The sequence below is a fragment of the Massiliimalia massiliensis genome, assembly GCF_900155615.1.
In the GTDB taxonomy this organism is placed as follows: domain Bacteria; phylum Bacillota; class Clostridia; order Oscillospirales; family Ruminococcaceae; genus Massiliimalia; species Massiliimalia massiliensis.
Genome location: NZ_FUHT01000003.1, coordinates 113,931 through 171,601, shown reverse-complemented (window position 1 = coordinate 171,601; position 57,671 = coordinate 113,931). Strand labels below are relative to the sequence as shown.

Sequence of the window (57,671 nt, the reverse complement as noted above, 5' to 3'; positions counted from 1 at the left end):
ATTATCCGCCAGATGACAGAAGGAATGATCCTTCTGGATCAGGAAATGAGAGTAATACTGGTCAACCAGAGCGCGCTGCAATATCTGCAGGCGGAAAGTCTGACAGATGCAACGCATCTGCTTTTCCTTTCCAATAATCAAGATTTGAATGAGTGCATCCAAACAGCAGTGCGCGGTAGTAGCGAATCCAAAATCATCCCGATGCGCGGGAAGCAAATACAGATCCTTACAAATCCTGTTAAAAGCGGCGACACGCAGATTGGCGTTATCTGCCTGATGCTGGATGTCACGGAGCGGGAGCAGATCGAGCATCTGCGCCGGGAATTTACCGCCAATGTATCCCATGAGCTGAAAACCCCCTTGACCTCCATCTCCGGCTATGCCGAAATGATTGCAGCCGGGATTGCCAAGCAGGAGGACATTGCCCAGTTCGCCGGCGTTATTCAGAAGGAAGCCGCCCGGCTGCTGTCCCTAATCAGCGACATCATCAAGCTTTCCGAGCTGGACGAGTCCTCCCTGCACACTGAAACGGAACCGGTTGATCTTTATGCGGTTGCCGAGGAATGCTTTAAAACGCTTGGCTCTGCGGCTGAACAAAAACAGCTTTCCTTCTTTCTGGAAGGAAAGCCGTCCATTGTGACTGGAAGCTGGAAGCTGATTTGGGAGCTTGTATACAACCTCTGTGATAACGCGATCCGTTATACGCCCGCCGGCGGGACGGTCAAAGTTACTGCTGAGGACTGCCGGATTACCGTCAGCGATACCGGGATTGGGATTCCCAAAGAGCATCAAAGCAGGGTATTCGAACGGTTTTACCGGGTTGACAAAAGCCGTTCCAAGGAAACCGGCGGAACAGGACTGGGGCTTTCTATTGTAAAGCATGTTGCCGAACAGCATGGCGCTGTGATTTCCCTGAAGAGCGAGGTCCAGAAGGGTACGGAAATTCAGGTATCTTTTCCGGAGCGTTGAAAATAAATAGCAGGTATGTTATGATAAGCCACAAGAACAAAAAGGAGTTTGCCGCATATGAAAATCCAGGAATCAGCAGAAAACTATCTGGAAACTATTCTGATTTTGTCCCAGAGCGGGGAGCCTGTCCGCTCGATTGATATTGCAAACCGCCTGAGCGTCACAAAGCCGAGCGTCAGCGTTGCAATGAAAAATCTGCGCGAAAACGGTTATATATTAATGGACAGCAACGGATATCTTTCCTTGACAGATAAAGGAATGGAAATTGCGAAAACCATGTATGAGCGCCACACGCTTCTTTCCGATTGGCTGATGTCCCTGGGGGTTAACCGAGATACCGCCATCGAGGATGCCTGCCGGATCGAGCATGTGATCAGCGCGGAAAGCTTTAAAGCCTTGAAAAGGCATACCAAGCAGACAAAATAGGAAAAATAAAAGGGTTGTGAATCTTCACAACCCTTTTATTTTTATAGCTTGTAAAGTTCGTCCTGGCACACCGGCTTGATGCTGTTTTTCACAAGGACTTCCTTGGCCTTTTCATTATCATCAACACGGAAAATCATATATGCCGTATCTTTTTTCCGGGAGATAAAGGCATAGGTATAGTCAAGGTTAATATTGTTCTCCGCCAGAATATTGAGAATCTGATCCAGTCCGCCGGTTTCATCCTTGATGGCGACTGCCAGAACCGGCGTGATAGAAAAGATATAGCCGGCCTCCTTCAGCACACAGGCGGTTTTATAGGAATCGTCCACAATCACTCTCAGAATGCCGAAATCAGGCGTTTCAGCAATGGACAACGCACGCATGTCAATGCTGTTCTGCCGGAGCAGCTTTGTAAATTCAGCTAGCTGACCAGCCTTGTTTTCCACAAAAACAGAAATTTGCTTTACTGTCATCTCACTCACACCTTTCGATTTAATGATTTAATACAGGTTCCGTTTATCAATGATCCGTACAGCCTTTCCTTCGCTGCGGGCAATATGTTTCGGAGCAACCAATTGAACCTTCGCGTAGATGCCCAGCATCGCCTTGAGCGCGTCTACCAGTTCTTTTTCACGGGCAGATACCTCATCGAGCTTATCCGAGAACATTTCCGGGGTCATTTCTACCTGCACCTCCAGCTTATCGCTGTTATGCTCACGGCTGACAATAATCTGATAGTTTGCCGGATATCCCTTGTTCAACAGGACTGTTTCAATCTGGGACGGGAATACGTTGACACCCTTGACAATCAGCATATCGTCACTGCGTCCCATTGGCTTGGACATCTTGACATGGGTTCTTCCGCAGGAGCATGGCTTCCGGTTTAATACGCAGATATCACGCGTCCGGTAACGGATCAACGGGAAAGCTTCCTTTGTAATGCAGGTGAATACCAATTCTCCCTTTTCTCCGTCCGGCAGCACCTCCCCTGTAACAGGGTCAATAATCTCCGCGATAAAATGATCCTCATTGATATGCATTCCGGTTTGTTCGCTGCATTCAAACGAAACGCCGGGTCCCGAAATTTCGGTCAGGCCATAGATATCATAGGCTTTAATATGCAGTTTCTGCTCAATATCCCGGCGCATTTCCTGACTCCAGGCCTCTGCGCCAAAGATTCCGGCCTTTAATTTAATCTCGTCCTGCAAACCGCGCTCGCAAATGGTTTCTCCCAAATATGCCGCGTAAGAAGGAGTGCAGCAGAGGATTGTCGAGCCAAGATCGCACATAAACTGGAGCTGGCGCTCTGTGTTCCCTGAGGACATCGGCAAGGTGAGAGAACCCACTTTATGGGAACCGCCGTTTAATCCCGGCCCCCCGGTGAAAAGCCCATAGCCATAGCAGACATGGACAACATCTTCTTTTGTCCCGCCGGCAGCCATAATAGCGCGGGCGCAGCAATCCTCCCAAAGATCAAGGTCGTGCTGGGTATAGAATGCGACTACCCGCCTGCCGGTGGTTCCACTGGTTGACTGGATTCTGACAGCGTCCTCCAGCGGCACAGCCAAAAGTCCGTAGGGGTAAGCCTCCCTCAGATCGTCTTTTGTCAGAAACGGGAGCTTATGTAGGTCATCAGTTGACTTTATATCATCAGGGGAAACACCCTTCTGTTCCATCAGATTCCTGTAATAAGGAACATGCTCATAAACATGCTTCACTGTTTTTACAAGGCGTTCGTCCTGCCAGGCCTTGATCTGTTCCCGGGAGGCGCACTCGATTTCAGGTTGGTAATAGTTTTCCATAGCGATCTACGTCCTTTCTGTTGCATAGCGGCATCCGCCGCACTTTTCTACTTTATCATAGCACATTTTTATTTCAGTGTAAATGAAAATCTCTCCGGTTATCCCTGACCCGGTTTAGAGATAATCCCTTTGCTCTCCTGGCCGTCACGCTCCTGAATATGCATCACAATCACATCGCCTTCATAAAGGCGGGTATGCCCGTTGGGAATAATAATATGATGCCTGCGGCGCACCATTACAATCAGCACCTTCTGTGCAAACTGGATATCCTTGATCTTTTTTCGGCACCAATGATGCTTTTTGTTCAGGGTCATTTCGTGGAAGGCGTTGGAGAGATCCTCTCGGCATCCGGCAGTACCCAGAACGCAGATATCCCCTTTTTCAATCACAGTGCCTCCCTTGGGAGCAATCATCTCTTCCCCTCGCCGGATTGCCATTAAAATCATGTCCGGAGGGAGAACGAGCTCCTTGACCGCCTTGCCAACCCATTCATTATCCCGCTCTATTTTTAGGTATACAAACTGCAGCTCAGCATTTTCAGAATAATCGTTAAAGGTTTTCAAAATACTGTAGCGGTTATTGATCATTTTTAGTTTTTTTGCAACCAATGGCAGAAGCGAGCCCTGCAGGAGAATCGAGAAAAGCACCACCGTAAAGGTGATGTGAAACACATCGATCTTCATATAGGCGGGACTCACAGTCGCAAGAATCGCAAATACAATGGAGGCTGCTCCGCGCAGCCCAGCCCAGGAAATCAGGCATTGCTGCCGAAAACGCATCTTAAAGGGCGTCATCAAAAGGGCAACCGCAGCCGGACGGGCCACAAAGGTCAAAAACAGCGCGATTCCCAGCGACGGCAGGATCACGGAAGGAATCTGTGATGGGAAGGCAAGCAGACCCAGAAGGAAAAAGATCGTCATCTGCATCAGCCCGGTAAAGACGTCGAAGAAATTGACGAGCGCTTTTTTTCCGTGAAGCTCACAGTTGCCTAGAACAATCCCAACAATATATACGCTCAGATATCCGTTTCCGCCCACCAGCGAGGGAAGCGTATAGGATAAAATCGCCAAAGCAAAGATAAAAATCGTCTCCACTCCGGGAGCTGAAAACCAGATATGTTTTAACAGCCAGGAACCGAGAAAAGCGATCCCAAAGCCAAATAAAAGTCCAAAAGCAATCTGTGCAAAAATCAGATAAACAGTAGAACCGGCTGAATTATTGCCAGCCATCACAGACAGCACGATTACTGTCAGCATGTACGAAAACGGGTCATTGCTCCCGCTCTCCATCTCCAAAATCGGCGCAGTCCGGTATTTCAGATTCAGCCGTTTAGAGCGCAGGATAGAAAAGACAGAGGCTGCGTCGGTGGAGCTGAGAACAGACCCTACCAGAATCCCTTCCCAGAATTCCATCCTCAGAACAAAATAGCAGAACAGTCCAGTGAAGCACGCGGTTAACACAACGCCAACGGAGGAGAGGAGCGTGGCCTTGACAGCGATCTTTTTCGCCTCCTGCCATCTCATCCCAAACCCGCCGTAAAACATAATAAAAATAAGCGCTACAGAACAAATTTTTTCTGCAAAGCCATAGTCGTCAAAGGGGATTTTCAATAGGCCGTCCGAGCCCAGCAGCATGCCCAGAACAATAAATGCAAGCAGCGCCGGAATCCCCAGTCTGCTGGAGACCTTTTGAAATACAATGCAGATCATAATGACCCCTGCGGTAAGTAACAGTAATAACTCTATCAGAACTACCTCCTTCTTAATTGTTTTCTTATGTCGGTGCTATATTTTTATTATAACAGAAATCCTATTCTGCTGACAAGAAAAAACGTGGTAAAAATTCCCATTAAAATTCCTTTCTTTGACTGATCACCTTCCGTGTGACCATCTCAGAAAGGTATCCTGTGAGATATGAAGAATCTTTGCCGCCTGTCTGGAATTTATTTTCCCGCTCATCCAGGTTTCCTTAATCTCCTCAAAGTTTTCGGGAATCGGCTTTCTCGGACGTCCAAACCGGACTCCCTTCAGCTTGGCAGCGGCAATTCCCTCCATCTGGCGCTGACGGATATTTTCGCGTTCTGTCTGGGCTACATAGGACAGAATCTGCAGCACAAGGTCAGCAATAAATGTGCCGGTTAGATCCTTCTCGTTTTCCCGTGTATCCAGCAGAGGCATATCCAGCACGACAATATCGGCGCCCTTTTCCTTAGTGATTACCCTCCACTGATGCTGAATTTCTTCATAGTCTCTTCCTAACCTGTCAATGCTCTTGATAACAATCAAATCCTTAGACTTGATTCGGCGCAGCAGGCGCTTATATTGCGGACGATTAAAATCTTTTCCACTCAACTTGTCCATAAAGATATTCCCTTTCTGGACAGGGAAAGCGCGCAGTGCAATCATTTGTCGGTCTTCGTGTTGTTCTCGTGTGGATACACGGATGTACCCATAAACATTTCGGTTCATTTCTTAGTCCTCCTAGAAAGTTCTCTGCGATTTTTGTCGCCGTATTTCTATTGTAATAGAAAATAAGCGAAAAATCGCAATTCAAGTACGAAAAATTTGTCGATTTTTAACTATCATACCATTTTGAACCAAGAAAGGAAAACCTTGTTTTCTCTTTTTGTCTCTCTATTTTTTGCATAAACCGCAAATATTAGCGCTCTCATTATATGAGTGCTAATATTTTACATTTTATTCATCCTTTTTAAAAACAAAAAACATAATCGCAGATTAAAATATAATCGTAAAGAAAAAAAGGAGATGAGTCCCAAAGGCTAACAAAAAGATGCAAACGGTGAACAATAATCCATAACCGCAGGCATAAAAGGAATCGGATTACATAAAATAAATTTGTGATAATTGGAGGAATTTTTATGTTTGAACTTACACCCTTTGAACGCAAACATCATCGTTTGGCGAGCTATAACCCATTCCAGGAATTAGAAGAGATAGAACGGAATTTCTTCCAGGGCGGCTGGTCTGGCTTTCAGACCGATATTCAGGATACCGGAAACGCCTACGTACTGGAAACCGATCTTCCGGGATTCCAAAAAGAGGACATCCAAATCGACCTGGATGACAGCTACCTCACTATCCGCGCTGAACGGCATGCGGACATGGAGCAAAAGCACGACAAAGGCAATTATGTAAGACGGGAACGGAGCTATGGCGCTTATCAGCGCAGCTTTGATATTTCCGGTGTGAAGGCTGACGAAATTTCAGCAGAATATAAAAACGGCGTCTTAAAGCTTATCATGCCGAAAAAAGAACAGGAATCCCGTCCGTCTAAGCGTATTGACATTAAGTAGCATAAAAAAGCTCCCGGCTGACTGCCGGGAGCTTTTTTATGCTACCAATCTGGATGGCTTTTATAAAACTCGATGGTGCTGCGCAGCCCCTGTTCAAACGGAACAGAGGGCATCCAATTCAGCTCATGGGCTATTTTCTTGGCGCTGATCGCATAGCGCAGGTCATGTCCCGGACGGTCAGCAACAAATTCAATCAATCCTTCGGAGCAACCCAGCTCACGAAGGATCATTTTTACAACAGCAAGGTTTTCAAGCTCCTGCTGCGCACTGATATGATAGATCTCACCGTCTTTTCCTTCCCGTAATATCCGGTCGACTGCCGCACAGTGATCCAGAACATGAATCCAATCCCTCCGGTTTTCTCCTGTCCCGTATATGGGAATCGATTTTCCTTCCAGCGCACGAAGGATTACTAATGGGATCAGCTTCTCCGGAAACTGATACGGCCCATAATTATTGCTGCATCTGGATATTGTGAGCGGCAGGCGATAAGTTCTCCGGTATGCCAGTGCCAGCAGATCTGCTGACGCCTTAGAAGCAGAATACGGATTTGACGGGCGGAGGGGGGCGTCTTCATCAAACGGCTGAACCGTACCGTTTAGCGGCAGATCGCCGTACACTTCGTCGGTGGAAACCTGATGAAACCGCCCGGCATGGTGCTTCAGGCAGGCGTCCATCAGAACCCGGACGCCTTCAACATTGCTGCGCAGAAAAACGCCTGGTTCCCGGATAGAACGGTCAACATGAGTTTCTGCGGCAAAGTTTACCACATAATCAAACCCTCTTTCAGCAAACAGCCGGTCAACCGATTCAGCATCGGCAATATCCGCCTGTACGAAGGAAAAGTTCGGGCTTTGCATCACATCCTTCAGGGATTCTAGACGTCCCGCATAGGTCAGCAGGTCAAGCCCGGTAATCTGATCCTGCGGATGATTTTTCAGCAGGTAATGGACAAAGTTGCTGCCGATAAAGCCTGCAGCGCCTGTTACTAATAGCTTCACTCATCTCACCCCATTGGCCGGCTTTTCCTCTTGGCTTTATTCTGTCCGGCCCGTACGTTCTCATTCATGTACTTTGCATTGTAGCACAGAAAGAGGCAAAAATCCACACACAATAAAAACTGTGTGTGGATTTTCCATAATTATGAAACATCAAAACGATTATAGGCGTGGCAGCAGTCCAGACAAACGCTTTTCCCATTTTCGAGCCGGATCATATTTTCCGCTGTGATCTCGCCGCAGCATTCGCATTTAACCGACCGGAACATCCGGGCCGCTTCCGGCAAAGCAATTACCGTCTTCTTGACGTCGAACAGTTCTTCCGGTTGATGTGCCTGAAGATACGCAAACGATTCCTCCCGGCTCATTCCAGCCGGACGTTCCCTTAAAACCAGACGAACAGATTCTCCCGTTTTTCGGTTGTAAAAGGAAAATGCCTGTTTTCCGCGCAGATGGAACAAAAGATTCCCCTTCCCGACGCTGCATCCCAGCATCACCTGGATAGCATCTACGCCGCAGGCGTCATTTTCACAGATACAGACAACCTCTTCATCCTGAGAGAAGGTCAGTCCCAGCAGCTTTGCCGCATATAGCGCCGCTTGATATCCAATCGTCAGCCCGCCGCAGACATGCCCGTGAAATGCGGCGCAGCGTTCCCACAGCTCTTTTTTGTTGATCATTCTTTCCTCTCCTTTTCAGACCTGCCAATATATAGTGACAATGGTAGTCGTCACCGTCTCGTGAATCATCCCATCAATCGAAACCGAGTCCAGAAAGCTGCCTATTGCTTCCTCCTGTCCCCCTATCAGCTCCTGACGAAGCTGTGCCCGTTTGACGCACCACTGCTTCATATCCTCCAAAGTTCGTTCCTGTTCCCAAACCTCATTGCGGTACTGGACTTCCGGACAGAAACCAGCCAGCCACAGCGCTTGGAACAGCTTGGCAATTCCATCATCCTCACTCTGTCCCGTTTGGATTCCCGCCGCCTCGATTGCCTGGTCCTGAATCCTCTGCCGCCGTCTGGACGGCTTCTGCACAAAGCAGTCTCTCTTGGCACAGGCAACCAGTTTCCGGAGCGTCTCAAAGTCCGAGACTGCCGGCGTCATATGCGCGAAAACAAGGTCAAAGCGCTTTTCAAAACCCATTTTCTCAATATCTGCATACGCCCAGTCCAGACAGGAAAAGGCAGCGTTTGCACAGTGGTTTTTCTCCGCGCATTGTTTCGCATAATCGATCATCCGTGATGAGATATCTACACCGACCACCTCGCCAGCCCATTTTGCCAGTGCCACCGCATAGCCCCCGGCGCCACATCCGATATCCAAAACAGAGAGGCCTCGATGGAGTGGAACAGTCCGAGAAACCAGCTTTAAAAAAGGGTCTGTCTCAAATTCAGGCAGAGGACGGTCGGCAAAATTCTCGGCCGCACGATCCCAGATTTCCGCCTGCAGGGCGGATTTATTCCGGGCGGGCGAAACCCATTCCCTTTTTAGCATTTCAATATCCATCTTTTTCATCATGCCTTTCTTTCGATGACGCAAACCGCGAAATACAATACGCAAATTCACTCTTGAGGCCAGGTTTGCTTCATATCCGGCTTCGTCGGCAGGGAATCCACGAACACAATTTTATTGCCGTCTATTTCCCGTACCGTGGCGTTGACTCCATATACCGCCGAAATCGTCTCATCCCGAATGACCGAAGAATCACCATAGGCAAAAACTGTCCCGTCTTTGACAAATAAAAATCGGTCACAATAGCGCAGGGCAAGGTTAATGTCATGGATTACAACAATGACCAGAATATGATCCTCCCTTGCGATCTCCCCGGCAATCCTCATCACCTCATGCTGGTTATAGAGATCCAGGCTGCTGGTCGGTTCATCCAGCAAAAGCACCCTCGGCTGCTGTGCCAGCGCCCTGGCAATCACAACCTTTTGCAGCTCTCCGCCCGAAAGCTCGTCGACATAGCGCAGTGCAAAATCGGAAAGCTCCATCCTATCGATCACATTTTGGGTAATGTCCAAATCCTCCTGTGACGGGTTTATCGTAATATAGGGCTTCCTCCCCATCAAAACCGTATCAAAGACTGTCATCTGCCCCACGTCGTTCTGCTGTGCGACAAACGCCATAGTCTGCGCGATCTTCCTCCGTTTCAGGGATTTTACATCCTGCCCACAAACGGAAATAACGCCTTGATCCGGTTCCAGAATATGATTGAGGCATTTTAACAGGGTACTTTTCCCGGCGCCATTGTTACCAAGCAGGGCCAAAAAGCTTCCGCCGCCCAAAGTGAAAGAGATATCAGCCAGCACCTTCCGGGAGTTCCGGTAGGCAAACGCAATTTCTTTTGCTTCTATCATCTGCGCTTCACCCCTTTAAAAATCAGATAGAGAAAGAGAGGCGCGCCCAGGAAGGAGGTAATCGCCCCAATCGGCAGGATAATCGGCGCGGCTATCAGCCTGGAAACCGTATCACTGAGCAGGAGCAGGATTGCTCCCATCAAGGCGGAAGCAGGCAGCAGATACCGGTAATCGCTTCCTATCAGCCGGCGCACCAGATGCGGCGCGATCAAGCCGATAAAGTTGATGATACCGATATAAGAAACAATCGTTGAGGCCGTCACCGCGCAGACTACCATATTCACGATCTGTATCGACTCCACATTGACTCCTAGTCCTTTGGCAGTACTCTCCCCGCTTTGCAGCGCGTTATAATTCCAGCGATTCAAGCTGAAATAAATCAGCGCCAGCATGACTACCAGGGACATGATCAAAATTTCCCGCCAGGAAGTGGCGCCTAAGTTTCCATATGTCCAGAAAACAACTGCTGAAACCTTCACGTCATCCGCAAAATATTGCAGCAACGCGGTTCCGCCTGAAAACAGGGAGCTGAGCGCCACACCGGTTAACACCATCGATTCCGGCGTTACCCGCTTGATCCGAGACAGCCCCAGGATTACCATGGTTGACAGAATCGAGCCGGCAAATGCACAAACCGAAATCAAATAGGGATTTGAAATGGTAATTCCGTCCAGCGTCTGGCTTTGCGTCCCGGTTCCCAGCACAATAATGGAAAACGCCGCGCCAAATGCCGCGCCCTGGGATACGCCCAGGGTTGAAGCAGAGGCAAGCGGATTTTTCAGGATGCTCTGCAGCACACAGCCGACGGCGGCCAGCCCGATCCCGGCAACTACCGCTGTGACAACTCTCGGCAGGCGGATATTGAATACAATCATACGGGTTTGCTGACCGCCTTTTCCCATCAGTGCAGCTACAACCTCTCCGAGGCCCAGTTCGGACGACCCGCTCGCAATGGAAATCAGCGCGATAAAAAGCATTACAACTGCCAATATAATGATCAGCAGTACCTTTTTGCGGATATATCCGGCATAGGCGCCCGTACCCCGATGCAGCATCGCTGTTTTTTCTCCCATTATTATGACCATTCCTTTCTTGGGAACTGTGCGGTTTTAGCATATCCAAAATGGCGGCGATATCTCTGTTGCCATTTCCCGGCCCAGGCTATTTCCCGATCGTCAGTTCTCCGAAGCCAATACCGGCCTCTTCAAGCACCTTTAAATAATCCTGTCCCAGCATAACCCGGAAGATTTCCTCTGCTTTCTCCTCAAAGTCCACGTCTGAAAACGCCTCCGGATAGATAACAGTACCTGCATAATAAGCGTCGGCCATCGCGATTTCCATATTGCAGGAATTATAATTAAAGGCTACCTGCGTATAAACCCGGCCCTCTTTGACCGCAGTTAAATTGTCGTAAAAGGCAGCATTTTTCTCATAATCTTCATTCACGAGATTCATATTCAGCGGATTAAGGAAGATAATGTCGGGATCCCAAACTGTGACCTTCTCCAGGTCAATTAGCATAGAGCCGGTTTTTCCGGTACTGTCTACTACATTGTTCGCATTGACTGCCACAAACGGCGGGTATGCTCCATAGGTACCCTCGAAGCCATGTCCTCCCTTAAAGCTGACTGCTCCGGAATAGACGGATGGCTTCTCCTCCTCCGGGATATCCCTTGTTCTATCCTGCAAATCCTGCTGCCATTCCTTCATGCTGGAAACGATCTGTGCGCAGTGTTCTTCTGTCCCCATAATAGAACCGGCCAATTCCAGCGTCTGATAAAAGCTCTCGTCAAAAATCTCTTTTGCATAAAGCCCGACAACCGGTATCCCGGTCTGAGCCTGAACCTCATCCAACAGCTCCGTGTCAGTCGTAAAGGCGAAGATCAAATCAGGAGCAAGGGTTACCAGTTCCTCTGTATAAACCGTATCACTAGAGCCGCCGGAGCCCACAGAGGCCAACGAAGAAAACCGGTCCGCATTAACATAGGTATAGGGCATTCCCGCCTGGGCTTCTTTATCCATATCAGTACAGCCCACCAGCTTGTCTGCCGCCCCCGCATAGGTCAGCATCCGGGCCGCAGAATTAATTGCCGCAACGCGGTTAATCTGCTCCGGGATTGCCACCTCCCGTCCTAACAGATCAGTCACTGTCCGAACCGGGGTAGACGCCATCTCAGATCCGCCAGAAGCAGTCCCGTCAGAATTCTCCTGGCACGCGGCGACAGACACCGCCATCATAACCGCAAAAATGATTGCTAAAATCTTTTTCATTCAAATGATACCTCTTTCTATTCTATTTTACCCCTATCCATCTGAACAAAAAAATAGAGGCATATCATCCTGATTCTTCAGGATAATACGCCTTCTGGCATATCTCTATCATACTCTTTGCTGCTTTTCTTCCGGCAGCACAGAAAACGCAGCCTTCTTGGCATGCTGAGCACCCTTCTTGGGTTCCTCTATTGCAACACTGCTCCCGGATATAAATTATACGCCAACATTAACGGTTCCTCCGCAAATATTGGCGCATAAACATTGGTTGCGGGAGGAGGATTTGAACCTCCGACCTTCGGGTTATGAGCCCGACGAGCTACCGAACTGCTCCATCCCGCGATATTTGATTAAGCGTCCTTTTTGGAACGCTTAATCATTATACTATATTTTATTCAAAAAAGCAAGTCTTGTTTCCCATCACCGACAATTTCTACGATAATTAGAAAAAACAGGCAAACTATTCTCCGTTTTTGTCTATTTCTTCCGACTCGCCAACACCAACTGCTTCTTCAGAGGCATCATCAGCTTCCATTGCAGAAGCTTCTGTTTCCGAATGATCCTCTTCGTCATCATATGTCATCGAGGAATCATCTTCAAAATACATGGAGTTGTCAAAGTCTAACTCCTCGCTAATTTTCTGGCTTTTTCTTTTCAAGTAGCTTGCTACAGCAACAACAGCCCCAACAATTGCAGTGATGATTGCTATTGCCTTCCACGGAGATTTCTTTTTCATTGTCAACACTCCAATCCATATTCTCCATCAATTCAGTCGCATCCTTTTTGGATGAATCCTTATAGATTCATTATATACCACCTTTATGAATTTAACAAGTCCAGTTTCTTAAATATTTTGTGTTAAATTCATAATAATTGCCAATGCTGCCAACGGTGCTGTTTCACACCGCAGTATCAGCCTGCCAAGCGTGGCGCGCGGGATTCCCATTTGTACAGCCAGCTCGATCTCACTGTCTTCAAAGCCGCCCTCCGAACCAACCATCAGCCCGATGTCTTTATAACCCGGCTGCAGAATATCGTTTATTCGCTGTCCGCCGCCCTCATAGAAGAGCAACGCCGTCTCATGCCCGGAAAGCTGTTCCAACGCCTCCCTATAAGATACCATCGGGTCAACCCGAGGAATAATTCCTCTTCCTGACTGCTTTGCCGCTTCCTTTGCAATTCTCTGCCATCGGGTCAGTTTCTTGTCCATGGCCTTTTGATCCGGACGGGACACACAGCGCTTTGTCAGAACCGGCACGATTCTTGTGATACCCAGCTCCACTGCCTTCTGTACAATTAAGTCAAATTTTTCGCCTTTGGGCATCGCCTGATAGAGGGTTGCATTTACAGACGGCTCGCTTTCATTCGGATTTTGGCTTATGATTCTGATTGTCACACAGCCGTCCTCAAGGGAGGTTATCGTTCCCTCATAATCATACCCATCCATACAGGCAAAGAGGGGATCGCCCTCCTGCATTCGGAGTACCCGGCTAATATGTTTTGCATCTTCTCCTGTAATATACAGGTTTTTTTCATCTTTTTCCTCACAAAAAAATTTTGGCATACGTCTCCCAGACTTCCCTGCTTTTTATTTGCTTCTATTATACTATATTTCAATTGATTTCGCTATCTAAAAAATAAAAAAGGATGCAGCAGACACTGCATCCTTTTTATAAACTTATAACTCGATTTCGTGCTCATCCGCATGTTCTGGAGCAGCGTTTGACGGCTGTTTCGCATTGGAAGCCTTAACGATCAGAGTGTCAACCCTGCTAACGCAGTCATTGAGCGTCTCCTCAAAGCTTTCCGAGCTGTTTAAGCCGGCCGCCTCAATCCGTGCACTCATCGTATCCTGATAAATAAAGTTCGAAATGTCATAAACTACGATATTTTGATCCTCATATACCAAACTCGAGGCAAGCTCTTCCTTTGAATAGGTCTGGGTGCCAATCAGGATTTCACTGTTTCCCAAATCCTTCTGATAAAAAGCCTGCAAATACAGCGCAGACACCTGCTTGCCGTTCTGTCCCGCAAAGAGCTCTGTTGCTGTACCATTAATCGCTGCGTCCTGATAACCGATTTCCTGCTGTGCAACCACGTTGGAATCTATCTTTAAGGACATTTGCTTTAAGCTGTAGCCAACTGCTACGGCAGTCGGCTGGGACTCTATGTCAGCGGTGCTGCCATTTGAACCGCAGGAACAGAGAGCGACAATAAATGCTGCTGCAAACGCTGTTAAGCTCACTACCATTTTCTTCATATACAACACCCCTTTATTCTTTCTCTATACTTTTATTATATCGTCAAGAAGACAAAGTACAAGAGAGAAACGGAGATTGTATAGCAATTGTAATAGCCTTGTTACTTTCCAAAATAAATGGTTACATTTTTTCACTCTTTTATCCGAAAACGGTTACAAAAACAGTAGATTTTACCATTCCTTTTTCGCATAGATGCGCTGAGATACAAAATAGGAAACTACTGTTAAAATAATTCCCAGTGCCGCAAGCCCGATCAGCAAAAGTTGTCCATAGTCTGCAATGATCTGATCTGCTCCATCCAGATATCCCAAACTGCCCAGCAAAGCCAGACCGCCCATCGGAATCCCATAGATGCCAATCATAATATACTTTGCTTTTTCTCCGCCGAAGTGGAATAAAACCGGAAGCAGAATACTGTTTAGAATGAGCGCGACAGATAAAATGGCGGTAATCAGTGCTCCGTAAGAGGCAAGGTCAAACTGGTGATTGAGCATGTCGATTACCAGACCATACAGGCTAGCCAGCAGAATACCACAAACATTAAATAGAATCGACAGGAAATATTTTTCCTTCACCATAATCCTGCGCGTTACCGGCATGGTCAGCGCGTACATATTCCATTTCACCATATCCTCCGCGATAACTGCCGAGGATACCATCATCGTTACCATCACAATAATAAAACCCGTAATAAACTCTGTCCCGATCAGATCAGTAAAGATGACAGCATACACCGTCAGAAACACACAGATATAAATCAAGGTTTTCTTCAGGGCAAACAGATCGTTTAACATTAACGCTTTCATGATTGCTATTCATTCCTTTCTCTATGCCATTTTCCCGCGCACCATAAACAGCATGATATCTTCAATGGAGGCCGGGTCAACCACCCAGTCGGGATGATTCCGGAAAAGCGGATGCACGCGGTTTACCAGCACCTCATAACCAAATCCGTTCTGCCGGTAACGGATAATCTCCGTCTTGGGCAGCGAATTAAAAATATCTTTCCCGCATTTCAGGATTCCGCTCGTTTCCACCAATTCCTGCTTTTCCTTGTTAAATACAATCTTCCCATTGTGGATAAAAATAATATAGTCTGCAATTTTATCCAGGTCGCTTGTAATGTGGGAAGAAAAAAAGATGGAATGGTTCTCATCCTGGATAAAATCCAGAAAAATATCCAGGATTTCTTCCCGTACAATCGGATCAAGTCCGCTCGTCGCCTCATCAAGAACCAGCAGCTTCGGATGATGCGCAAGGGCAACGGCAATAGCCAGCTTCATTTTCATCCCGCGTGAAAATTCCTTAATAGTCTTGCCGCTGGGAAGCTGGAATGTTCTGAGGTATTGTGTGAACAGCGCGGTATCCCAATTGCGGTACATCTGCTTCATAATCGTATCAATCTGTTTCGCCTTAAAGCATTCATGGAAATGGTTCTCATCAAAGACAACGCCGATCTGTTCCTTCATTTCCTGTTCCTGCTCATGGGCATCCATCCCGAGGATTTCTACGTTCCCCTTGCTCTGAATGATCCCCAGAATCGATTTGATCGTCGTTGTTTTTCCGGCGCCGTTTTCCCCTACAAAGCCAACAATGCTTCCCGTTGGTACCGTGAAATTGATATCATCCAGCGTAAAATCCGGATAGTGTTTCGTCAAGTGCTCCACTCGAATTGCATCTTTGCTCATGATGATTCTCCTCTGTATAACATATTCAGTATTTCACCGAGTTCTTCGCAGGTGATTCCACCGCTCCTGGCCAGATCCACTGCCTTCTGAAGGTGTTCCTCCGCCTGTCTTAGCTGCTCTTCCCTGATAAACTCCACATTCTTTTTGGCGACAAAGCTCCCCTTTCCTGCAACAGTTTCAATAAATCCGTCCCGTTCAAGGTCAGCATAAGCGCGCTTTGTCGTAATGACGCTGATCCGCAGCTCCTTTGCAAGAAGCCGCATGCTTGGCAGCATACTCCCTTCCTGAAGTTCCCCGCTCATAATCATGTTTTTAATCTGCGCAGTGATCTGTTCATAGATCGGCTTGGAACTTCCATTGCTGATGATGATTTCCAATCTGGTTCCTCCAATCAATATATACTGTATATATCGTTTATATACAGTATATATTTACATAATCTGTTTGTCAAGTGCTTTCTATAAAAAAATTCCTGGGAATTTATTCCCAGGAATTTAAGGCTTTTATGCAAAGGTCCGCGAAAAATTGAACGCGCATAATTTAGGGAAGTTCAGCGCCGCGTCAAAGGGCGTTTTGGCGCCTCCCAATGAGAAAACGTCATCCTGCTTATCTGTTTTATCAAACATGTTGTTGTATTGCAGGATTTTGTAATCCTCCAGCATGCTGCTATACTGCGAATCATCCTTATAATCGTAATAGGTTCCGTTTTTATCAATATATCCCACCGCGTTAATCACCGGCAATTCTTCATACAGGCTTGTGAGATACTTATTATAAGGAGTCATTTCCAGACCGGCAGTTTCAAGCACCAGGGACGAGAGGTAATTTGCGCTGATCTTATCAATGTACTGTTCCTCTATGTCATAATTTGCCCAGATAACAAACGGGGTGATATACCGCTGCTGGTTTTCTTCAATTGAAAGATCGGAAATAGATTTGCCGCCAAACAGGACGTCCTCATAGAATTCCTGTTCAATCTTCGCCTGATGGTCGCCGAACATCACAATAATCGTCGGCTCATCCACATTGCTGAAATATTCTACCAGTTCCTCAAAGGCCTTGTCTGTTTCCTTCATCAGAGAGAGATACTGCTGTGTTTTCGGATATTTCCCCTCTGTGTCTCCAGGAAGGGTGACTGTTTCAGGGAAGTTATAGTACTGGGTATCGTAGCCTCCATGGTTTTGCATGGTAACGTTAAACAGGAAGAAGGGTTCCTCCTCGTTCCGGTTTTCAAAGAGCTCGATTACCTTTTTGTAGTTGTCGCTGTCACTGACATAGCGGCGCATCAGGTTATTCTGGCTGAAATAGTCGATATCATAAAAGTGCTCAAATCCGAGCAGTGGATAAACAGTATCCCGGTTCCAGCCGTTTCCAAAGTAGGGATGGACAGCCGTTCTGGAATAGCCCTGCTCCGCCAGGGTGGAAACCAAGGATGATGTCTCTTCCCTTATGTACTGTTCATAGGCATTGCAGCCGCTCGGCAGGAAAGCCAGCGTATTTCCGGTCAAAAATTCAAACTCCGAGTTGCTCGTCCCATTGCCATAAATCGAAACATAAAGGTTTCCTTTAATAGTGTTTTCGGTCAGGGAGTGATAAAACGGCAGCGGATCCTCGCTTGCTTCAAAGCCATTTCCAACCACACTCAGATCAGACCAGGTTTCATTCATAATCGCGATAATATTCGGCTTTTTGCCGCTCTGGCCTGCCGATTCTCCGGCTTCTGTCTTTTCTACGGTATCCGTCGTTTGATTTGCAATTTCCTCAACCTTTTCCGCCGAATACTCAGCAGGCTGGTTGACAAAGAGCGTTTTGGTATTCAGCCAAAAGCTGACTACGCTCCCCTGCTGCTGATATCCACTGAGCTGGTTCCAGAGGTTCGCGGTAATATTCAAGCTGCTGAGAAAAGGAGTGCCGTAGAATACAAAAATCACTGCTGCAAAGGTAGCTAGAGTATAGACGCTGCGCATTGCCGCTTTCCGTTTTACTTTATTCTTATATTTTACCCTTACGCCCAGCAGGATCATAACAGCGAGCATCAGCCCGGAAATGACCATCTGGCAGGTTGGTGTAAAGTCGTAGTTCTTTGCAACGTTAGCCGCAGTCCCAATTCCCAAAAAGTCCAACGGGACAAACGGCGTGCCGCGAAAATTCAGGACGAAATGGTTTACCAGGCCGAACACCGTCAAAATCACGCTGACGATGATTCCGGCAATTCCAATCCGGTTGGTAAACGCGTAGAAAACACCGTATAGGAGCAGATAAACCAGATAGTTTGAGATAAACGCAATCGGGGAAAAATCATAGACAAAGTTGTTTCCCAAGCATTCCACCAGCGTCAGCGTGACAAAGGGGCCTGCAAACAGGTAAATCATCGCATAGCGCTTTTCCCATTTCTCATTAAAGTTAAATTTTACCGCAAGCACTGCGCCAAACAGAAGGCACAGCAGCATAGCGCATACAAACAGCGCAACGCCATATGAGCCTTCGATATCAAAGAAGGCCTTGTAGTCCAGCGCAACCAATGCCATCAAGACAATACTGATGATCGATGCACAAATAATTCTCTTCTTGGTAGACGTAAACATGTATCCTCCATCTCCATCAAATAGTATGGTATTTTCCCAGTCCTTTTCTATCCTTTTTTCTTCACTAATAATTGTAATCATAGCATACCGAAATTTTACTGTAAAGCTTTCAAATTAACGGTTTGTATCATTGTGTAATATTCCGGTAAAACATGGGTTAAAACTTGTAGAGATTGATAAATCCAGAAGCTTTTTATACACAGTTTTTTCACAAACAATCCCAAAATTTTCCGATGTGTTCACCTGCCCTAAAAAGCAAAAACAGATTATACAGGTATTGCTACTACATGTATAATCTGTTTTGTTGTAAAACATGCGACCAAGCCTATAAGCCGGGTTCTGTCTATGCGGCAATCTATCTTGGCATCGCGTCGCCGCAGATGCTCGGTGCCACCTTTTGGGACCGCCGGACCAACGATAACATCCCGCTCGGTGTTGCATCGGATAGGGTTTACAGAGCCATACGGTCTCCCGTATGCTGGTGAGCTCTTACCTCGCCTTTCCATCCTTACCATTTTCATGGCGGTTTCTTTCTGTTGCACTAGCCCTAGAGTCGCCTCCGGCTGCCGTTAGCAGCTATCCTGTCCTATGATGCCCGGACTTTCCTCACAGGCGCAAACGCCTGCGCTGCCGCCCAGCCTGCTCGCAGTCTCAGTATACACCTATTGAGAGGACAAGTCAATGAGTAAAACCGTTGTTAAAATAGCAAAAGAATCAATTTAAAATTCGTGAAAATGACGTTTTGTTTTTTTAAGGAATCCTATTGCATTCACCATTTTTTATGGTTATAATAAAACCGTAATAGACGCAGAAGCAAAACGGCTCCTATCCTGTGGGCTTATTCCCTTTTCAAACCGATTTTTGCCTTCTGCACAGAAGACGCAGCGTCTTCACTAAGGAAGAAAGGATGGTTGATAAAATGGCCTTTACAGTAACAAAAGATTCCTTGATCGGTGATATCCTTGATTATGACGGCACAACCGCAGAATGCTTTCTGGAGGCAGGGATGCACTGCTTAGGCTGCCCGGCGGCCCGCGGCGAAAGCATCGAACAGGCTTGCGAGGTTCATGGGATTGATGTCAATGAGCTAATCGAAGCTTTGAACAAGCATCTCGCATAATCGAATTGTGAAAAAGAATCGTCCGAACTTTGTTTCGGACGATTCTTGTCAAGCCCTGTTTTTCTTTCCAATCAAAATTTAATTTCTCCGTCTGGAGGCATGCATCATGAAAATCACTGCCGCTAAAATCAAAAACAGCCTGATTGCCTTTTTTGGAATTGACCGGCTCAACAGCCAGTTTTTAAATTTCGCCGTATCTCACCTATGCTTTGTGATTGCCATCAACATCCATTCAGTTTTTGTGAACATCCTTCTGATGCGTGTTTCAGATGACGTCAATATTACCATTTACTATAATATGATCAGCTACTTCTGCTCAGGATTCGGAATGCTTCTGGGCGGAATGATCATTAAGCGGCTTGATCTCAAGTATATCACCTTTTTGGGGATCGGCTGCCATGTCGTCGCTTATGGTATTTTCCTTTTCTTCATGGACGAAATCGCGGTGTTCATGATCCCACTCGCCATTCTGATCGGTTTTGGCGGCGGCTTTTTCTGGTATACATATCTCAACGCCATTTCCTTTTATTCCGAGGACGATACCCGGGAAATCTCTATCTCCTTTATCGGCGTTTTTGCCAGCATTATCGCGCTTGCTGTTCCGGCGATCTCCGGTGCTGTAATCGACCTGTTTGAAGGGTTTACCGGTTATAATATTATGTTTGCCTGTGCATTTCTGGTTTCCGCGGCATCCATCGCACTGTTCACCCGTCTGCCGAGAGTTGAACCGGAGCGGAACAAAACGCATTATTTTTATTGCTTCAAACAGATTCTCACCAATTCCTGCTGGTTTTTTGACTACTCCCAAATCTTTTTGCGCAGTGTCCGAGACGGTGTGTTTGGCTTCTTTTTGAACGTGCTGCTCTATGAATATGTCAAAAGCGAGGCTTTAGTCGGGCTGAATGCACTGCTGGTTGGATTTATGGCGATCTTTTCCCAGTTTTTATGCGGAAAGCTTGTAAACGCTCAAAACCGGATCAAGACCATGTTTGTCACCACCTGTGTACTGACGGTCGCGCTCCTTCCTCTGGCGATCCACATGAGCGCGGGTACCATCTTTTTATTCAGTATCATCAATGCATTTTTCATTGTACTCCTGATGAATCCCGCGACGTCAATAGACTTCCTGGTCATTTCCACCATGCCGGACGGCTATATCCGACGCAGTGAATTTCTCGGCATGTCCGAACTGGTTCGCGCAGCCGGCCGGGCGGTAGGGCTGATTGCATTGCTGCTCATTCCAAAAACCTCTATCGGCTATGTGGCTGCGCTGGCGGGCATCACGGTATTGCAGTTTTTAACCACCTATTGTGCTCTTCGTACCCAAAAAGAGGTAAAAAAATATAAAGAACAAACACAAAAAGGATGATTTTATTTGCTCGATCTTCGGTTAACCGCCTGCGCTGAACTGGTTCGCCCAGGTACAAAGGTCTGCGATGTGGGAACGGACCACGCCTATCTGCCCTGCTATCTGGTCAAAAACGGGATCACATCCCAGGTCATCGCCGCGGACGTAAATGAGCGGCCGCTTGCCTCCGCCCGAAAGCATATTACAGAACAGGGACTCGGTTCTTCTATCCGTACGGTACTGTCCGACGGGCTTGCACAGATATCAGAACAGGAGGCGGACGACATTGTCATTGCCGGAATGGGCGGTGAACTGATCTGCCGAATCGTGCTGGGCTGTCCCTGGCTTCGCAGCGCTGAAAAGCACCTGATTCTTCAGCCCATGACGCAGATTCCCTACCTGCGGGAAACCCTCTGTGCGCAGGGATATGAAATCCTGCAGGAAAAACCGGTCTTTGAAAAGGGGCATTATTATACTGTGCTGCTGTGCAGGTGGTGCGGCAGGCCAAACCCGGCTGACGAGCTCTTTGCCCTGATCGGGAAAATCCCGGAGAGTAATTGTCCCGACCGGGACGGCTACCTGCTCTATCAAGCAAAACGGCTGGAAAAAATTGCAGCCGGTTACCGCCGTTCCGCCTCGGTCAAGGATATGGCTGAGCAGTATCAACGCTTGGCGGAGCAAATCAGGCGTTTTTTGCCAAACGGCTAGAAACGTGTTATAATGGAGCAAATAAAACATTTACTCCAGGGAGTTTCCCCCGGCGCCAAAAGCAGGCCCGCCGTTTTGCAAAGGCAAAATTGGAAAATCTCCCGTATGTCCGAGACGCTATCATCGGAATGCAATCCCTCCTGCTGAAGCATCGGCGTTTATATCACGGCAGCGCCGGCTCTCAGGAGATTTGTCCGGCGGAAAAAACAGAACATCATTTGGATTGATAGAAGAAAGAAGTGGTTACATGAAGGTAAAAGATATTTACCGGTTTATGGACGAATTCGCACCGTTCGAACGGGCGGAGGACTTTGACAACTGCGGCCTGATTGTAGGCGATATGGAGCAGGAGGTCACCAAAATCGGGATGGCACTGGACATCACTAACGAAATTATTGATAAGGCATTGGATAAAGGAATCAATCTGATTCTGACCCACCATCCGGTCATCTTCAACGCAATGAAACGGATCTGCGCCAACCATCCGGTATACCGCCTGATCCGCAATGGAATCTCGGTTATCAGCGCGCATACCAATCTCGATAAGGCGCAGTTTGGAATCAACACTGTTCTGGCAGAATATTACCATCTTCAGAACGTTGCTTCCCCCCTCTGCCTGGACGACCTGGGACGGATTGGGAATCTGGAAAGCCCTCTGCCGGTACCGGAATATGCAAAGCTCATCAAGGCTTCGCTTGGCGCGCAGAGTGTGCGTTATCTAGACTGCGGAAAACCGGCTCAAAAGGTCGCTTATATTTCCGGCTGCGGTGCCGGAATGTTCCGGGAAGTGATGGCATGCGACATCGATACCTTTATTACCGGAGATCTAAAACTGGATCTGTTTATCGAGGCCAAAAACCTCGGTGTCAACCTGATTGAGGCAAATCATTTTGATTCCGAAAACGTAATCTTTGAATCTCTCGGAAAACGGATTGAAACATTTTGCGGCTTCCAGCCAATTTTATTGAGTACAGAAAATATTGTCAAGGTAGTATAAGGAAAACGGGTGGGGATTCATCCCGCCCGTTTTGATTCTATCACGATCAAAGAGGAGAACAAACGTGGCATTAGATGGAATCTTTCTTGCTTCTATCCGGCATGAAATCGAGGAAAAAGCGTTAAACAGCCGGGTAGACCGAATTTATCAGCCCTCGAAAGAGGAAATTATAATCACTCTGCGGTTCAGGGGCGGAAGTGTCAAATTACTGATGAGCGCATCGGCAAACAGCCCGCGCCTTCACTTCACCACCATCCAACTGGAAAATCCCAAATCCCCGCCGATGTTCTGTATGCTTCTGCGCAAACATCTCAGCACCGCAAAGCTTGTCGCACTTCGTCAGCTCGGAAGTGACCGAATCCTGTTTTTGGATTTTGAAACAGTAAACGAACTGGGCGATCTGGTGGTTATGACCATTGCAGTGGAAATCATGGGACGGCACTCCAATATTATCCTGATCAACCAGGAGGGCAAAATCATCGACGCGGTCAAGCGGATCACCGACGAAATGTCCAGCGTCCGCCCGATTCTGCCCGGCATGAAATACACGCTTCCGCCAGCGCAGGACAAGCTGAACTTTTTTACCGCGACCCGGGAGGAAGCGTCAGCAGCGTTTCAGGCTGCCAAAAACCAGGATTTTGCAAAGGCGATTATGCAGGTTTATTCCGGCGTATCCCCTATCCTTTCAAGGGAGATCGCCTACTATGCAACCGGCGGAATCGATCTGATGAAAAACGAGGTTTCCAACTTCCGGATGAACCGGATGTTTGAACGGATTGAAGCGATCCGGGAGAGGGTGCAAAGCCATACAGAGCAATTCACCATGGTTTCCGAAAAAGGAAAGCCCAAGGACTTTACCCTAATCCCCATTGAACAGTACGGCTCCTACCTGCAAAAATCCAGCTATCCGACGGCAGGCGAACTGCTCGACCACTTTTTCTCCGAGCGTGACCGGGTAGAGCGGATGAAGCAGCGCTCCCATGATCTGCTAAAACTGCTGGTGAATACCACAGAACGGATTACCAGAAAGCTGGATATCCAGCATCGTGAACTGTCCGCCTCGGAAAACCGGGAAACCCATAAAATTTACGGAGACCTTCTAAACGCAAACCTGTGGGCTTTCCGCAGGGGCGACCGTTTCGTTACAGTGCAAAATTTCTATGACGAGAACTGCGCAGAGGTTACCATCCCGCTCGACGAAGCCCTGACCCCGGCGCAGAATGCCCAGAAATACTATACCGAATACCGCAAGGCAAAAACCGCCGAGGAAAAGCTGCTGGAGCTGATCGCCAAATCAGAGCAGGAGCTGATATACCTGGACAGCATCTTTGACGCGGTTACCAGAACAACCGGGGAAAGCGAGCTGCTGGAAATCCGGGAGGAGCTGACAGAGCAGGGGTATCTGAAAAACTATCGAAACAAAAACAAGATGCTCCGCCCCCTTCCTCCGCTTCAATACCGGTCGTCCGACGGCTTTACCATCCTGTGCGGGAGAAATAACCGTCAAAACGATAAGCTAACCCTAAAAACGGCGCATAATTACGATCTCTGGCTGCATACGCAGCGGATTGCGGGTTCGCATGTCATCGTGGTGGCGGACGGGAAGGAAATTCCAAACCGCACCATTGAGGAAGCGGCCGTCATCGCCGCCTACAATTCCAAGGCGCGGGATTCGGCTAAGGTTCCGGTGGATTACACCCTTGTCCGGTATGTGAAAAAGCCGAACGGCGCAAAACCGGGCATGGTGATCTTTACTGATTACCAAACAGTATACGTAACGCCTGACCCGGCTTTGGCGGAACAGCTTTTGGTGAAAAACTAAAAGCGTCATCTTTTCAACAATAAAACGGGGGAGTTCTGCTGATGCAACAAGAAGAAAACAACCAATCTGTACAGAAAGAAAAAAACGAGCCGAAAAAAGAGGAAGAAACAAACTACCTGTCCATGGGCACGAGTCTTGGTCTCTGTTTTGGCGTTGCTTTCGGAATTATTTTTGACCAGCTTGCCATTGGAATCTCCATTGGTATGGCTCTGGGCATTAGCATCGGTGCCGCGCTTGACCATCAGAAAAAGGGAAAAGGCAAATAATATACAATAACCCGGAGGGACAAACACCCCGTTTTCGCCGTTTTGCCCCCTTGCAAGCCCATCCGCTTCATGATATAATTAAGAAAATATCTGAAACAGAAAAGCTGTGATGAGGAGGAGTAGATTCTTACCGGAAGCCAAGAGAGGAAACGGGTGCTGGAAGTTTCCGTGACGGAAGAATCAAAGGTAGCCTCGGAGCTGTATCGCTGAACTCCTGAGTAAGCGACGCCGGAAAGCCCGCCGTTAACGGGAATCACATCGGAGGCGTTCCGGTGTGGATGAGCGCGGGGTAGAATCGCCCCGAATTCAGGTGGTACCACGGATTTTTCACATCCGCCCTGAGCACACTGTGCTTCGGGCGGATGTTTATTTTGCCTGAAGTCTGACGAAACTGCAAGCAGGAGGAAACCTCATGAAAAAAACATTGGAAAAAGTTTATGCACCAAAAGAATTTGAAGACCGTATCTATCAGTTCTGGCAGGACGGCGGCTATTTTAAGGCTGAGCCCGATCCAAAAAAAGAACCCTATACCATTGTAATCCCGCCGCCCAATATTACCGGACAGCTTCATATGGGGCACGCCCTGGATGAAACGCTGCAGGACATCCTGATCCGTTACAAACGGCTCCAGGGCTATTCCGCGCTCTGGGTGCCGGGCACTGACCACGCTTCTATCGCAACCGAAGCAAAAATTGTAGAGGCAATGCGCAAAGAGGGGATCAGCAAGGAGGATTTGGGACGCGACGGCTTTTTGGAGCGCGCCTGGGACTGGAAACGCCAGTATGGCGGAAGGATTGTAGAACAGCTCAAGAAGCTCGGTTCTTCCTGCGACTGGTCGAGAGAACGCTTTACCCTGGATGAAGGCTGCTCGGAGGCGGTAAAAGAAGTATTTGTCCGTTTGTATGAAAAAGGATTGATTTATCAGGGTGAGCGAATCATCAACTGGTGTCCGCACTGCCTGACCTCGATCTCTGACGCTGAAGTGGAATATTCCGAACAGCACGGCCATTTCTGGCATCTGCGCTATCCCTTAACAGACGGCTCCGGTTGGCTGGAGCTTGCGACCACCCGCCCGGAAACTATGCTCGGAGATACTGCCGTCGCGGTAAATCCGGAGGATGAACGATACCGGCATCTGGTGGGCAAAACGCTGACCCTGCCGCTGGTCGGCCGGGAAATCCCGGTTGTCGCCGATGATTATGTTGATATGGAATTCGGAACCGGCGTGGTAAAGATCACCCCGGCGCATGACCCGAATGACTTTGAGGTCGGCCTGCGCCATAATCTGCCTGTAATCAACGTGATGACCGATGACGCCCACATGACCGATGACTGCGGAAAGTATGCCGGCATGGAACGGTATGAAGCGCGAAAAGCGATTGTCGCCGATCTGGAAGAGGGCGGCTACCTGGTAAAGGTAGAGGATCACGACCACAACGTCGGCGAATGCTACCGCTGCTCTACCACAGTAGAGCCCCGTGTTTCCAAACAGTGGTTTGTGAAGATGGAGCCGCTTGCAAAGCCCGCCATTGAAGCGGTGAAACGCGGTGAAGCCAAATTTGTCCCTGAACGCTTTGACAAGATTTATTATCACTGGATGGAAAACATCAAGGACTGGTGTATTTCCCGTCAGCTCTGGTGGGGACATCGAATTCCCGCTTATTACTGTGCCCAATGCGGCGAAACTGTCGTCGCCAAGGAAGAACCCCACATCTGTCCGAAATGCGGCTGCACCTCCTTCCATCAGGATGAGGATACGCTCGACACCTGGTTTTCCTCTGCGCTCTGGCCTTTCTCCACACTTGGCTGGCCGGAACGAACAGAGGACCTCAAATATTTTTACCCGACCAATACCCTTGTCACTGGCTATGATATCATCTTCTTCTGGGTTGCCCGGATGATCTTCTCCGCAGTGGAGCACACCGGAACGGTTCCGTTCAATACTGTACTGATCCATGGGCTGGTTCGGGACGAGCAGGGCCGGAAGATGTCCAAATCCCTCGGCAACGGGATCGATCCTCTGGAGGTCATCGACGAATACGGCGCCGACGCGCTGCGCTATATGCTGGCGAGCGGCAACAGCCCCGGAAATGACCTGCGTTATTCCGAAGACAAGGTAAAAGCGGCGCGGAACTTCGCGAACAAGCTCTGGAACGCGACCCGGTTTATTTTAATGAACCTTTCCGACGAGATCACCAGGCCCGAGCTGCCCGCCGTTTTGACTCTGGAGGACAAATGGGTTCTGAGCAAATACAACAATCTCGTCAAAGAGGTAACGGAAAACCTTGATAAATTTGAACTCGGAATCGCGGCTTCCAAGGTATACGACTTTATCTGGGACTATCTCTGCGACTGGTATATTGAGCTGACCAAAACGAGAATTCAGGCCGGAGGAGAAACCGCGGTCAATGCCCAGAAGGTCCTGGTTTATATCATGGCAAACTGCCTGAAGCTGCTCCACCCGTTCATGCCGTTTATTACAGAAGAAATCTGGCAGGCGATCCCGAATGATGCGGAAAGCATCATGGTTTCCGCATGGCCGCAATATCTTGATTCCCTCAGCTTTGTCGATGAGGAAAGAGATTTTGAACGGATTATGGACGCCATCAAAGGCATCCGCAACGCCCGAGCGGAAAAGAACGTTCCGCCAAGCCGGAAAGCGGCTGTTTATGTTGCGACCGACTATCAGGATTTGTTTGCCGGCTGCAAGCCGTTCTTTGAAAAGCTCGCCTCCGCTTCCGACCTGCAGGTTGGATCAGAATGGATGATTGACGGCGCGGTTCAGGTTATCACTAACGATGCGAGAATCTTCCTGCCAATGGAGGATCTGATTGATAAAGAAAAAGAGCTGGAACGCTTAAACCGTGAAAAGGCAAGCTGTGAAAAAGATATCAAAATGCTTTCCGGGAAGCTTTCCAATGAAAAATTTGTTTCCAAGGCTCCTGCCAATATCGTAGAGCAGGAACGGGAAAAGCTCTCCCGCGCCGAGGAAAGAATGGCTAAGATTCTGGAAAGCCTCCAGGCACTCAGCTAAGTAAAAAACCAGCCCCCATCCCAAATCAGGATGGGGGTATCTTTCAGGATAACAGGAGGGATCTCTTATGACCTATTCCCAGGCGCTCGAATATATCCATTCCTTCCGCCCCTTTGTCCCCAACCCGGAGCTTGACCGGCTTCTCCCATTGCTGAACGCGCTGGGAAATCCGCAGGATCAGCTCAAATTCATCCATGTGGCCGGCACAAACGGAAAAGGTTCCACTGTGACGATGTGCGCAAAGATACTCACCCTGTCCGGCTACCGCTGCGGGGTCTTTACCTCTCCCTATGTCGTCGATTTCCGCGAACGGTTTCAGGTGGATGGAGAAATGATTTCACAGCAGGAGCTGGCCGCGCTGGTAGAGGCACTCCGGCCAATACTAGAGGAAATGAAGACCAGGAACCAATTCGTCAATGAATTTGACGTGGTGACCGCCATCGGCTTCCTGTATTTTCTCAGCAAGGGCTGCAATATCGTCTGCCTGGAGGTCGGCCTGGGGGGGATACACGATTCTACTAATGTGATCAAAACGCCGCTTGCGGAGATTATCACCTCCATTTCCCTGGATCATACCAGAGTTCTTGGAGATACAATTGAAGAAATCGCGGCCAAAAAGGCCGGCATCATCAAGCCAAATTCAGACTGCGTCTGTTACCCCAGGCAGCATCTGGACGCGATTGCCGTCCTGATGGAGCAGTGTGCAAAAACCGGCAGCCGGCTTCATCTCGCAAATCCCAATCAAGTGCAGATTATACGTTCCGACCTAACCGGCTCCGCTTTTTTCTATGCAGGGAAGACCTATGAAATCTCCCTGGTAGGAGCGCATCAGGTTTACAATGCAGTTACGGTTATCCAAACGATGGAGCTGCTTCGACAGAAAGGTTTTGTCCTTCCTGGCTCCGCCATAACAGAAGGCTTGAAGGAAACCCGCTTTTCCGCGCGGTTTCAGATTTTGCGGCAAAACCCGGTAGTCGTCGTGGACGGCGCGCATAACCCGGAGGGGCTGCAGGCGCTTTCCCAAACTCTCCAAATGATCCAGCAGAAAAAAAACCTGATTGTCGGGATGATGGCGGATAAGGATTACGGACATTCCCTGCAGGCTGTCTGCCGGCAAGCGGACGAGGTGATCTGTGTGCCGATACAAAACCCCAGGGCAGTCCGGCCGGAGCTGCTGGCGGAGCTGGCAGAAGGAGTCTGTCCCTCTGTTTCTGTGATCCGTAATTTATCGGAAGCTTTTCAGACAGCGTTAGACCGTTCAGGCGAGCAGGACTATATTATCGTCTGCGGTTCCTTTTTCCTCGCGGGAGAGATGATCCCCATCATAAAAAACAGGCTGTGACATAGCAGGAGCAGGCCGCGTCTTACCGCAGGCCTGCTCCTATTTTTTATTCCAACAGCTTTTCGCGCAATGCAGTCAAAATCTTTTTTTCCCGCCTTGACACCTGCACCTGTGTCATCGATAACTCCTTCGCTGTTTCTGTCTGTGTTTTTCCCCGGAGATAACGCAGGATAATCAGCCTGCGGTCACGGCTTTCCAGGCTGTTCACCACTTCCTTAAGCGACAGCAGTTCGGCAATCTGTTCCTCATGGTTTTCCACCCTGATATCAAGCTGCCGCCCTTCCCCTGATTCATCCTCATCGGTCAGAGAAACCGGCGGACTGCTGACGTTCAGTGCTTCTACGATCTCTTCCTCCGCTGCGCCCAGCCGCTCGCTAAGCTCTGAGAGCTGTGGATCACGGGAATTTTCCTTAATGAATTTCTCCTTTTCCCGCACTACCTTCAGCGACAGCTCCTTCAGGCTGCGGCTGACCTTAATTGCCCCGCCGTCACGGAATAGACGTTTAATCTCTCCCAAAATCACCGGAACCGCATAGGTTGAAAATTGAACGCCCCGTTCCTCATCAAAGGCGTCAATCGCTTTGATGAGTCCCACACAGCCGGCGGAATAAAGATCGTCGTATTCAATTCCCCGGCCCTTAAAGCGTTTGACACATAGATGAACCAATCCCAGATTTTTCTCAGCAAAGTCATCGCGCTCCGCTTTGCTTTTAATCATCGCCGCGCGCCTGCAACTTTTTCATCATCACAACTGTGGTTCCTTTTTCGGGTGCAGACCGAACCGTTACCTTATCCATAAACGCCTGCATGACTGCAAATCCCAGCCCCGCGCGTTCTTCCTGTTTTGCCGTTGTAAACATCGGCTCCATTGCCTGTTTGATATCGTCAATCCCGCATCCACGATCCCGTATTTTTATGTATGCCGTCCGATCCTCCAGGATCCGTACTGTTAGGTATACCTTTCCCAGCGTATTTCGGTAAGCGTGGACAATACAGTTTGTTACCGCTTCCGAAACGGCCGTTTTAATATCGCTGATCTCGTCTACCGTGGGGTCGAGCTGTGCAAAAAAACCGGCTGTTGCCATACGGGCATAGCTCTCATTGGAGGAGCGGCTTAAAAAATTAATATTCGCTTCATTCAGTATTTTCATCTTTTTCCCATCCTTTACTTCTTGATTACAACCAGCTTGTCCAACCCGGCAAGGATCATTACTTTACGGATATGGGCCGAGACATTGGTGACAGCCACCTTTCCTCCCAGCGACTGCATCAGTTTATATCTTCCCATGACTAAACCGATCCCGCTGCTGTCCATGAAGGTGACGTCCTTAAAATCCAGATTCAGAGTCTGCGGCCGCACCTGTTCAGCCTTACTGTCGATCAGTTCCCGGATTTCTCCTGCTGTATGATGGTCAATATCTCCGCTCAAATAAGCGGTCAACCCGTTTTCCTTTTCCTCGAGTTTTACCATATTGGTCTCCCTTTCTTTTATACTATATGTAATATTTTAATATTTTTTATCTATTTGTATCAACTTTACATCTTCCCTGTTATTATACAAAGAAAGAAATAAAAAAAATGTCAGAATACCGGGGTATTCTGACATTTTTTTCTAAACACTTATTCAATTGAAATAACATTAATGGAATGCGGCGGGAGCACCACCTTAAGCGCATCGGTAATGGTCTGCCATTCGGTAGACTGAATCATTACCTCGTCGTGCCCTACGTCATTATAAGATTCTGTGCTGCTACCAGAGATTGTATGAACCTGGTAACGTGCAGCTTCCCCAACCTCCACAGTGAGTTCACATCCCTGGCTGGCATCCTTATTTACCGCCGCCAGAGCAATACCCTCCCTGTCCGAGAATTTTGTAGCCAGCAGGTCAACTGCCTCTACGTCCAGCTTCTCGCCGTTTTTATGGCGGACGGACAGGAATCGCGGCGTTTCATTCCAGAGATCCAGCACAATATCGCCAAGATAATTGACATACAGGTCAAAAACGTGATAGGTTGAGCGCAGGACAATTCCATTTTGATCTGTATAAATACAGCCCCGTGTATTCACAACCGGCGCAAAGTTTGCCATTCCCACAATGTCGCAGTTTCGGTTGCAGGCATTCAGGAAACAGGCGGTAAAGACTGCGTCAGCCATGGTATATTTTGTATTGTCATCGTTTTTGTCCCGTGGATACAGATAGTCCTTTTTATCCACGGCCATCTGAACGGTATGCATATTCGGATGGTACCAGCCGCGCAGATTCCATTCGTCAAAGGCGATTTTGATCTTCTTTTCCAGTCCCATTGCTTCGAGCAAACCCCGGACTTCCCGAATCGAATGGTCAATGTCATAGGTATAGGCCATTACCTGCTCATAGTCTGCATAATCATTTGTTTGGTGTATACCATCCCAATATTCGTGAATAGAGATCCAATCCAGGCGGTCGGAGCAGTGCTTCAAAAGGTTAATATTCCAGTCGAGATCGGTAAGCGCAGCAGCCGTCAGTTCCGTAGTGGGGTCGACATGCTTAATCATCTTGGCCGACTCATTTACCAGCCTTCCCCATTCGCCTGCCGACTTTGCCCCGATCTCCCAGCTTCCATAGTTCTCGTTTCCAATGCTCCAGTATTTAACCGCATAGGGCTTTTCATGTCCGTTTGCGATCCTCTGTTTGGCATACTGGCCTTCGTTCTCCAGGTTACAGTACTCTACCCAATCGCTCATCTCCTCGGGAGTCCCGGTTCCCGCATTGGTGCAGATATAGGGCTCGCAGCCAAGCTTCCGGCACATATCAAGGTATTCGTCCGTTCCAAAGGTGTTCGGGTCCTCAACCCGCCAAGCTTTGTCAAACAATGGAATCCGTTCTTTGCCGACCGCATCTTTCCAATGATAGGAAGATACAAAGCAGCCGCCCGGCCAGCGCAGTACAGGAACCTTAATTTTCCGCATCGCCTCCAGCACATCTGTCCGCAAGCCTGCCTCGTCAGAGAGCGGATTGCCCGGATCATAAACCCCTCCATAAATCTGGCGGTGAAAATGTTCGATAAAATGCCCGTAAATCATTGGGTTTCGTTTCCCAATTTCACGATTAGGATTAATAAAAACTTTCATTGCGGTTCTTCCTTTCATCCATGATAGTGATGTTTCGTGCCCGTTCACGAATTCATTCTACCGCAACTTTTTTTCACTGTATATGGAAAATATTCGGTTGAAAAGGAAATTTATCGGATATTGCCGGCCTTTATAGTCCGGAAAATATTCTCCGCTACATAAGCGAGGTTTTCCCTGCTGTGTTTCCTGGCTATTTCAAACGGGACGGCGCCCCGGTTGATGCTGAACAGCGCAGTAATACCGCAGTCATAGGCTTCGGGCACATCCTCTGTCAAGTCCCCGGCCAGTACATACAAAGGGATACCGCTTCCCTGCATTCTTTTGGCAATCCCGCTGATCACCTTTCCGTGCAGGCTCTGAGAGTCAAATCGTCCCTCTCCGGTAAAGACTGCGTCTGCTCCCTGAAGCTTCTCTTCAAACTCTACAAAATCCAGCACTGTCTCTATACCGGATTTCAGTTCAGCATTCAAAAAGGCCACCGCGCCTGCTCCAAATGCCCCCGCGGCGCCGCTTCCCTCCAGTTCAGCCAGCCCTGTGCATCCAAGATCTGTTTCCAGCTTTGCCGCTAAGGACTTTACCTGTTCGTCCAGAAAAGAAACCATCGTCTCATCCGCTCCCTTTTGCGGGCCAAAGATACAGGCCGCTCCAGTTGGGCCATACATTGGATTTTCTACATCGCACATCGCAGTTACATGGATACCATCCAATCGTTTTGCTGCCTTTTCCAGGCGAATCGCTTTGATTTTCGATAGCGTCGCCCCAATCGGTGTAAAGGCATTTCCCTGTTCATCTAAAAATTCGACGCCCAATGCCGCGGCACAGCCGCAGCCTCCGTCATTGGTGCAGCTTCCGCCCATTCCCAGCACGATTTCCCTGGCGCCCTGTTCAATAGCATGGCGGATCAGCTCTCCAACACCATAGGTGGTGGTGCGGGACGGGTCTTTTCGCTCCCCTACCATCGGCAATCCCGCCGCAGCCGCCATCTCAATTACTGCAGTCTCACCAAACCGGCCGTAAAAGCTTTCCACTGGTTCAAACCAGGGTCCAGTTACAGTCAGGGAAACCTTTTCCCCCTCCATGGCCTGCAAAAAGCAGTCTACCGTTCCCTCGCCGCCATCCGCCACAGGAAGGGCAGCAACCTGACAGCCCGGAAAAATTTTTTCCGCCTTCTCTCCTATCACACCGCAAATCTCTGAAGAACTCAGCGTTCCTTTGAAGGAATCCGGAATCACAATCAATTTTTTCATCATACCACCATACCTTTCAAAAATCCGGCGCGAAGAATCATTTCACGCTGCTTCTAAAATAAAACACACCGCAATCACAGCGGTGTGTTTTTCTCCATTATACAAATAACTTCCGCACATGATATCCCTGTATCAACAGAACAACCGCCAGTACCATCAGGACAGATCCAAGAATTGGGCAGGCCACTGTTATTACTGTAGAAAAGGTTTCTCCCATGCCCGAACCTTCCATTGTCTGCGCCACTGCCTGAGAAAAATTCCCAAGCACATAAACTCCATTGCGCACCCACATAACGGCCGTCATAATGGAAATTGGCACCAGCAGCATCGCGAGCCAAAAGCCGCTGCGGACGCGCTGCTTGATCCCCTTCATTGCCAATGCAATCGGAACAATAAATACAATCGAAAAGATCGGTGTAAGGAACTGTGGGGAAAGAATCATAAACAGGATTGCACACAACAGAAAGACCCGGTAAAACGGCTGGATATTCTTCACCTGACCGGTAAAGTCTCCATAAGCCGCGCCAAGATAGCCCAGATAATACCTGGTTTTTCCCTGCAGCTCCTTCGGATCAGCATCAATCCGGTAATAAGCAGCAAGCTTTTTCCCTTTACTGATTAGCGACCGGTAAACCTCGTCGAATCTTTCCGGCACATCAAGCATCGAAAACTGAACCGTCAGCTCCTGTACCGTTTTTAAAAGCCGCTGCTTACTGCTGCCAAGTAAATCTGTCTCCTGCATTTTCTGAGATAATGTTTCCAATACCTCGAGCAAATCCTCATTCTTCATCATTATTTCAAATCACTCTTATTTCTTTTTCTTTTGATCCTGTGAAATCAGCATTTTCATGGATATTCCGGCTGCCCCAAGGACAACAGCCCATACAATAATCATAAAGATGAGCGCGCCAACTGTTAAGTCTCCCATGTTCAGCCCTCCTATTCTTTCACCGGAGCATTCGCTGCCAGTTCATCACCATAACGGTGTTTCACATAATTGCGTGTGATAATAGTCGCCGCAACAAAAATGGCGATCATAACGACGCGGGCCAGATTCACCCACAGCACGCGCATCGGATCGGCCAGAGAACCGTCCTCCGCAAAGCCGCCCGGAATCAAAGCCATAGCGCCGCTGTTGATTCGCTCTATTGTCGCCGCAATCAGCACAACGATCAGCATCAGCGGGGTAACATACCGCAGAAGGACATTAAAAAACGGCTTCGGCAGCTTCTTTAAAGCTCCTTCATTGATTCGGTACTGCTGTTCTCTAGGCATGCAGCGTGTAAATACAATTACCTCGATCAATCCCAGGATCAGCAGGAAATACTGCCCAATCCACAAATCCAGTTCATCTAGATAGAAGGTATTTCCCACTTTGTTCAGAATAGTTTCAAACGCAACCGGGAAGCCGACAATCAGGAAACAGCCCATAATAATCCAGGAGGCTTTTTTCTTGCTGATGCGCGCGATCTCGGATAAGAAGGTGGTTACATAGCTGTACAGCGCCATAGAAGAGGTAAATCCGGCAAAGAACAGCAACACAAACCACAGCCCGCCGAACAACTGCCCCAATGGCATGTCGCGGAACGCGTTTGGCAATGTGATAAAGGTCAGGGACGGACCGGCATTTTCTAAAACTTCCTGTCCTAAATAGGCATAGCCGATTGGGATAACAATGGAAGCTGCCAAGACAATTTCTGCAAATTCATTCAACGCAACGGTTGATACCGAGGAAATTACTACATCATCCTCTTTTTTCAGATAAGAAGCATAATGGCAGATCAGCCCCATCCCGATAGACAGCGAGAAGAAGATTTGCCCACAGGCCGCCATTGTCCCGCCCCAGGTCAGTTTACTGAAATCCGGGTTCCAGACATAGTTCAGGCCCTTCAGCGCAGACCAGTCCGGGTTAACCGGGCTGCCGGTGGTAAACGCGGCAACAACCAAAATAATCGCAAACAGGTAAAGCGCAGGCATCATAACCTTCGCCCACTTTTCAATTCCGCCGCTGATCCCGCGTGAAACCGCATAGGCCAGCATAATAAGAACAATGATCCAGAACAGGAATACCCTGGTAGGGCTTGAAATCATCCCGACGAATAATTCTCCTGTATTGATGGAGTGATCCATATAATCTCCGGCAAAGGACATCACAGAATAGTTCAGCGTCCAGCCGACAATATGGGTATAATACGAGTTAATCAATAATGTAATCGCAAAGCAAAGCCCGCCGCTGATAGAGCCAATCGCGAGTGCGGTTTTTGGCTTCAGCCCCTGCCTTGCCTGGAGATAAACCATGGCTCCCAGAGTGTTCTCATCGTGTTCTCCTCCAAAACGCCCGGTCTGCCATTCCATTACCATAATTGGAAACCCTAATAATAGCAGCGCAATAAAATACGGGATCATAAACGCCCCGCCGCCGTTGCCTGCCGCCATATATGGGAATTTCCAGAAGTTACCCAGCCCGACGGCATTCCCGGCCATCGCAAGGATCAGACCTAGCTTTGAGCCCCAGCCATCTTTTCCGCTTGCATGTTCTGACATGAAAAAACCTCCTAAACGTCAATACTAAACAGATGGTATCATTTTAACAGATATTTGGTGAAATAGCAATATATAATTCATAATTCTATCCAATAAAAACAAAATATTTCCGGATTATCTGACGCTTACCTCTCCGCTATAGATTACTGTATCTCCCCGCGTCTCTGTCCGAACCAGCAAACCGCCCTTCGCATCAATCCCGAGCGCCCTTCCATGCACCTTTTCCCTCGGATAAATCAGGTCGATTTCCTTCCCGATCAGCGCAACATCCTCGCGGTACTCGGCAAGCATTTCCTCCCGATGCCGCAAAAACCAATCGTCTGCCAAAAGCCGTTCCAGCCGCCCGAGCACCGTCACGATGACCTGCTGCCGAGAAAATGTCCTCCCGCCAATCTGCCACAGGGAGCATGCTGTTTGCTGCAGCTCGTCCGGGAAGCTGCGGTTATTGACATTAATTCCTATTCCGCTCACCGTATACTGAACTCTCCCGGTTTCACTCTCCACTGAGCTTTCTGTCAGGATTCCGCACAGCTTTTTTCCATTCCAGACTACATCATTCGGCCATTTGATCTTGGGCCGGGTTCCGGTCAGCGCTTCCGCCGCTTCTACAACGCTGAGCGCCGCAGTCAGCGTCAGGAGGTTGAGCTCATCCAGATGAATGTCCGGACGCAGAACCACACTGAAATACACACCCTCCCGCAAAGGAGAATAGAAATGGCGGTACATCCGCCCCTTTCCCTGTGTCTGGGTCTCGGCTACTACTACCGTACCATCCGAATCAGGCTGTTCCGCGAGCTTTTTGGCATAGGAATTGGTTGAATCAACCTGCTTGAGCAGGATCAGCCTCCTACATAGCCTTCCATTCGGCATTGCCGCCTTCAGTGACTCCTCCTCCAGAAATCCGCCCTCCGGCTCGGCCAGGCAATATCCCCGATTCGTTACCGCCTCTATCTGATAGCCCTCTTCCCGCAGGGAACGCACCGCCTTCCAGACTGCGGCGCGGGTGATTTGAAGCGACTGGCTTAGAGCATTCCCGGAAAGGAATACGCCCGCATGCTGTTTCAGCATCTGCAGCACCTGTTCTTTTGTATTCATTCTGCACCTCTTTCTTCCCGCGGCAAAAGCCGACAGAATCTATCTGCCGGCTTTCAGTTTTGCAAAGGTTTTTACATTCCTGGTTTTTACATAAGAAATTATTTTCCCCTCCAGATGGCATAACGTCACGTTTCTCCACCGGATTGGGAGCAGCATCAGTTTCATATAGTTAGACCGGGGCCTTGCATAACCAAAGGCTTCCGCTACACGCGGGTTTCTCACGATTTCCCGGATCGCTGCCCGGCGCTGTCCTGCATTCAGCGTGCAGTTTACGTTTGTAACATTTTCGATACAGCCAACCACCCGTTCGATATACCGACGGTAGAGCATCTCCAGGCTTTCTCCGTCCGAAACATCCCAGTGCTGATATAAATCCAGCATCCAGGTGTGCTCCTCTTCCCGTTTAGGATAGAGATCGTCGCGGTAACGGGCTGTTTCCGATTCCGCGCGCGCGCGCATGAAATGATAATACTTCTTAGAGGTCACCACAACCCGTTCCACATCCCGGATAACCATCAGGTTAAAGGGAAAATCATCCATCCAGGTCTGGGGGAAGCGCAGGTTGTTTTCCAATAGATATTGAGAAAGAAACAGCTTGTTCCAGGGAGTATACAATAAATTCTTGTCAAAGAGCCTGTAAGCGTTTTCCCGAAATTCTCGCTGTGTGGAAAAAGCCCGGTCACGGTCGCTTAGCTCTGTTGTAACATATTCCGTATCGCTGTAATAGGTTTCGATGAAAAAGCCGGCTACAACAAGCTGTGCCTGATGCTCCTCTGCTAGGCGGTACATATCCTCCAGCATCGTCGGCTCTGCCCAGTCGTCCGAATCCATGAAGTACATATATTTTCCCTTTGCTGCTTCAATCGCCAAATTCCGGGCGCTCGGCGCGCCGCCATTCTCCTTGTGGAACACCCGGATACGGGAATCATTTTGGGCGTATGCATCGCAGATTTCCCCGCTTCGATCCGGCGTGCCGTCATCCACAATCAGAAATTCTATCTCCTTTAACGTCTGGTTCTGGATGCTCTCAATCGCCTTGCCGACAAACTTTTCTACATTATATACAGGCATAATCACACTGATTTTAATTTCTTCCGGCATTTTTCCTTTTCCTTTCTGAACAGTCCTCGGCCCGTTTTCGGGCGCGCGATCCCATGTGCCAATATGCCGTCCCTAAAGGATGGCGCCAAACTCCCTCTCTGCTGCCCTGAGAGCGGAAGCAGTTACCTGATCCATGTCATAATAGCGGTATTCTGCCAGCCGGCCGCCGAACAAAACACCTCGCTCCTTCTCCGCCAAAGCGGCGTACTTTTGATAGAGTTCCTGGTTATGGCTGTCGTTGACAGGATAATAGGGTTCCATCCCCAGTTTCCACTCGCTGGGATATTCCCGGCTGATCACTGTTTTCGGCTGATTCCCAAACTCAAAATGCTTGTGTTCAATAATCCGTGTAAACGGCGTTTCCCGGTCTGTATAGTTGACAACCGCTACCCCCTGATAATTATCTGTATCCAGAGTCTCGTTTTCCAGCCGGATACTGCGGTATTCCAGCTCACCAAACCGGTAATCAAAGTAAGAATCGATGGTGCCGGTGTAAACGACCTTCTCTGCCTTCTGCACCCATTTTTCGCGATCCTCAAGGAAATCAGTATCCAGCACAACGTCGCAGCCCTCAAACAGTCTGTCAACCAGCCGGTTATAGCCGCCGATCGGGATGCCCTGATGCGGGTCGTTGAAATAGTTGTTATCGTAGGTGTACCGCACCGGCAGCCTTTTAATAATGAAGGCCGGCAGCTCCCGGCAGCTCCTGCCCCACTGCTTTTCAGTATATCCCCTTACCAGCTTCTCATAGATATCCTTTCCGACCAGGCTAATCGCCTGTTCCTCCAGATTTTTCGGCTCGCCGGTAATTTCAGCACGCTGTTCCTCAATCTTTTTCTTTGCCTGCTCCGGCGTTATTACTCCCCACATCGCGTGGAAGGTGTTCATATTAAACGGCATGTTGTAAAGCTCGCCCTTATAGTTGGCAATAGGGGAATTGGTATAGCGGTTAAAGGTAACAAAACGGTTGACATACCGCCACACATGCTCCAATTTTGTATGGAAGATATGCGCGCCGTATTTGTGGACATTAATTCCCTCTACATTTTCACAATAAATGTTTCCGCCCAGATTCGGCCGTTTTTCAACAACCAGGCACTTTTTTCCGTGCGCTGTGGCCTGCTGCGCAAACACGCCGCCAAACAGCCCGCCGCCCACAATTAAGTAATCATATGGTTTCATGGCTTACTCCTAGTTTTTTCTCTATGATTTACAGATGCATTCTCCGGCCAATACTCTTAAAAAGCTTCCAAGCATCCAGGTGACTGTCCGCGCTAACCGCGTAGCAAAAAAACGCCCTGCAGGCAAATCGTTGGTTTTCCTTATTATACCATAAAATCGCCGGGATAAAACTGGCGGCGCTGCAAAGCGTGAAGGAACTCATTTTTAAGAACTGTTTTTTGAAACGCGAAACACCCCGTTTCACGTTATTATACCATACCGCCTATTTCATTGCAAGAAAGAGGAGCCTAAATATAAAAAGCTGAGAAGCCTTGTTGGGGCTTCTCAGCTTTTTATTTATAGCGCTGCTTTAGAAGGTAATGACACCCTTCATATAACCGTCTTCTTTGGTAATAGACTTGATAAATACCGGTTCTGCGTCATGGTAATCAGCAACGTGGGTAACAAGCTTCCCGGGGTTGTAAACACCTCTCTTAATCAGAGCGGCAGTACGCGGAATCATATCCCGGAAATGTGCGTTGCTGTTCGGGGAAAGATTATAAACAGTAACCCCGCTCATATGCCAATGCGTGCCGTCAAAGGTTTCCTCATGGCGGTGCCAGGAGCCAAGAACAAATTTGCCCGCGTCATGCAGGATCACCTTGTCCGCCAGCTCATACGCGGAATCTGTTGCGCCGAAGTCAATCACTACGTCGGCGCCGCCCTCAGCAGCCAGCCTTTCAATATGCGCCTTCCCCTCTTCGGATTCAGGGCTAAAGCAATAGGTGGGGTTATACTCTTTGGCCATCGCAAGGCGGTCTTCGCGCAGTTCGAATACGGTAAGCTCACCAACCGGATAAGCCTGGAGGCCCATCAGGGTCAAAAGCCCCATATATCCTGCGCCAACCAAGACGACCTTGTCGCCAGGCTGGATATTTGTAATTTTCAGCAGGTTTACTACGCAGACTGTCGGCTCCGCTACCCAAGCCGCAAAGTCGGTGGTATCATCCGGGATTTTAGCAACACAATCTCCGCCAACATTAAAGTACTGGCTCATCATGTCATTGCTGCCGCTGGCGCAAAACACTTTGTCACCCGGTTTTACATTGGTAACGCCTGCTCCAACCTTATGTACAATACCCGCCGCCTCATGGCCAATGATATAAGGGATCGGGCCGGGCGCGCTGATTCCCTGATAAAGATAGGAATCCCAAGCGCAAACTCCGCAGGCCTTTGTTTCAATCTGCACTTCATTGTACTTCGGATCCGGAACATCAATTGTCCGGATTTCAATTTTTTTTGGTTCTACAACCCAGATTGCTTCTGATTTCATCTTTCATTTCCTCCTATGTGCTTTTTAATAAATATTGCGTTACTTCCTGAATGGTGGGGATGGAAATTGCCGCACCCTTCTTGGATACCGCCAGAGAAGATGCGGCCGACGCTAATTTCAGCGCACGGTCAGCCGGCTCCCCTTTTGCAATGCTGCCCAGGAAAAACCCGGTAAAGGTATCGCCTGCAGCAGTGGTATCAACAACCTGCGTGGGATAAACGCCATGAGAATAGGTGTGCTCCTTATCCTGATAGAGCACGCCGTCCTTTCCCAGCGTTAAAATGATTTTCATTTCAGGATAATCCTGCAGGAGCTTTTCTGTGATTTTCTCCGGCTCCCGGAATCCAGTCAGTTGTTCTCCCTCGATTTCATTGATGAACAGCCAGGTCACATTGGACAGGTCACATCGGTCAATCTCAGCATCAATCGGAGAAGGGTTGAACGCCGCTAAAAGGCCATAATCGCGCGCTTTCTGGAGCAGACGCGCAGTCGCATTCGTTTCATTCTGCGTAACTAAGATATCCCCGGCAGAAAAAGACCGGAACACCTGATCCATATCCTCCTCTGTAATCTGAGAATTGGCGCCCTGATATAAAATAATGCTGTTCTGTCCGTTTTCGTCCACCTGAATGGTTGCGCAGCCTGTTCGTCCCTCCGACCGGATGACAAACTCACTGTTCACACCGGCACGCTCCAAAAACTCCAGCAGCATGGTTCCGTCCGAGCCGATCTTGCCTGCCAGATAGGTATCTGCGCCGGAACGTTCAAACGCGACGCATTGATTCAGCCCCTTGCCTCCCGGAAAGGACTCATATTGCAGGGGATGAATCGTCTCTCCGGGCCGAACAAAATGCTGAACCGAATAAACATGGTCAATATTCAATGAACCAAAAACAATTACCTTCGGCATTCGTTTCTCTCCTTTGTCTGTTTTTTACTCTATCGGCCTCGCCGTGCTTTTCCTGACGATTAACTCAGGCGGAAACACGATTCGCCGTTCCAACGCATTCTCTCCGCCAATCACATCCAAAAGCTTCTCAACAGAAGCGCACCCGATCTGGTATGCCGGCTGTGCAACGGTAGTCAGCGGAACCTCTGCCATCTCCGAAAAAGTGACGTCGTCAAATCCAACCACAGAAAGATCCTGCGGGATTTTTAAATGCTCTCTGCGTGCCCGGCGATAGATGCCATAACACATCATATCATTTGATCCGAGAATCGCAGTAACGCCCTGATCCAACAGCTTTTTTGACAGATTGTATCCGGCGTCCGCATGATAATCGCCCTCCGCCACCAGCTCGGAGCGAAACGGAACCGAATATTCCTGCAACGCGCGGATATAGCCGAAAAACCTCTGTTTTGCGGACTGCGATCCCATCGGTCCGGTGATACATCCAATCTTTGTATGCCCCAGCTCGAGAAGGTGCCTAGTCGCAAGATATCCCCCCAGCTCATTATCAGTAGAAACAGTCGGCATATCCAGCTCATCCACAGTACGGTCTACCAGGACAACCGGTTTTTCAAAGTGCTCCAACAGATCAGAACACTCCTTGGCTTTGTGATTGAGCGCATTGACCGCCATAACAAAAATAATCCCGTCAACCCCCCGCTCAAGAAGAACATTGACATAATCGATATCCTTCTGCGGGCTGTCATTCGTATTGCACAAAATCATACTGTATCCGCGCTTTTGACATTCTACTTCAGCGCCTTTGCGATTTCAGCAAAGAACATATTGGTGATGTCCGGAATAATCAGTCCAATTGTATTTGTTTTTTTCTTGATCAGCCCCACAGCCAACTGATTGGGATGATAATTCATCTCTTTTGCGGCTTCCAGAACCCTTTGCTTTGTTTCTTCAGAGATTCTATGCGGCTTATGATTCAAAACCAGCGAAACCGTAGAAACTGATAAACCGGTTTTTTGTGCCACATCTTTAATTGTCACCCGCATCCCATGTTAACTCCTTTTTAAGCCGGACGTCCCATTGACTGCCATTTATAACACTCATATCCCGACTAAAATAACCCCGGATAGCGTTGCCAAAACGTTATACCAGTGAAATCGATTATAATCTTAAAATAGAACAGAGCATCCATGTTGTCAATAGTTTTTGAAAAATAAATCCTTTTTTCTCTAAAATTGTACGTTTTAAATAATCTTTCTCATGGATATTTAAAAACAATTCTTGTTTACGAAACAATGTTTCTTCTTTATAATGGCTTTGTCCCATAAAGTAAAACGATTTAGCTATTGAATTTATCACCCAATCTGACACAACAATCACATTGCTTTTCATTCCGAATTTATCAATATTTAAATCATTTGAACGTATGGGAGGACGCCTGATTTGAAAGTTACATTAGATGATATCGCAAGAATGGCAAACGTATCAAAGGCGACCGTTTCCCGCGTTTTAAACCAGTCCGATAAGGGCGTCGGGGAAGAAACCAGAAAACGTGTACAGCAGGTAATCGACGAGTTAGAATACCGCCCCAGCCTTTTAGCCCGCGGAATTTCCATTTCCAAAACAAAGACCATTAGCGTCATTATACCGGACATCACCAATCCGTTTTTCTCCGAAATTTCCCAGAAAATCGCAGCATATGCGGCCAAAAGGAAATATACGGTTTTATTCTGCACGACCGACGATTCTGCTGAGAAGGAGGAACAGTGCATCTCTGTTATGATCACCAAGCATGTTGACGGGGTTATTCTTGCCTCTGTCATGCCGGATCAGACACAAACCCATTTTCGGTTTCAGAAATACGGAATCCCCTGTGTTTTTATTGACCGAAAAATCCCGCAGATGGAGCAAAGCGGCGGCGTTTATGTTGATAATGAATACGCCTTTTTTATGGCGACAGAGTATCTGATCCGCAATCAGAACAGGAGGATTGCCTTTTTGTCGGGCCCCATCCTGGTATCCACTTCAAAGGAGCGTATTGAAGGCTATCGTTATGCTTTAAAAGCACACGGTATTCCTATAGATCCACAGCTCATGATAGTGGGCGACCATTCCATAGAGACAGGCTACCATGCTATTCTGGAAATGAACCAAAAGCTGGTTCCCTTCTCTGCTGTTTTAGCAAGCAGCGATATTATCGCCATGGGCGCAATCAAAGCTTTGAAACAGTTGGGCGTCAAAATTCCTCAGGAGGTAGAGGTGATAGGGTTTGACAATATTGAATTTGCCGAGCTGATCGACCCTCCTTTGACTACTATGGAGCAGCCCATTGACGAGCTGGCGCACAGAGCGGTTGTCATGCTGATGCAGCTAATTCAGAATATTCCGTTAAAGGAGCAGAACATCCGGCTTGAATCCCGGCTGATTTACCGGAAAACCACAAAAAATCAAAGTAAAATGACAATAAATTAGAAGCCTGCACTATTTTTTATGCTATAATAGTAAAAAAGAGAGCCTTTCTGGCTTATATGCCAATGGCATTGGCAGGATAAAAATAGTGTATTTTTATCAATTCATGTTATAATGATTGTATTCAATATTTTTGTAGAAATGAGTGAACAGTTATGAAGAAGGACGGTATTTTAAACCCGGAGCTTTGTGCCGCAATTGCGGCGATTGGACATACTGAATTTCTGGTAATTGCAGACCCGGGCCTGCCTATCCCTGACGGAATTCCAGTCATCGACCTTTCCCTGGTGAGAAATATCCCAAGATTCATGGATGTTTTAAACGCGGTAAAGGAAGAACTGGTAATTGAGTCCTATTTTGTCGCGGCTGAAATCAAATCACAAAGCACCGAGCTTTATCAGGAAATTCAAAATGCATTGCCGGGACTTCCTGAATCAGATATGTGCCACGAGGATTTCAAAAAGATGCTGACCAAAGCAAAAGCAGTTGTCCGCACAGGTGAAACCACTTCATTTGCCAATATTGCACTGGTTGCAGGCGTGAACTTTTAGAACCTTAACACGGCCGAACCGTACGCTGTCAGTCAGCCGTGTTGATAAGTCATAATTTTAGGAGGAATGAATGATGAAAATCGCATACACCGGATGGACCTGGTTAATCAATCATGAGGATAACTACAAATGGGAATTCGAACAGTTCCTGAAAAAGGTTTCCGATCTGGGTTACGAGGCTGTTGAAAACTTCGCATTTATCACGAAATATTTTGACAACAATGCGGACGAAGTAAATGGCCTGCTGAAAAAATACAACCTGGAGCTTGTAAACCTGTATGAGCATTATACTGACGATGCAGAGGCAGACTATAAAAGCGCTCTGGAGTATGTAGACTTTATGAAACGTACCGGCGCAACCTATCTGAACCTGCAGGGAGTCATGTGGGAAGATGCTCCGAACAACCGTCCGACAGATGAAGCAAAAATCAAAGAATATGCAGAACTGTCCAACAAAATCGGGAAGCTGTGCAAGGAAAACGGTTTGGTCGCCTGCTTCCATCCACACGCCAACACACCGGTATTCACCGAAGAACAGATCGACCTGTTAATGGCAAATACCAATCCAGAGCTGGTCACACTCTGCCTTGATACCGCCCACACCACCCTGGCTGGTATGGATCCGGTCAAAGCATTTGACAAATATGCTGACCGCCTTGGCTATGTTCATCTGAAAGACGTCGATCCCGATGAATCTGTACACCCGGAATGGCCAATGAAACGTTTCCGTCCTCTTGGCGTTGGCACAGTCGACTTTAAAGGCATCTATAACGTGCTGAAGAAAAAAGGCTGGGATGGGGTGCTGTGCGTAGAGCTGGACATTCAGCCGGTCTGCAACTATAAATCCGCAATGGTTTCCAGAAGATATCTTCATGATGTGTTGGGTCTCTAATCACTGATACATAACTGAAGGAGGTGGATGGCGATAAAATCGCCATCCACCTCCTTCTTAATCTATAATTCATCACCGGCAAAGCATTTCCGCAGGGTTAAAAGCGCCTTTTTTTCGATCCGGGAAACGTATGACCGCGAAATATGCAGATGCTTTGCAATCTCCCTTTGGGTCAGCGGGCGTTTCCCATGCAGCCCATACCGCAATTTTATGATAAGCTGTTCCCGTTCATCCAGCTCGGAAGCTATAAAGCGGTACAGCTTTTCGGATTTTAAGCGCAGGTCAATCCGGTCAATCATGCAGGTCTCATCTGCAACCAAATCCATAAGCGTCAAGGTATTCCCGTCCTTATCAGAATCAATTGGATCACTGATATAGACATCGGAGGCCGTTTTCTTCACATTCCGGAAATGCATAAGGATTTCATTTTCAATACACCTGCTCGCATAGGTTGCAAAGCGGGTTCCCTTATCATAAGAAAAGGTGTTGATCGCTTTGATGAGTCCAATCGTACCAATGGAAATCAAATCGTCCTGATCGCCGCTCAACGCATAATACTTCTTTGCAATATGTGCCACCAAACGCAGATTGTGCTCCACCAGCTTCCCCTTTGCCATTTCATCTCCAGACTGCATCAAGGAAAAATATTTTTTTTCATCCTCAGCCGAAAGCGGTTTAGGAAATGTTCCAATCCCCTCCACATGAAGCGCCAAATATAGCAGACGCTCCATAATCAGTGATATCCAATCTATCAACATGATTCTACCAACTCCCTTTCTGTACCCTAATATTTATGGGCATCGGATTGTCCGGTATGTGCCCGAATAAAAGAAAGAGGCAATTAAAAAAGCAGATGAAACAATCATCTGCTTTTTTCTTTATTCAGCTATCGGAAGTTCCTTTCCGTCTCGGATAAAGAGCGGAATCTGGTCAATCGGTGTTTTCACGGTAACTGTCCGGCCGCCCTGATGCCTTTCCTTTGTCCAGGCGTCTGTCCAGACCGAGCCTTCCGGCAGGTATACCTTTCGTTCCTTCTGTTTTGCATATAATACCGGAGCAACCAGAATATCCGGACCAAAGAGGTATTCATCCTCTGCCTTCCATGCTTCACTGTCATCCGGGAAGTCATAGAACAGCGGACGCATCACCGGCGTACCCTTTTCATGCGCCGCTTTCATCTGTTCTGCAATATATGGCTTTAACCGTTCGCGCAGGAACAGGTATTTGCTGCAGATTTCCAGCACCTGCGGGCTGTAAGACCACACCTCATTATCTGCACCGGATAAGCAGGCCGCGCCGCCAGTTGTGCCATACTGCGGCTTGTGCGGTTCCCTGTCCCCATGCAGCCGCATGACCGGACAGAATGCGCCGTATTCAAACCAACGAATCAACAGCTCATGGAATTCCGGATCATCGACCCAGCCGCCGTGGAACCCGCCGATGTCCGTAGTCCACCACGGAATTCCGGCAATCCCCATATTCAGCCCTGCGGCGAACTGATTTCTTAGGGAGGTAAAGCTGGAATGGATATCCCCAGACCAAACCAGCGCGCCGTATTTCTGGCTGCCCGCCCACGCACAGCGCAGGAGATTGATGATATTTTCCTGTCCTTCCTCTTTCATTCCGTCAAAGAAGGTTTTCGCATACATCACCGGATAATAATTTCCGATCTGAAGATTCGGCCCGAGATGATAACGGTAGTTATCAAAATCATAGACAGTATATTCCGGTTCTGCCTCGTCCAGCCAGAACAGTCTGACTCCCTTATCATAGTAATTTTTCTTTGCCTTTTCCCAGACATACTCCCGCGCGCCTGGGTGGGTCGCGTCATAATGGATGGTATTGCCCTGAAAGTCCATTCCAATCCGGAAACCGCGTTCCGTCCGGATCAAATAGCCCTTTTCCTTCATTTCCTGGAAATTTTCACTCCGGTAATCCACAGTCGGCCAGATGGATACCATCAGTTCAATTCCCATCTCTTTGAGCTCGGCAATCATTGCATCCGGATCAGGCCAGTAAGTGGGATCAAATTTCCATTCGCCCTGCAGCGGCCAGTGAAAATAATCAATGACAATCACCGAAATCGGCAGCTTGCGGCGCTTATATTCCCGCGCTACCTCCAGCAGCTCCTCCTGCGTCTGGTAGCGCAGCTTGCACTGCCAAAAGCCCATTGCAAAATCAGGCATCATCGGAACGGTGCCAGTCGCTTTTGCATAGGCCTCCTCGATTTCAGCCGGTGTATCGCCGGCAGTAATCCAATAGTCCAAAATTTTGGTGGATTTTGCTTCCCAGGTAGTGATATTCTTTCCAAATGTCACCCGGCCAACCGCCGGGTTATTCCAAAGAAAGCCATAGCCAAGAGACGACAGCGCAAACGGTACGCTTGCCTGGGAATTTCGCTGCGCCAGCTCCAGGTCAGTCCCCTTCAGGTTGAGGTAGGGCTGCTGATACTGCCCCATCCCATAAATCCGCTCATCCGGCGAGGTGGACTCAAAGCGCATAGACAAGCAGTAATCTCCGCCGATTAACGGCCGGAATTCCCGTGCTTCCACCTCCAGCGCAGAGCAGTACTCCGCCTTGATATCCCTCCTGTTGCGGACATACTCATTCAAGAGCAGAGTCCCGTCCTCCCGGTGAAAGCTCAGCTTTCCCGCCGCAGTCAGCTTTGCTGCCAGCTTGCCGTTTCTGATCTGTGCCGAGCCGTCCTCATGGATCTGAATTTCCGGCGTGCAGGCCTTCGGCGGCAGCAGCGCCCAATCCTCCTGCGGCATGCCAGCCGTCTTGGTAGCGCGGACACGCAGGCTGTTTTCGCCCCACGGTTCAATCCACAGCTCCTCCGCGTCATAATGATAAATTAAGCGGCTCTTTTCCTGATCTATTGCCATCATAATCCCTTGCCTTCCTTTCTACTCTAGGGTCATAATCACCTGCTTCGTTCCCACTTCAGCAGATACGGTCATATTTCCTGCCTTTACCTGCCAGGGATACGCAGCATTTGCAACCGTTACCGTCAGGCTGCTGCCATGACGGACTGCACAAACAGTATCGCCCAAGGTGCCGTCTTCCTGATAAACCTGGAAAGCCGTTTCTGCTCCGTCCTTTATCTCGTCAATCTGATAGGTGATTCCGTTGAGATAATTGTAATCCGGACGGTCAGATACCTTCCCGACCGGAAGGATAGCATTTTCAGCTACAAAAAGTCCCAGACCGAAATAATCATACACGCGGTGATACCACCGGCCGCCTTCCAGCTTTTCTCCATCCAGTATGCTGGTCCAGGTGCCCTCCGGAAGATAGAAATCAACCTCGCCCCGGTCGTTGAATACCGGCGCGACCAAAACGGAATCTCCCAGCTTGTATTGGCAGTCCAGATAAGCGCAGGCCCTGTCGTCCTGATGATCCATCACCATGCTCCGCATCACTGGAATTCCGGTATAATGCGCCTGACAGGATACCGAAAACAGATATGGCATTAATTTACATTTCAGATTAGTAAAAAAGCGCAGCACGTCCGAGGATTCCTCGTCAAAATTCCACGGGACGCGGTAGCTTCCGCTTCCGTGCAGACGGCTGTGGGTGGATAACAGCCCGAACGCACACCAGCGCTTATAGAGGTCAGGCGTCGCAGTGCTTTCAAAGCCGCTGATATCATGGCTCCAAAAGGCATATCCGCTCATGGACAAAGACAGTCCTCCGCGCAGCGTTTCCGCCATCGACTCGTAGGTGCCGGAGCAGTCGCCGCCCCAATGAATCGGGAACTGCTGTCCGCCTGCCACGCCGGAACGGGCAAACAGTGCCGCCTGACCCTTGCCGAAATTCTTTTCCAGCAGTTCAAAGACTACTTTATTGTAAATGTGGGTGTAATAATTGTGCATCCGCTGCGGGTCGGAACCGTCATAATAAACGACATCGGTTGGAATCCGTTCGCCAAAATCCGTTTTAAAGCAATCGACGCCCAGGTCGATCAGCCCCTGCAGTTTCCCGGTATACCATTCCACTGCGGCTGGATTGGTAAAGTCGACGCAGGCCATCCCCGCCTGCCACATATCCCACTGCCAGACGTCCCCGTTTGGCTTCTTCAGGAAATAGCCCTGCTCCTTTCCTTCCCGGAACAGGCTGGAAAGCTGGCCGATATAGGGGTTGATCCAAACACAGATTTTGAGTCCCTTTTTCTTCATTCGGGCCAGCATTTCCTTCGGGTCCGGAAACATTCTGTTATCAAAGGTAAAATCGCACCATCTGAATTCCCTCATCCAGAAGCAGTCATAATGGAACACCCTCAGCGGGATATCCCTCTGGGCCATTCCATCGACAAACTGATTAACAGTATCCTCATCATAGCTGGTGGTAAAGGAGGTGGTCAGCCAAAGCCCAAAGCTCCAGGCCGGCGGCAGGGCTGGTTTTCCGGTCAGATCTGTGTAGGTGCTGATCACGTTATGCAGGGTATCGCCGCCAAGGACAAAATATTCCATAGTCTCTTCCGGGACACTGAACTGCAGCTTGGAAACGACCTCGCTCGCAACCTCGTAGGAAACGCGCCCGGTATAATTGACAAACACCCCATAGCCCCGGTTTGTCATATAAAACGGGACGTTCTTATAGGCTATTTCCGTGCAGGTGCCGCCATCCTCCGCCCAGATGTCTACCGTCTGCCCATTTTTTACAAATGGGGTGAAGCGTTCGCCCAGGCCGTAAACGGTTTCCCCTACGCTGAGATTCAGCATTTCACGCAGATAGTTGTTTCCGTCAGAATGCTTGACATAGGCCATCCCGGTCAGTCCATCTCCGGTAGAGGTGAGATAGCGGTCTTTGTAATAATAGGAAATGCTAAGCTGATCTCCTTTTTTAATGCGGGCCGAGGTATCGCCGCTTGTAAAGATCACCTCGTCATCTGTCATGCTGATATCCACGGCAGTTGGCTCGCTGCTGATTTCATATTCCGGCCCCCGTTCGGCAACGCCATAAAAATGTGCCAGCCGTACCCCGATCACATCTCTTCTGGGAGAAAAAAGCTCGATGGCCAAAACAGGCAGGTTCAGCGTCTGAGCGCGGTCACGGATTACCACGGTCGGCGCGGTGATCTGCACCCTGTCCTTCTTGACAAAAATCTCATAGGCCTGCTTTGCCTTTAAAATGCTGGTGCCCTCTTTGACCTGCCACATCCCATTTAAAAATTTCATTGATTGTACCCTAACCCTGCCATTCGCAAAGATTCCTTTCTGATGGATTTTGAAGCGGCCTTGCCGCTATGCAGAGCTGCCGTTCCGGCTTCTGCAGCAAAATTAATATCACGCGCAAAAGCTTTCACGCTCTTTTGTCGATATCTGTTTTCCCTTTATCACGTGATCGAGCACGAGCTTTGATTTTATTTTAAGGCTTTTCCTTTAAAATGCAATTTTAAAAACATAGATGTTTTAATCTTATTTTTAGTCAATACAGCAAGAGACCCGTACTTGTCCTGTACAGGTCGGCTATGAGTTTGGCAAATTGGTGTCCTTCCCTTTTTTGATATATTCCAGATGTGCCCGCAGATTCTTTTTATATGCGTCAATATATTCCCGTCTCAGTCTCTGCTGCTCTTCCTGCTCTTCTTTCGTAAGTCCTGTTTCTCTCGCTTTTTTCGCCAGTTCGTTAATCCGTTTAATTTTGTAGTCTTCCATTTGTTATTCCTTCCCCTCCTGATAAAATACACAAAGCCAGATGCAGGGCGGCTCCTGGGAGGTATAGGCGACCTGATGCCGGCAATGCGGAGGAATCAAAAACGTATCGCCCTGCCCCAGTGTCACCTGCCGATCCTCCAACCGCAGAACTGCTTCTCCCTGCAAAACGCTAACCCATTCTGCTTCGTCCTGGTCATACCAGAAATCCTGTGCCGACGTCTGTCCGGTGGATATGATTTTTTCAATCCGAATATCAGGAGTCTCATGCAGCACGAGTATTTTTTCGTCTGCGCCCATTTCCTGTCCGGAAATTTCAAACAGGTTTTCCTTTTTCCCGTTAACTGACAATGCCGCCCATCCCCTCCGCAATAACCACCGCCTGCTCCAGATCGATTTTGGTATGGCTCATCCTGACATCATTCATATAAACTCCGTCGAGTCTCGTCCCACGGAGATCCGCTTTTTTCAGGCTGCTGCCAGACAGCATAGCGTGGCTCAGGTCAGCATCACGGATCACAGCCAGCTCCATGTTGCATTTTCTCAGATCCGCATTGGAAAAATTGATTCCACTGAGATCCATCCGTGAAAAGTCGCTCTCATAAAAATTAGAAAAGGAAAAATTTCCTCGGACAAGGGAAAGCCCGGTCAGGTCTGCGTCCGTAAAAATGCTCCCAGTTGCCTTGCAGTCAGTAAAGGTGGCGCAGAACAGGACAGCACTATAGAATTTGCAGTTAACAAACGCGGAATTTTTATGCTTTGAGCCGCTCATCCGGGCAAAGGAAAAATCGCAATGGTCGAAAATACAGCCCCTTGTGACTAACTGGGACAGATTCACGCCCCTGAAATTACATTCATAAAACTCATAGCCGTTCAGCTCCAAATCCTGCAGCATTTCCCCGGTGAAGTCATGCCGCCGATACTGTTTTACTTCTTTTATAAACATCCCTATTCTTCCTATCCGTCGGATTCCGAAGGAATCAATCATATATTATAAAATACTATAGCATACTTTAGCTGATTTTCCAACTCTTTTCCCACAAGATTTCCTTGCTTGTTGCCTCATAATCGCTTATAATGAAGGTAACCCCCGGAACCGTCCTGCAGGGCGGTTCGATAATTCTCCAAATCGCGGGAATACTGATAGTAATGATACTACAAATCAAAGGAGTGGACGGTATGCCCGATTTGGCAACCCATCTATTATTTGGCCAGCAGGTGAAAAACGAGTTGGCCCAGCCCTTTACTGACGCGGTCGACCGCCATCCCGGCGTCTTTGCCTTTGGCACGCAGGGCCCGGACCTTTTCTTTTTCCGGAAGGCGCTGCCGCATACGAACCCCATTCATAAATACGGCAGTATTCTGCACAAGGAAAAAATCCCGCAAACATTTGCATTTTTCAAAAATTATACAGCGACCTACCACTATGAGCCAGGCGGCTCTATTCTTTTGTCCTATTTTGCAGGATACCTCTGCCATTATTTTCTGGACAGCTCCGTCCATCCCTATGTTTATTACCTGACAAAGCGCCGCAGCCAAACAAGCCGCCTGCATGCTGCCGCAATCCATGCGCAGATCGAAGCGCAGCTAGACGCTTTTTTCTATAACCATTTCTACCACCAGCCAATCTCTGAATTTCATTTCCGGCCGCTGTTTCAGGTGACAGAGTCGGAAAAGCTGGTAATCGCCCGGCTTTATCAATCCCTGATGCAGCATGTATATCACAAAAAATTGAAGCCGCAGGAGGTTGTCCGATCCTTTGATGATTTCCTCAGTCTCAGTACCATGTTCTTTGAACGCCCGGCCTTGCTCCGCAAAATCGGCGCGGCGGCCAGCTCCGTCTACCGTCCGGCCGATATCATCGCCGCCCATATTAAAACAGGCGACTTCGGAGAGGATACCGCCAATACCGGCCATCGTGTTTGGAATCATCCGCTTTACCCGCAGCGTGTTTTCACCCAGTCCGTCCCGGAGCTCTTTGAAGCCGCACGGGAAGAAACGGTCAAAAATTTGAAGCTCTGCGCGCAGGCTATGGGACAGACCAGCCTTCCCTTCCCGGTATCAAAAGATTTCAGCGGCAACGACCTTGCCTCCTTAACCTGACGGAATCGGGCCAGCCAGCCCAGAAAGGAGCCTCTTTGCATTTCAAAAGAGGCAGAGATGATTATGAAGCTTCCACGTTTAAAATCCAATGAAATGATTCAGTCTTTTATTCACCTCAAGGGAAATCCCAAGGCCTGCGTCTGTACCGAGCCGCTCTGGTATATCCCCTATAACCTTTTCATCCCCTTTGCTACTGTGTACATGCTGAATCTGGGACTTGACGATATCCAGATCGGCCTGCTGGCCAGTATAGGGATGATTCTGCAGATGGTCTCAGCCTTTTTCGGCGGTGTGCTGACAGATAAATTCGGCCGCCGGAAGGTTACTGCCATCGTCGATTTTATTTCCTGGTCTATCCCCTGCCTGCTCTGGGCGTTTGCCCAGAATTTCTGGTGGTTTCTGGGAGCAGTGGCGCTCAACAGTACGATACATATCTGTTCCAATTCCTGGAACTGCCTTTTGGTGGAGGACTGCCCCAAGGCGAAGCTGGTCAACGTATTCTCCATGATCCAAATGTGCGGCCTGCTGGCTGTTTTCGTCGCGCCGCTTTCCGCGCTGCTCGTCCAGGAATTTTCTCTCGTTCCGGTAGTGCGGTGCTTATATCTTTTCTCCTGCGCTTCCATGACGGCAAAATTTGTTCTGCTGTACCGGTATTCCACAGAAACAGCGCAGGGTATCAAACGAATGGAGGAAACGCGGCATGAGCCCATCCACAAAATGCTGCTCGGTTATAAGGATGTCTTTCTCAAGATGATCCATTCCCGCGCTATGCTGATTGTCCTGCTGGTCATGGTTGCCTATCATGTTACCGATACAACTACCGTAAACTTCTTCGGCATCTATGCTACCCAGACGCTGAACGTCCCGGAAAGCCTGCTGGCAATTTTCCCGATTATCCGCGCAGCGATCATGCTGATCTTCATTCTGTTGTTCCAGCCGCGGGTAAACCGCCTCCCCTATCGCCCGGTCATGCTGTGCGGCTACGGGCTGTTCCTCCTGTCACATCTGCTCCTCATTTTCGCGCCGCATAACAATCCCTGGTACCTGATGCTGTATACCCTTGTCGAGGCATGCTCCCTGGTATGTATTGTCCCTCGGAAGGATTCCCTCAACGCATTGTTTGTGGACGAGCAGGAGCGGAGCCGGGTAAGCGGTTTGATCTTTATGGCCATGGTGGGCGTAGCTTCCCCGTTTGGATGGATTGCGGGATTTCTCTCCTCAATTGACCGGCGGCTTCCTTTCGTTCTGAATATTGCTATTTTTATTCTGGTTTCCGTCGCTGTCTTATGCTCTAAGGAGATTACCCATCTCGACCGGCAGATTCGGGAAACGAACGATCAGCCTGCATTTTATGAATAATGATTGACAATTTTCGTGATAGAAGGTATGATTAAAATTGGTGGATTTGATGCCTATTTTTTGAAAGGAGTTACAACATGGACGACGTTGGGCGATGGTGCCTGATTATCATTTTTTCAATCTTGAGCTTTCTTTTCTGCGCGGCAGAAACTGCCCTGACAAATTATAACGAGAACCGGCTGGAAGAACTGGCTGAGGAGGACAAGGCAAAAAAGCGCATTGCTAAATCAATTTTGAGCCGCCCTACCTCCAGGCAGGCAAGCTGGATGGAAATGAGCAGCCTGATCAGTATGCTGGCCGCAGGAATCAGCGGATTCGGACTCGCTTTTGCGGGACTGCAGGCCCTGACAGCCTCTGCTGCAAAACAGCTTGAAAACAGCCCGGCGCAGTACTGGTTTTCTGGCCTGATCGCTGTCCTTGCTTTCCTGATCACGGCCTGTCTTGTGATCACTGTGACGCGTTCCCTGCCAAAACGAATTTTCAGGAGATACCCGGAAAGGCTTTTGCTCAACGCTTATCGGTATATTCGGGGAATATCCTTCCTTTTTTATCCACTCGGCGGGTTGACCGCCCTGCTGGCCTCCGGAATCGCACGTCTTTTCGGATGCGATCCAAAGGCTGATTCCGAGGAAATCACCGAAGAAGAAATCCGCAACCTTGTTGATGCGGGCGGCGAAAACGGGATTATCGAGCAAGAAGAACGGGAAATGATTAACAATATCTTTGATTTCGACGACAAGGATGTTTCTGACCTGATGACCCACCGTACTGATATTGTCGGACTGGATCTTCAGGCAAAGATCAGCGACGTGGTTTACCATGCCATCAACGACGGCTTTTCGAGAATTCCTGTTTATGAAAATGATCTTGATAATATCAAGGGGATCATTTATGTAAAGGACCTGCTATGTCTGGTTGGCTGCACCTCCTCTGAAGACTTCCGGATCGAGGATTTCCTGCGTGAAGCCATCTATGTACCCGAGGCGAAAAAATGCAGTGACCTGCTCAAAATTTTTAAGACCAAAAAAGCGCATATGGCGGTTGTTGTCGACGATTATGGCGGGACAGCCGGAATTGTTACAATGGAGGATCTTTTGGAATCGATTGTCGGAAATATTCAGGACGAATATGACGACGAGCAGGAGGAAATCGTCGCATTAGAGGATGGGTCTTATCTTCTGGACGGAGCGGCCGGCCTGGATATCATTGAAAAAAGGTTTGACATTCATTTTCATGTAGATGAAGATATTGATACAGTCGGCGGGCTGATCACCAATACCCTGGGCCGGATTCCAAAGGACGGCGAGCAGCCGGAATTAACGGTGGGGCACCTTCACTTTAAGGTTTTAGTGGTCAATGACCAGCGGATTGAACGGGCAAAGGCCACAGTTATTCCCCTGCCGGAAGAGAGCGAAATATAAAAGATATGGGAGTTTTCCCATATCTTTTTTAAATGTAAAAAAATTATAAAGAAGAATGATTTTTTTTTGGAAATATGTTATGATATATGTTAGTTATCTAAATAGAAAGAAGGTTCTCTATGCAATATGAGAAATCTTGTGGTGCGATTGTATTTCGAAAGTACCACGGGAATACAGAATTATTGCTGATTAAGCATGCGAACGGGGGACACTGGTCTTTCCCTAAGGGACATGTTGAACCGGGAGAAACAGAAGAGGAAACTGCGGCGCGTGAAGTAAAGGAAGAGACCGGGATTGATATTATGATCGATTCTTCTTTTCGGGAAGTTGTATCTTATTCGCCTAAAAAGGATACAATGAAGGATGTCATTTATTTTCTTGGCCTTGCCAAAAATTTTGACTGCACCCCTCAGCCGGAGGAAATCTCTCAGATCAAATGGGTTGAGATCAGCCGGGTACACCAAATTTTAAGTTATGACAATGACCGTCAGCTTGCAAACAAGGTGAAATCACTGATCAAGTACAGCTATTAGCTTAACAGCGTAAGAAAACAAAGAGGAAAGAATGAGGAAGTCATCCCCCGCAAAGCCTGCGGAGGATGACTTCCTCATTCTCTGTGGTTATTCATGCAGTTCCAGCGGAAGTCCGTCCGGATCTCTGAAAAAAGTCATCTTCTTGCCGGTAAATTCATCGATGCGTACCGGTTCCGTCTCGATTCCTTTTCCCTCAAGCCATGTTACGGCTTCCTCTATTCTCTTTACTCGGAACGCCAGATGCCGCAGACCGCAGGCCTCCGGATTTGTCACCCGTTTTGGCGGATTTCTCATGCCAAAGAGCTCCAGTTCACAGTCACCCAGCTTTAAATCCAGCTTGTAGTCTCCGCGCTCAGGACGGCGATTTTCCCGTACCACAGAAAAGCCCAGCTTGTCCACATAGAATTCCCTGGATCTCTGATAATCAGAAACAATGAGCGCCACGTGATGAATCCGGTTCAGCTTCAGGGATTCTCTCTTTCGGAAGCGTTCGCTCAGGCGGACATATTCCTCCGCATTATCCACATTTCCTCTGATTTCTTCCTCCGTCAAAGGCCGGCGGATCACCGCAGGGTTTCCATAAACCATCATTCCGTCCGGTATTACTTTGTTTTGGGTGATCAAGGTCCCGGCACCGATGATACAATTCTTTCCGACCTTTACCCCATTGAGCAGGATGGCTCCCATCCCGATCACTGTATTATCCCCGATTTCACAGCTATGCAAAATTGCACTATGCCCAACCGTCACGCCTTTGCCGAGGATCACCGGCATGTCGAAAAACACATGAACCACCGTCTGATCCTGAATATTGCTTCCTTCCCCGATGACGACGGGCGCCAAATCCCCTCTCAGAACGGCATGATGCCATATCG

At 48.4% G+C, this 57,671-nt stretch carries 56 protein-coding genes, 1 tRNA gene, 1 other RNA gene, 1 pseudogene and 1 other annotated feature (1 of these 60 only partly in view); of the genes and pseudogenes, 18 read left to right on the top strand and 41 right to left on the bottom strand.

Features of this window, described 5'->3' with window-relative positions:
• Both CZ360_RS04860 and CZ360_RS04855 read left to right on the top strand, forming a co-directional pair.
• Window positions 1-969: the 3' portion of a sensor histidine kinase gene (locus CZ360_RS04860; RefSeq protein ID WP_077533086.1), read on the top strand. Its footprint begins 705 nt before the window's first position; only the last 969 of its 1,674 coding nucleotides appear in the window; the start codon falls outside the window, past its left edge; the stop codon is at window positions 967-969.
• Between the two features lie 57 nt (window positions 970-1,026).
• Window positions 1,027-1,395, top strand: coding sequence for a metal-dependent transcriptional regulator (locus CZ360_RS04855; protein WP_077533085.1), 369 nt, complete (start codon window positions 1,027-1,029; stop codon window positions 1,393-1,395).
• 41 nt (window positions 1,396-1,436) lie between these two features.
• On the opposite strand, the gene CZ360_RS04850 is transcribed toward CZ360_RS04855, so the two are convergent.
• From CZ360_RS04850 to CZ360_RS04835, 4 genes are all read right to left on the bottom strand, one after another.
• The gene (locus CZ360_RS04850; protein WP_077533084.1) at window positions 1,437-1,868 is read right to left on the bottom strand and encodes an acetolactate synthase; all 432 of its coding nucleotides are present in this window, start codon (window positions 1,866-1,868) and stop codon (window positions 1,437-1,439) included.
• A 27-nt stretch (window positions 1,869-1,895) separates the two neighbouring features.
• Window positions 1,896-3,197, bottom strand: a complete 1,302-nt coding sequence (locus CZ360_RS04845) for a phenylacetate--CoA ligase family protein (protein ID WP_077533083.1) — start codon at window positions 3,195-3,197, stop codon at window positions 1,896-1,898.
• Between the two features lie 98 nt (window positions 3,198-3,295).
• Window positions 3,296-4,930 (bottom strand): potassium/proton antiporter, encoded by a 1,635-nt coding sequence (locus CZ360_RS04840; RefSeq protein ID WP_407656967.1) that lies wholly within the window; start codon window positions 4,928-4,930, stop codon window positions 3,296-3,298.
• A gap of 138 nt (window positions 4,931-5,068) precedes the next feature.
• A complete protein-coding gene (locus CZ360_RS04835; RefSeq protein WP_077533081.1) occupies window positions 5,069-5,665 on the bottom strand; it encodes a recombinase family protein in 597 nt (198 codons plus the stop codon).
• Window positions 5,666-6,075: 410 nt separating this feature from the next.
• On the opposite strand from CZ360_RS04835, the gene CZ360_RS04830 reads away from it, so the two are divergent.
• Window positions 6,076-6,510, top strand: a complete 435-nt coding sequence (locus tag CZ360_RS04830; RefSeq protein ID WP_077533080.1) for an Hsp20/alpha crystallin family protein — start codon at window positions 6,076-6,078, stop codon at window positions 6,508-6,510.
• A 41-nt stretch (window positions 6,511-6,551) separates the two neighbouring features.
• Here CZ360_RS04830 and rfbB read toward each other — a convergent pair whose 3' ends face one another.
• The 15 genes from rfbB to rnpB form a co-directional block, all read right to left on the bottom strand.
• A complete protein-coding gene (gene rfbB, locus CZ360_RS04825; RefSeq protein ID WP_077533079.1) occupies window positions 6,552-7,511 on the bottom strand; it encodes a dTDP-glucose 4,6-dehydratase in 960 nt (319 codons plus the stop codon).
• A 140-nt stretch (window positions 7,512-7,651) separates the two neighbouring features.
• The gene (locus CZ360_RS04820) at window positions 7,652-8,188 is read right to left on the bottom strand and encodes an FmdE family protein (RefSeq protein ID WP_077533078.1); all 537 of its coding nucleotides are present in this window, start codon (window positions 8,186-8,188) and stop codon (window positions 7,652-7,654) included.
• Between the two features lie 15 nt (window positions 8,189-8,203).
• Complete coding sequence (locus CZ360_RS04815; protein WP_077533077.1) at window positions 8,204-9,028, bottom strand: class I SAM-dependent methyltransferase; 825 nt, start codon at window positions 9,026-9,028, stop codon at window positions 8,204-8,206.
• Between the two features lie 44 nt (window positions 9,029-9,072).
• Window positions 9,073-9,870 (bottom strand): ABC transporter ATP-binding protein, encoded by a 798-nt coding sequence (locus CZ360_RS04810; protein ID WP_077533076.1) that lies wholly within the window; start codon window positions 9,868-9,870, stop codon window positions 9,073-9,075.
• Complete coding sequence (locus tag CZ360_RS04805; RefSeq protein WP_229407990.1) at window positions 9,867-10,943, bottom strand: FecCD family ABC transporter permease; 1,077 nt, start codon at window positions 10,941-10,943, stop codon at window positions 9,867-9,869. Before CZ360_RS04805 ends, CZ360_RS04810 begins: the two co-directional genes overlap by 4 nt.
• Before the next feature lie 88 nt (window positions 10,944-11,031).
• Complete coding sequence (locus CZ360_RS04800; protein ID WP_077533075.1) at window positions 11,032-12,141, bottom strand: iron ABC transporter substrate-binding protein; 1,110 nt, start codon at window positions 12,139-12,141, stop codon at window positions 11,032-11,034.
• 265 nt (window positions 12,142-12,406) lie between these two features.
• Window positions 12,407-12,483: transfer RNA gene (locus CZ360_RS04795), tRNA-Met, on the bottom strand.
• Window positions 12,484-12,601: 118 nt separating this feature from the next.
• Window positions 12,602-12,877 carry a hypothetical protein gene (locus tag CZ360_RS04790; protein WP_143530153.1) on the bottom strand — a complete coding sequence of 92 codons (276 nt, stop codon included), beginning with the start codon at window positions 12,875-12,877 and terminating at the stop codon, window positions 12,602-12,604.
• 108 nt (window positions 12,878-12,985) lie between these two features.
• Window positions 12,986-13,705, bottom strand: coding sequence for a 16S rRNA (uracil(1498)-N(3))-methyltransferase (locus CZ360_RS04785; protein ID WP_077533073.1), 720 nt, complete (start codon window positions 13,703-13,705; stop codon window positions 12,986-12,988).
• A gap of 114 nt (window positions 13,706-13,819) precedes the next feature.
• Entirely contained in the window at window positions 13,820-14,401 is a 582-nt protein-coding gene (locus tag CZ360_RS04780; protein WP_077533072.1) for a hypothetical protein, read from the bottom strand.
• 171 nt (window positions 14,402-14,572) lie between these two features.
• On the bottom strand, window positions 14,573-15,208 hold the full coding sequence (locus tag CZ360_RS04775) for an ABC-2 transporter permease (protein WP_077533071.1): 636 nt from the start codon (window positions 15,206-15,208) through the stop codon (window positions 14,573-14,575).
• Between the two features lie 21 nt (window positions 15,209-15,229).
• Window positions 15,230-16,090, bottom strand: coding sequence for an ABC transporter ATP-binding protein (locus CZ360_RS04770; RefSeq protein ID WP_077533070.1), 861 nt, complete (start codon window positions 16,088-16,090; stop codon window positions 15,230-15,232).
• Window positions 16,087-16,467: a GntR family transcriptional regulator gene (locus CZ360_RS04765; protein ID WP_077533069.1), complete on the bottom strand. Its 381-nt coding sequence runs from the start codon at window positions 16,465-16,467 to the stop codon at window positions 16,087-16,089. Before CZ360_RS04765 ends, CZ360_RS04770 begins: the two co-directional genes overlap by 4 nt.
• 126 nt (window positions 16,468-16,593) lie before the next feature.
• On the bottom strand, window positions 16,594-18,675 hold the full coding sequence (locus CZ360_RS04760; RefSeq protein ID WP_159438107.1) for an LTA synthase family protein: 2,082 nt from the start codon (window positions 18,673-18,675) through the stop codon (window positions 16,594-16,596).
• 312 nt (window positions 18,676-18,987) lie between these two features.
• An RNA gene (gene rnpB / locus CZ360_RS04755) (RNase P RNA component class A) lies at window positions 18,988-19,321 on the bottom strand.
• Window positions 19,322-19,594: 273 nt separating this feature from the next.
• On the opposite strand from rnpB, the gene CZ360_RS04750 reads away from it, so the two are divergent.
• From CZ360_RS04750 to CZ360_RS04715, 8 genes are all read left to right on the top strand, one after another.
• The gene (locus CZ360_RS04750) at window positions 19,595-19,795 is read left to right on the top strand and encodes a DUF1858 domain-containing protein (RefSeq protein WP_077533067.1); all 201 of its coding nucleotides are present in this window, start codon (window positions 19,595-19,597) and stop codon (window positions 19,793-19,795) included.
• A gap of 106 nt (window positions 19,796-19,901) precedes the next feature.
• On the top strand, window positions 19,902-21,164 hold the full coding sequence (locus CZ360_RS04745) for an MFS transporter (RefSeq protein WP_077533066.1): 1,263 nt from the start codon (window positions 19,902-19,904) through the stop codon (window positions 21,162-21,164).
• A 6-nt stretch (window positions 21,165-21,170) separates the two neighbouring features.
• Entirely contained in the window at window positions 21,171-21,851 is a 681-nt protein-coding gene (locus CZ360_RS04740) for a class I SAM-dependent methyltransferase (RefSeq protein WP_077533065.1), read from the top strand.
• 247 nt (window positions 21,852-22,098) lie between these two features.
• Window positions 22,099-22,848, top strand: coding sequence for a Nif3-like dinuclear metal center hexameric protein (locus CZ360_RS04735; protein WP_077533064.1), 750 nt, complete (start codon window positions 22,099-22,101; stop codon window positions 22,846-22,848).
• 64 nt (window positions 22,849-22,912) lie between these two features.
• Window positions 22,913-24,670 carry an Rqc2 family fibronectin-binding protein gene (locus CZ360_RS04730; protein WP_077533063.1) on the top strand — a complete coding sequence of 586 codons (1,758 nt, stop codon included), beginning with the start codon at window positions 22,913-22,915 and terminating at the stop codon, window positions 24,668-24,670.
• 7 nt (window positions 24,671-24,677) lie between these two features.
• Window positions 24,678-24,845, top strand: coding sequence for a cation-transporting P-type ATPase (locus tag CZ360_RS14350; protein ID WP_077533752.1), 168 nt, complete (start codon window positions 24,678-24,680; stop codon window positions 24,843-24,845).
• Window positions 24,846-25,033: 188 nt separating this feature from the next.
• Window positions 25,034-25,280: a binding site (T-box leader), on the top strand.
• 68 nt (window positions 25,281-25,348) lie between these two features.
• A complete protein-coding gene (locus CZ360_RS04720) occupies window positions 25,349-27,970 on the top strand; it encodes a valine--tRNA ligase (RefSeq protein ID WP_077533062.1) in 2,622 nt (873 codons plus the stop codon).
• Between the two features lie 67 nt (window positions 27,971-28,037).
• On the top strand, window positions 28,038-29,312 hold the full coding sequence (locus CZ360_RS04715; protein WP_077533061.1) for a bifunctional folylpolyglutamate synthase/dihydrofolate synthase: 1,275 nt from the start codon (window positions 28,038-28,040) through the stop codon (window positions 29,310-29,312).
• A gap of 46 nt (window positions 29,313-29,358) precedes the next feature.
• Here CZ360_RS04715 and CZ360_RS04710 read toward each other — a convergent pair whose 3' ends face one another.
• From CZ360_RS04710 to CZ360_RS04645, 14 genes are all read right to left on the bottom strand, one after another.
• The gene (locus CZ360_RS04710) at window positions 29,359-30,030 is read right to left on the bottom strand and encodes a sigma-70 family RNA polymerase sigma factor (RefSeq protein WP_077533060.1); all 672 of its coding nucleotides are present in this window, start codon (window positions 30,028-30,030) and stop codon (window positions 29,359-29,361) included.
• Window positions 30,023-30,463 carry an anti-sigma F factor gene (gene spoIIAB / locus CZ360_RS04705; RefSeq protein ID WP_077533059.1) on the bottom strand — a complete coding sequence of 147 codons (441 nt, stop codon included), beginning with the start codon at window positions 30,461-30,463 and terminating at the stop codon, window positions 30,023-30,025. The genes CZ360_RS04710 and spoIIAB overlap by 8 nt, the downstream gene beginning before the upstream one ends.
• 14 nt (window positions 30,464-30,477) lie before the next feature.
• The gene (locus CZ360_RS04700; RefSeq protein WP_077533058.1) at window positions 30,478-30,783 is read right to left on the bottom strand and encodes an STAS domain-containing protein; all 306 of its coding nucleotides are present in this window, start codon (window positions 30,781-30,783) and stop codon (window positions 30,478-30,480) included.
• A gap of 149 nt (window positions 30,784-30,932) precedes the next feature.
• Window positions 30,933-32,423, bottom strand: a complete 1,491-nt coding sequence (locus CZ360_RS04695) for an alpha-L-arabinofuranosidase C-terminal domain-containing protein (RefSeq protein WP_077533057.1) — start codon at window positions 32,421-32,423, stop codon at window positions 30,933-30,935.
• Window positions 32,424-32,533: 110 nt separating this feature from the next.
• Window positions 32,534-33,673 carry a glycerate kinase family protein gene (locus CZ360_RS04690; protein WP_324612697.1) on the bottom strand — a complete coding sequence of 380 codons (1,140 nt, stop codon included), beginning with the start codon at window positions 33,671-33,673 and terminating at the stop codon, window positions 32,534-32,536.
• Window positions 33,674-33,767: 94 nt separating this feature from the next.
• The gene (locus CZ360_RS04685) at window positions 33,768-34,463 is read right to left on the bottom strand and encodes a hypothetical protein (RefSeq protein WP_077533056.1); all 696 of its coding nucleotides are present in this window, start codon (window positions 34,461-34,463) and stop codon (window positions 33,768-33,770) included.
• A gap of 146 nt (window positions 34,464-34,609) precedes the next feature.
• Window positions 34,610-36,214: a sodium-dependent transporter gene (locus tag CZ360_RS04680; RefSeq protein WP_077533055.1), complete on the bottom strand. Its 1,605-nt coding sequence runs from the start codon at window positions 36,212-36,214 to the stop codon at window positions 34,610-34,612.
• Between the two features lie 114 nt (window positions 36,215-36,328).
• Entirely contained in the window at window positions 36,329-37,309 is a 981-nt protein-coding gene (locus CZ360_RS04675) for a biotin--[acetyl-CoA-carboxylase] ligase (protein ID WP_077533054.1), read from the bottom strand.
• Between the two features lie 39 nt (window positions 37,310-37,348).
• The gene (locus CZ360_RS04670) at window positions 37,349-38,410 is read right to left on the bottom strand and encodes a glycosyltransferase family 2 protein (RefSeq protein ID WP_077533053.1); all 1,062 of its coding nucleotides are present in this window, start codon (window positions 38,408-38,410) and stop codon (window positions 37,349-37,351) included.
• Between the two features lie 72 nt (window positions 38,411-38,482).
• Entirely contained in the window at window positions 38,483-39,592 is a 1,110-nt protein-coding gene (gene glf / locus CZ360_RS04665) for a UDP-galactopyranose mutase (protein ID WP_077533052.1), read from the bottom strand.
• Between the two features lie 349 nt (window positions 39,593-39,941).
• Entirely contained in the window at window positions 39,942-40,904 is a 963-nt protein-coding gene (locus CZ360_RS04660; RefSeq protein ID WP_077533051.1) for a zinc-dependent alcohol dehydrogenase, read from the bottom strand.
• 13 nt (window positions 40,905-40,917) lie between these two features.
• Window positions 40,918-41,814 (bottom strand): ribokinase, encoded by an 897-nt coding sequence (locus CZ360_RS04655; RefSeq protein ID WP_077533050.1) that lies wholly within the window; start codon window positions 41,812-41,814, stop codon window positions 40,918-40,920.
• Window positions 41,815-41,838: 24 nt separating this feature from the next.
• On the bottom strand, window positions 41,839-42,579 hold the full coding sequence (locus CZ360_RS04650) for a substrate-binding domain-containing protein (RefSeq protein ID WP_077533049.1): 741 nt from the start codon (window positions 42,577-42,579) through the stop codon (window positions 41,839-41,841).
• A 23-nt stretch (window positions 42,580-42,602) separates the two neighbouring features.
• Entirely contained in the window at window positions 42,603-42,857 is a 255-nt protein-coding gene (locus CZ360_RS04645; protein WP_077533048.1) for a LacI family DNA-binding transcriptional regulator, read from the bottom strand.
• A 397-nt stretch (window positions 42,858-43,254) separates the two neighbouring features.
• Here CZ360_RS04645 and CZ360_RS04640 point away from each other — a divergent pair, with 397 nt between their 5' ends.
• From CZ360_RS04640 to CZ360_RS04630, 3 genes are all read left to right on the top strand, one after another.
• Entirely contained in the window at window positions 43,255-44,283 is a 1,029-nt protein-coding gene (locus CZ360_RS04640; protein ID WP_077533047.1) for a LacI family DNA-binding transcriptional regulator, read from the top strand.
• Between the two features lie 152 nt (window positions 44,284-44,435).
• Window positions 44,436-44,831, top strand: coding sequence for a D-ribose pyranase (gene rbsD, locus CZ360_RS04635; protein ID WP_077533046.1), 396 nt, complete (start codon window positions 44,436-44,438; stop codon window positions 44,829-44,831).
• A 70-nt stretch (window positions 44,832-44,901) separates the two neighbouring features.
• On the top strand, window positions 44,902-45,723 hold the full coding sequence (locus CZ360_RS04630; protein ID WP_077533045.1) for a sugar phosphate isomerase/epimerase family protein: 822 nt from the start codon (window positions 44,902-44,904) through the stop codon (window positions 45,721-45,723).
• 62 nt (window positions 45,724-45,785) lie between these two features.
• On the opposite strand, the gene sigK is transcribed toward CZ360_RS04630, so the two are convergent.
• From sigK to CZ360_RS04600, 6 genes are all read right to left on the bottom strand, one after another.
• Window positions 45,786-46,481 (bottom strand): RNA polymerase sporulation sigma factor SigK, encoded by a 696-nt coding sequence (gene sigK / locus CZ360_RS04625; RefSeq protein ID WP_077533044.1) that lies wholly within the window; start codon window positions 46,479-46,481, stop codon window positions 45,786-45,788.
• Between the two features lie 120 nt (window positions 46,482-46,601).
• A complete protein-coding gene (locus CZ360_RS04620) occupies window positions 46,602-48,608 on the bottom strand; it encodes a glycoside hydrolase family 31 protein (protein WP_407656966.1) in 2,007 nt (668 codons plus the stop codon).
• A gap of 21 nt (window positions 48,609-48,629) precedes the next feature.
• Window positions 48,630-50,903, bottom strand: a complete 2,274-nt coding sequence (gene yicI, locus CZ360_RS04615) for an alpha-xylosidase (RefSeq protein ID WP_077533042.1) — start codon at window positions 50,901-50,903, stop codon at window positions 48,630-48,632.
• Between the two features lie 291 nt (window positions 50,904-51,194).
• Entirely contained in the window at window positions 51,195-51,383 is a 189-nt protein-coding gene (locus CZ360_RS04610) for a DUF896 domain-containing protein (protein WP_077533041.1), read from the bottom strand.
• A 3-nt stretch (window positions 51,384-51,386) separates the two neighbouring features.
• On the bottom strand, window positions 51,387-51,731 hold the full coding sequence (locus CZ360_RS04605) for a cupin domain-containing protein (RefSeq protein ID WP_229407989.1): 345 nt from the start codon (window positions 51,729-51,731) through the stop codon (window positions 51,387-51,389).
• Window positions 51,721-52,326 (bottom strand): pentapeptide repeat-containing protein, encoded by a 606-nt coding sequence (locus tag CZ360_RS04600; RefSeq protein WP_159438106.1) that lies wholly within the window; start codon window positions 52,324-52,326, stop codon window positions 51,721-51,723. Before CZ360_RS04600 ends, CZ360_RS04605 begins: the two co-directional genes overlap by 11 nt.
• A gap of 233 nt (window positions 52,327-52,559) precedes the next feature.
• On the opposite strand from CZ360_RS04600, the gene CZ360_RS04595 reads away from it, so the two are divergent.
• The 4 genes from CZ360_RS04595 to CZ360_RS04580 all read left to right on the top strand — a co-directional run bounded on the left by CZ360_RS04595 (window position 52,560) and on the right by CZ360_RS04580 (window position 56,796).
• Window positions 52,560-53,483, top strand: coding sequence for a zinc dependent phospholipase C family protein (locus tag CZ360_RS04595; RefSeq protein WP_077533039.1), 924 nt, complete (start codon window positions 52,560-52,562; stop codon window positions 53,481-53,483).
• A gap of 63 nt (window positions 53,484-53,546) precedes the next feature.
• Window positions 53,547-54,842, top strand: coding sequence for an MFS transporter (locus CZ360_RS04590; RefSeq protein WP_159438105.1), 1,296 nt, complete (start codon window positions 53,547-53,549; stop codon window positions 54,840-54,842).
• Between the two features lie 77 nt (window positions 54,843-54,919).
• The gene (locus CZ360_RS04585) at window positions 54,920-56,263 is read left to right on the top strand and encodes a hemolysin family protein (protein ID WP_077533037.1); all 1,344 of its coding nucleotides are present in this window, start codon (window positions 54,920-54,922) and stop codon (window positions 56,261-56,263) included.
• 119 nt (window positions 56,264-56,382) lie between these two features.
• A complete protein-coding gene (locus CZ360_RS04580) occupies window positions 56,383-56,796 on the top strand; it encodes a bis(5'-nucleosyl)-tetraphosphatase (RefSeq protein WP_077533036.1) in 414 nt (137 codons plus the stop codon).
• 87 nt (window positions 56,797-56,883) lie between these two features.
• Here CZ360_RS04580 and gloA2 read toward each other — a convergent pair whose 3' ends face one another.
• Both gloA2 and CZ360_RS14305 read right to left on the bottom strand, forming a co-directional pair.
• Window positions 56,884-57,264, bottom strand: coding sequence for an SMU1112c/YaeR family gloxylase I-like metalloprotein (gloA2, locus tag CZ360_RS14190; RefSeq protein WP_205411116.1), 381 nt, complete (start codon window positions 57,262-57,264; stop codon window positions 56,884-56,886).
• Window positions 57,265-57,420: 156 nt separating this feature from the next.
• A pseudogene (locus CZ360_RS14305) lies at window positions 57,421-57,570 on the bottom strand (DapH/DapD/GlmU-related protein); the annotation flags it as partial.
• Between the last annotated feature and the right edge of the window lie 101 nt (window positions 57,571-57,671).

What these genes read in the sequence shown, in the direction of transcription:
- CZ360_RS04595 (WP_077533039.1), top strand. Translation starts at nt 52,560, where the DNA reads ATGCCCGATTTGGCAACCCATCTATTATTTGGCCAGCAGGTGAAAAAC.
- CZ360_RS04690 (WP_324612697.1), bottom strand. Translation starts at nt 33,673, where the DNA reads ATGATGAAAAAATTGATTGTGATTCCGGATTCCTTCAAAGGAACGCTG.
- CZ360_RS04685 (WP_077533056.1), bottom strand. Translation starts at nt 34,463, where the DNA reads ATGATGAAGAATGAGGATTTGCTCGAGGTATTGGAAACATTATCTCAG.
- spoIIAB (WP_077533059.1), bottom strand. Translation starts at nt 30,463, where the DNA reads ATGAAAATACTGAATGAAGCGAATATTAATTTTTTAAGCCGCTCCTCC.
- CZ360_RS04630 (WP_077533045.1), top strand. Translation starts at nt 44,902, where the DNA reads ATGATGAAAATCGCATACACCGGATGGACCTGGTTAATCAATCATGAG.
- CZ360_RS04815 (WP_077533077.1), bottom strand. Translation starts at nt 9,028, where the DNA reads ATGATGAAAAAGATGGATATTGAAATGCTAAAAAGGGAATGGGTTTCG.
- CZ360_RS04710 (WP_077533060.1), bottom strand. Translation starts at nt 30,030, where the DNA reads ATGATTAAAAGCAAAGCGGAGCGCGATGACTTTGCTGAGAAAAATCTG.
- CZ360_RS04675 (WP_077533054.1), bottom strand. Translation starts at nt 37,309, where the DNA reads ATGAATACAAAAGAACAGGTGCTGCAGATGCTGAAACAGCATGCGGGC.
- CZ360_RS04585 (WP_077533037.1), top strand. Translation starts at nt 54,920, where the DNA reads ATGGACGACGTTGGGCGATGGTGCCTGATTATCATTTTTTCAATCTTG.
- CZ360_RS04720 (WP_077533062.1), top strand. Translation starts at nt 25,349, where the DNA reads ATGAAAAAAACATTGGAAAAAGTTTATGCACCAAAAGAATTTGAAGAC.
- CZ360_RS04850 (WP_077533084.1), bottom strand. Translation starts at nt 1,868, where the DNA reads ATGACAGTAAAGCAAATTTCTGTTTTTGTGGAAAACAAGGCTGGTCAG.
- CZ360_RS04700 (WP_077533058.1), bottom strand. Translation starts at nt 30,783, where the DNA reads ATGGTAAAACTCGAGGAAAAGGAAAACGGGTTGACCGCTTATTTGAGC.
- CZ360_RS04645 (WP_077533048.1), bottom strand. Translation starts at nt 42,857, where the DNA reads ATGCGGGTGACAATTAAAGATGTGGCACAAAAAACCGGTTTATCAGTT.
- CZ360_RS04810 (WP_077533076.1), bottom strand. Translation starts at nt 9,870, where the DNA reads ATGATAGAAGCAAAAGAAATTGCGTTTGCCTACCGGAACTCCCGGAAG.
- CZ360_RS04655 (WP_077533050.1), bottom strand. Translation starts at nt 41,814, where the DNA reads ATGCCGAAGGTAATTGTTTTTGGTTCATTGAATATTGACCATGTTTAT.
- CZ360_RS04830 (WP_077533080.1), top strand. Translation starts at nt 6,076, where the DNA reads ATGTTTGAACTTACACCCTTTGAACGCAAACATCATCGTTTGGCGAGC.
- CZ360_RS04620 (WP_407656966.1), bottom strand. Translation starts at nt 48,608, where the DNA reads ATGGCAATAGATCAGGAAAAGAGCCGCTTAATTTATCATTATGACGCG.
- CZ360_RS04790 (WP_143530153.1), bottom strand. Translation starts at nt 12,877, where the DNA reads ATGAAAAAGAAATCTCCGTGGAAGGCAATAGCAATCATCACTGCAATT.
- yicI (WP_077533042.1), bottom strand. Translation starts at nt 50,903, where the DNA reads ATGAAATTTTTAAATGGGATGTGGCAGGTCAAAGAGGGCACCAGCATT.
- CZ360_RS04580 (WP_077533036.1), top strand. Translation starts at nt 56,383, where the DNA reads ATGCAATATGAGAAATCTTGTGGTGCGATTGTATTTCGAAAGTACCAC.
- CZ360_RS04610 (WP_077533041.1), bottom strand. Translation starts at nt 51,383, where the DNA reads ATGGAAGACTACAAAATTAAACGGATTAACGAACTGGCGAAAAAAGCG.
- CZ360_RS04695 (WP_077533057.1), bottom strand. Translation starts at nt 32,423, where the DNA reads ATGAAAGTTTTTATTAATCCTAATCGTGAAATTGGGAAACGAAACCCA.
- CZ360_RS04660 (WP_077533051.1), bottom strand. Translation starts at nt 40,904, where the DNA reads ATGAAATCAGAAGCAATCTGGGTTGTAGAACCAAAAAAAATTGAAATC.
- CZ360_RS04590 (WP_159438105.1), top strand. Translation starts at nt 53,547, where the DNA reads ATGAAGCTTCCACGTTTAAAATCCAATGAAATGATTCAGTCTTTTATT.
- CZ360_RS04780 (WP_077533072.1), bottom strand. Translation starts at nt 14,401, where the DNA reads ATGAAGAAAATGGTAGTGAGCTTAACAGCGTTTGCAGCAGCATTTATT.
- CZ360_RS04680 (WP_077533055.1), bottom strand. Translation starts at nt 36,214, where the DNA reads ATGTCAGAACATGCAAGCGGAAAAGATGGCTGGGGCTCAAAGCTAGGT.
- sigK (WP_077533044.1), bottom strand. Translation starts at nt 46,481, where the DNA reads ATGTTGATAGATTGGATATCACTGATTATGGAGCGTCTGCTATATTTG.
- CZ360_RS04770 (WP_077533070.1), bottom strand. Translation starts at nt 16,090, where the DNA reads ATGAGCAAAGATGCAATTCGAGTGGAGCACTTGACGAAACACTATCCG.
- CZ360_RS04745 (WP_077533066.1), top strand. Translation starts at nt 19,902, where the DNA reads ATGAAAATCACTGCCGCTAAAATCAAAAACAGCCTGATTGCCTTTTTT.
- CZ360_RS04650 (WP_077533049.1), bottom strand. Translation starts at nt 42,579, where the DNA reads ATGATTTTGTGCAATACGAATGACAGCCCGCAGAAGGATATCGATTAT.
- CZ360_RS04805 (WP_229407990.1), bottom strand. Translation starts at nt 10,943, where the DNA reads ATGGGAGAAAAAACAGCGATGCTGCATCGGGGTACGGGCGCCTATGCC.
- CZ360_RS04750 (WP_077533067.1), top strand. Translation starts at nt 19,595, where the DNA reads ATGGCCTTTACAGTAACAAAAGATTCCTTGATCGGTGATATCCTTGAT.
- CZ360_RS04785 (WP_077533073.1), bottom strand. Translation starts at nt 13,705, where the DNA reads ATGCCAAAATTTTTTTGTGAGGAAAAAGATGAAAAAAACCTGTATATT.
- CZ360_RS04735 (WP_077533064.1), top strand. Translation starts at nt 22,099, where the DNA reads ATGAAGGTAAAAGATATTTACCGGTTTATGGACGAATTCGCACCGTTC.
- CZ360_RS04835 (WP_077533081.1), bottom strand. Translation starts at nt 5,665, where the DNA reads ATGAACCGAAATGTTTATGGGTACATCCGTGTATCCACACGAGAACAA.
- CZ360_RS04820 (WP_077533078.1), bottom strand. Translation starts at nt 8,188, where the DNA reads ATGATCAACAAAAAAGAGCTGTGGGAACGCTGCGCCGCATTTCACGGG.
- glf (WP_077533052.1), bottom strand. Translation starts at nt 39,592, where the DNA reads ATGAAACCATATGATTACTTAATTGTGGGCGGCGGGCTGTTTGGCGGC.
- CZ360_RS04600 (WP_159438106.1), bottom strand. Translation starts at nt 52,326, where the DNA reads ATGTTTATAAAAGAAGTAAAACAGTATCGGCGGCATGACTTCACCGGG.
- CZ360_RS04775 (WP_077533071.1), bottom strand. Translation starts at nt 15,208, where the DNA reads ATGAAAGCGTTAATGTTAAACGATCTGTTTGCCCTGAAGAAAACCTTG.
- CZ360_RS04715 (WP_077533061.1), top strand. Translation starts at nt 28,038, where the DNA reads ATGACCTATTCCCAGGCGCTCGAATATATCCATTCCTTCCGCCCCTTT.
- CZ360_RS04760 (WP_159438107.1), bottom strand. Translation starts at nt 18,675, where the DNA reads ATGTTTACGTCTACCAAGAAGAGAATTATTTGTGCATCGATCATCAGT.
- CZ360_RS04800 (WP_077533075.1), bottom strand. Translation starts at nt 12,141, where the DNA reads ATGAAAAAGATTTTAGCAATCATTTTTGCGGTTATGATGGCGGTGTCT.
- CZ360_RS04855 (WP_077533085.1), top strand. Translation starts at nt 1,027, where the DNA reads ATGAAAATCCAGGAATCAGCAGAAAACTATCTGGAAACTATTCTGATT.
- CZ360_RS04670 (WP_077533053.1), bottom strand. Translation starts at nt 38,410, where the DNA reads ATGCCGGAAGAAATTAAAATCAGTGTGATTATGCCTGTATATAATGTA.
- CZ360_RS04845 (WP_077533083.1), bottom strand. Translation starts at nt 3,197, where the DNA reads ATGGAAAACTATTACCAACCTGAAATCGAGTGCGCCTCCCGGGAACAG.
- rbsD (WP_077533046.1), top strand. Translation starts at nt 44,436, where the DNA reads ATGAAGAAGGACGGTATTTTAAACCCGGAGCTTTGTGCCGCAATTGCG.